We start from the raw sequence: 56,940 nt of genomic DNA on the forward strand, positions 1-56,940 counted from the left end.
TTCCAGATGGCCGCCGCCGATGGTGCCGACGAGGTCGTCGGCCGTCACCAGCATCCGGATGCCGGCTTCGCGCGGCGCGGAACCCTTGACCTCGGCAATCGTGACCATGGCCACGGGCACGCCGGCCCGCAGCCAGCGGGCGGCATCGGCGAATCGGAATGGCTTGAGCGGGGCGTCCTGCATGATGTTTCCTTGCTCGCGTCAGGCGGTGGCGTCGGTGGTTGCCTGCACGGCTTCCACGGCGTCCAGAATCGCTTCGCTCGTGGCCGGGGCGCGCAGCGGCGGGTTGACCTGGTAGTCACCCACGGCAGCAATCGCATCACGAATCGCGAAGAACACCGAGAACGGCAGCAACAGCGGCGGCTCGCCCACAGCCTTCGAACGGTGAATGCTGTCCTCGACGTTCTCGTTCTGGAACAGCCGCACGTGGAAGCCTTCCGGCACGTCGTTGATCGTCGGGATCTTGTACGTGGACGGTGCGTGCGTCATCAGCTTGCCCGCCGCGTTCCACCACAGTTCCTCGGTGGTCAGCCAGCCCATGCCTTGCACGAACGCGCCTTCCACCTGGCCGATGTCGATGGCAGGGTTCAGCGATTTGCCCGCATCGTGCAGCGCATCGGCACGCAGCAGCTTCCATTCGCCGGTCAGCGTGTCCACGAGCACTTCCGAGCACGCGGCACCGTAGGCGAAGTAGTAGAACGGCCGGCCATGCAGTGCTTTCTGGTCCCAGTACAGTTTGGGCGTGGTGTAGAAACCATCGGACCACAACTGCACGCGCGACACGTAGGCTTCACGCACGAGGTCGCCGAACGGCATGCGCAGTTCGCCGGCGATCACCAGATCGTCGTTGAAGCGCACGGTGGAGACTTCCACGCCGGCCTTGCGCGCAGCAAACTCGGACAGGCGTTCGCGGATCTGGCGCGCGGCGTCCTGCGCGGCCTTGCCGTTCAGGTCGGCGCCGGTCGAGGCCGCTGTGGCCGAGGTGTTGGCAACCTTGCTGGTGTCGGTCGCGGTCACGCGCACGCGTTCCATGCGGATACCCAACTCGTGCGCCACCACCATCGCCACCTTGGTGTTCAGGCCCTGGCCCATCTCGGTGCCGCCGTGGTTCACGAGCACGGAGCCATCGTTGTAGACGTGCACCAGCGCGCCGGCCTGGTTGTAGTGGGCCACGTTGAACGAGATACCGAACTTCACGGGCGTGATGGCGATGCCCTTCTTGAGGATCGGACTCGTCGCGTTGAACGCTCGCGTGGCCTCGCGGCGTGCCTGGTACTCGCTGGACACCACCAGTTCGTCGATCAGTTCATGGATGACGTTGTCTTCCACGGTCTGGCCGTACGGTGTGACGTTGCGCTCGCCCTTGCCGTAGAAGTTGGCGCGGCGGACCTCAAGCGAATCCTTGCCAACATTGCGCGCCACGTTGTCGAGGATGTACTCGATGGCAAACGCGCCCTGCGGACCGCCGAAGCCGCGGAAGGCCGTATTGCTCTGCGTGTTGGTCTTGCCGCAGTAGCCGTCGATCTGCACGTTCGGCAACCAGTAGGCGTTGTCGAAGTGGCAGATCGCGCGGGTCATCACCGGGCCTGACAGGTCGGCCGAGAAACCGGCGCGCGACACCATCTCCACGCGCACGCCTTCGAGGCGGCCTTCGTCGTCATGGCCCACGTCGAAGTCGAACGTGAAGTCGTGGCGCTTGCCGGTGATCATCATGTCGTCGTCGCGGTCCGGACGCAGCTTGACCGGGCACAGCAGCTTCCATGCCGCCAGCGCGGCGCAGCACGCGAACATGGCCGATTGCGATTCCTTGCCGCCGAAGCCGCCGCCCATGCGCCGGCATTCCACCAGCACCTGGTGCGCGTGCCAGCCGAGCATGTGGGCCACGGCGTGCTGCATTTCGGTGGGATGCTGCGTGGAGCACCACACGTGCATGCCATCGTTCTCGCGCGGCGCGGCGTAGGCGATCTGCCCTTCGAGGTAGAACTGCTCCTGTCCGCCCAGGCGGATGTGGCCGCTGTCGCGATGCGCAGCCGACGCCAGATGCGCGGCGGGCTCGCCACGCGTCAGGTGCATCGGCGCCAGCACGTAGCTGCCCGCTGCGTGCGCGGCCTCGGGCGACAGCACCGGCGGCAGGTCTTCGTAATCGATGTCGGCCAGACGTGCGGCACGGCGCGCGGCGTCATGCGAGGTGGCCACGACGATAAAGATCGGCTGGCCGATGAACTGCACGGTGTCTTTCACCAGGATCGGATCGTCGTGGATGATCGGGCCGCAGTCATTGACACCGGGGATGTCATCGACGGTCAGCACGGTCACCACACCCGGCGCCTTGCGCACGCGGTCGAGGCCGACCGATTTCAGTCGCGCATGCGCCTTGGTGCTCATGCCGAGCGCGGCGTGCAGCGTGCCGGCCAGTTCGGGAATGTCGTCGGTATAGGTGGCGGTGCCCGCCACGTGCAGATGGGCCGATTCGTGCGGGCGCGAGATGCCCACTTGCGGCGTGGACTCTGCGGCCACGCTGGCGTCGAGCAGGAAGGGTTCGGTTTGCTTGTTCATGCTGACTCTCCTCAGACGCTTGCGGTTTCACCAGCACCCACGGCCTCGCCAGCGCCCAGCGCGCGGACATTGACCATGGCAGCGGGGAGGGCGCCATCGCGCGTCTCCAGCCAGAAGCGATAGAGCAGGTTGGCGGCGCCGCGCGAGCGGTAGGCCGCGGTAGCGCGCATATCGGAAAGCGGCGTGTAGTCCTGACCCAGTGCAGCCATGCCGGCGCGCACCGTGGTTTCGTTCCACGGCTGGCCCGTCAGGGCGGCTTCCGCCAGCGGGGCACGCTTGGGTGTGGCGGCCATGCCGCCAAAGGCGATGCAGGCAGACTTGACGATGCCATCTTCGACATCGATGCCGAACGCTGCGCACACGGCCGAGATGTCCTCGTCGAAACGCTTGGACAGCTTGTACGTGCGGAAATGCTGCGGTCCCTTCACCGGCACGCGCAGGCCCGCCACGAACTCGCCTTCGACCATGGCAGTCTTCTGATAGGCGAGGTACAGGTCTTCCAGCGGCATCGTACGACGGGTCTCGCCACGCTGCAGCACCACCTCTGTGCCCAGCGCAATCAGGGCCGGCATCGAGTCACCGATCGGCGAGCCGTTGGCGATGTTGCCGCCCAGCGTGCCCGCGTTGCGGATTGGCAGCGACGCAAAGCGCTTCCACAGTTCGGTCAGATCGGGGTGCGTTTCGGCCAGCGCGGCGTAAGCCTTTTCCAGCGTCACGGCCGCGCCGATCTCGATAACGCCATCGCGCTTGGCCATGCCGGTCAGGTCTTCCACCTGGCCGACGTAAAGCAGGTTGCCCAGTTCACGGAACTGCTTGGTCACCCACAGGCCCACGTCCGTGCTGCCAGCCAGGATGCGGATGCCAGGCTCGGCGGCCTTGATCGCGCCGAACTCGGCGGCGGTGCGCGGGGCGTAGAAATGCTGGCCGCGCACGCTGTAGTGGAAGGTCTCGCCGCGCTTGAGGTTACGCAGCGTATCGGCAATCTGCTTCGGATTCAGGCGGCTGGCCGTCGGCGCGGGCAGGGCCATCATGCGCTGGCCGGCATCGACGATCGGGCGATAGCCGGTGCAGCGGCACAGGTTGCCGGTCAGCGCATCGCAGATTTCCTGCCGAGGGGGCGGGGCGGCGCCGGGCGTGTGCTGCTGGTACAGCGCCCACAGCGACATGACGAAGCCGGGCGTGCAGAAGCCGCATTGCGAGCCATGACACTCCACCATCGCTTCCTGCACCGGGTGCAGCGCGCCGTCGGCCTGGCGCAGGTCTTCCACCGTGATCAGCGCCTTGCCGTCGAGCGTGGGCAGGAACTGGATGCAGGCGTTGACGGCCTTGAACTCGACATCGCCGTCCTGTTTGAGCTCGCCCAGCACGACGGTGCAGGCACCGCAGTCGCCTTCGGCACAGCCTTCCTTGGTGCCGGTGCAGCGCACGTCTTCACGCAGGTACTGCAGGACAGTGCGGGTGACGGGGGCGTCTGCCACTTCCTGGACCTGGCCGCGGTGGAAAAAGCGGATGGTTTGCGTCTCCATGGTCTTCTCTCTTTCGGGGATGGTTGCAAACATAGCATTGGCCCTTTGATGCAATATTCGGCCCATGTGATATGCCCCATCAAGGCGCGCCCAAGGCGACGCGCCTGCGCCGGAACTCCAGCCCCATGGCGGCCTGGCGGCGTTTCTCCGGGTCTTCCCGTAGTTGGGGCGCTGTGGGCGTCCGAATTGACCGCATCGGGGGTGGCTGTCATACACTATGCGCCGTTCCCTTCCCCCACGCCAGCCACGCCCCGCCCGAGAGAGCGCAGGCGCGTGGCGGCATCTGCCATGCACGGACGCGACCATCTCGATACCTACCTGCTGCGGGTACTGCACACCCTGCTCACCGAGCAGAGCGTGACCCGCACCGCCGTCCGGCTGGGCCAGTCGCAGCCGGCCATCAGCAATACGCTGAAGCGCCTGCGCGAAATTACTGGCGACGCCATCCTGGTGCGCGGCAAGAGCGGCATGGTGCCCACCGAGCGAGGCCGCGAGTTGTTGCTGCTGGCCGAGCAGAGTCTGGCGGCGATGGACCGCATCGCGCGTCCGCCGCAGCAGTTCGATCCGGCCACGACGACGCGCACGTTTCACCTGGGCGCGCCGGACTACCTCGACGCCTTCTTCCTGCCGAATATCGTTGAACGCGTGCGCCGGCTGGCGCCGGGCGCCAAGCTGTTCATCCATCCGATGACGCAGTCGGCGGACTTTCTCGATGCGCTGGAGCAGGGCCATCTCGACATCGTGGTGGGCAACTGGCTGTCGCCGCCCGAGCATCTGCACATCTCGCCGCTGTTCGACGATGAAGTGGTCTGCATGCTCGGCGCCCAGCACCCGCTGGCCCGCCACGGGCTGACGCTGCGGCACTACCTGGAAATGCCGCACCTCGCCCCGGCGCCGTACGCGTCGATGCAGCGCAGCATGATCGACCAGGCGCTGGCCGAGCAGGGCTACAAGCGCAATATCCAGGTTACGCTGCCGTATTTCGGGCTGGTGCCTTACGTGCTGATGAAAACCGACATGGTGTTCACCACGGGCCGCCAGTTTGCCGCTCACTATGCCCAGTACCTGCCCATCCGGATGGTGCCTTCGCCGGTGTCGTTCCCGCGCATGCGCTTCTACCAGCTCTGGCACGAGCGCTGCCACGCCGCGCCGGACGTGATGTGGCTGCGTCGCATGATTGCCGAAGTGGCGTCCGACCTGCCGCAATTGCCGCGCCTCGAACCGGTGCCCGCCAGCCAGGGCTGAATCGGGTGGGGGAGTGCCGATAGGGGCATAATCGCGTCAAAGGCGCAGGCTGGCGGCGACGGGATTACACTGCCTCGAAGCGCATTGCGCCAATGCGCTGCAAACGAGGACTCCCATGCTCGAAACCGCCGCGCTGGCCGCCGGCATGTCCTGGGCCAGCGGCTTCCGTCTCTATCTGGCCGTGCTGACTGCCGGGGTGCTGGCGCGTCTTGGCTGGCTCGATCTCCCGTCCGGACTCCAGGTGCTGGCGTCATGGTGGGTGATCGGCGTGGCCGCGATCCTGACCGTGACCGAGTTCGTGGCCGACAAGGTGCCGGGCTTCGACACTGCCTGGGACAGCATCCAGACCTTTATCCGCATTCCCGCCGGGGCCATCCTGGCCGCCGCCGCGTTCGGCCACATGGACCCGCAATGGACCGTGGCGGCCGGCCTGGTGGGCGGTACGCTGGCAGGCACCGCCCATGCCACCAAGGCCGGTACGCGGGCGCTGATCAATGTCTCGCCCGAACCTTTTTCCAACTGGGTGGCCTCATTCACCGAAGATGTGGGCACGATAGGCGGCCTGCTGCTGGCGATCTTCCTGCCGGTGGTGTTCTTCGTGCTGCTGGGCGTGTTCCTGCTGGTGGCCATCTGGTTGCTGCCCAGGCTTTGGCGCGGGGTCAAGCGGCTGCACGCGGGGCTGCGCGGTGTGGGGCGTGGTTCCGCAGAGGGGCCGCCCCGCCGGCCGTGACTGCGATATCCCTTTTTACTTCCTGAATACAGATTTCCCGATAGCCAACTGCCGATGCCAGCCGAGACCGTTTCCGTCGATCCCCCCGTCCGATTCTCCGCGTGGCGCCAGGCCCTGCGCATGGCACGCCGCGACTGGCTGGCTGGTGAACTGACGCTGCTGCTGTTTGCGCTGGTGCTGGCCGTGGCGGCGCTCTCCAGCGTGGGTTTCCTGGCCGACCGCATGCGGCTGGGGCTGGAGCGCGATGCGCGGCAAATGATCGGTGCCGATGTTCGCCTGAGCGCCGATCAACCCTTCGACACGGCCTTTATCGACCGGGCGAAGCGCGATGGATTGCAGGTGGCGCAGACCGTGACGTTCCCGAGCATGGCCACGGCGCGTCCGGCCGGGGCACCGGAAGGAGGGGAGGCCGCCAGCCAACTGGCAGCGCTCAAGGCCGTCAGCGACGGCTACCCGCTGCGCGGCGGCCTCAAGCTGGCGCAGGCACCCGGCGGCGACGAAGCGGCGGCGAACGGCATCCCGGCCCCCGGCACGGCCTGGGTGGACGAGGCGCTGCTGGGATCGCTGAACCTGCGCATGGGCGACAGCATCCAGCTGGGCAGCCAGACGTTCCGCATCGAACGCATCATCACGCAGGAACTCGATCGGGGCGCCGGGTTCATGAACTTTGCGCCACGCGTGATCTTCCCGATGAGCGATCTGGAAGCGACCAAGCTGATAGGCTGGGGCAGCCGCGTGACATACCGCCTGCTGGTGGCGGGCCCCGATGCCGCAGGGCAGGCGTACCAGAAGTGGGCCGCCGACGAGATCGAGCAGAAGCATTTGCGCAACATGCATGTGGAATCGCTCGAATCGGGTCAGCCGCAGATGCGTGCCACGCTGGACCGCGCCGAGCGGTTCCTGTCGCTGGTGGCGGTGTTGTCGGCGATGATCGCCGCCGTGGCCATCGCAATGTCCGCGCGCCGGTACATGCAGCGCCACACCGACGCCTGCGCGGTCTACAAGTGCATGGGCCTGTCGCGGCAACAGATCCTGGCTGCGTTCGGCATCGAGTTCCTGCTACTGGGACTGGGCGGTGCACTGGTCGGGGTGGCGATTGGTTACGCCGCGCACTATGGGCTGCTCAAGTCGCTGGGCGGCGTGCTGCAGGTTTCGCTGCCGCATCCTTCGCTGGTGCCGGCGCTTGTCGGCATGGCGGCCGGGCTGGTGCTGTTGGTGGGGTTTGCGCTGCCGCCGCTGCTGGCGCTCACGCGCGTCGCGCCGCTGCGCGTCTTACGGCGTGACATCGGTCCGCCGCCCGTTTCGGCGTGGATCGCCTATGCGCTGGGGCTGGTCGCCTTCGTGGCGCTGCTGCTGGTGGCCGCGCGCGATGTGAAACTCGGCATCACCACGGCAGGCGGCTTCGTGGGCGCGGGCGCGGTGTTCGCCGTATTGGCGCTGGTGCTGCTGCTGGCATTCTCGCGCGCCATGCGTGGCCGGGCGCGCGGCAGCGTGGGATGGCGCTTTGCGCTGGCCGTGCTGGAGCGGCGCCGGGGGGTAACGGTGCTGCAGACGGTGGCGCTGGCGGTGGGACTGATGGCGCTGCTGCTGCTCGGCATGACGCGCAACGACCTGATCGATTCGTGGCGCAACGCCACGCCGGCCGATGCGCCGAACCGCTTCATCATCAACATCCAGCCCGACCAGCGCGAGCCGCTGCGCGACATGCTGGCCAGTAGCGGCGTGGACGACAGGCTGTTCCCGATGGTGCGCGGCCGCCTGATCCAGATTGGCGAGCGCGCGGTGCAGGCCGATAGCTATCGCGAGGACCGTGCGCGCAGACTGGTGGAGCGCGAGTTCAATCTTTCGTATATGGACGCGCTGCCGGAAGGCAACGAGGTGGTGGCGGGTAAATGGGATCTGGGTCAGGGCAATGGTGGGGCCTCGGTGGAAGAGGGCATCGCCAAGACCCTGAACATCCGGCTGGGCGATACGCTGCGCTTCGACATAGCGGGCCAGACCGTGGAAGCGCCGGTCACGTCGTTGCGCAAGCTCGAATGGGGTTCGATGCGCGTCAATTTCTTCGTCATCCTGCCCACGGCCCGGATGCATGACATGCCAGCCACGTACATCACGGCGTTCCATCTGCCGCCTGCCCAGGCGGCACTCGGCAACAAGCTCACTGCGGCCTTTCCGAATATCACTGTGGTCAATACGGACCTGATCCTGCGTCAGGTTCAGGGCGTGCTCGATCAGGTCATCGCCGCCGTGGAGTTCCTGTTCATCTTCACGCTGCTGGCCGGTGTCACCGTGCTGTACGCAGCACTGTCCGGTGCGCGCGACGAACGCAAGCGCGACGCGGGCCTGCTCAAGGCGCTGGGCGCGTCCGCGGCGATGGTGCGGCAGACCCAGTACGCGGAGTTTCTCGTTGTGGGCGGCCTGGCCGGGCTGCTGGCCAGCCTGGGCGCCGTCGCCGTGGGCTGGGGCCTGTCCCAGTTCGTGTTCGACTTCCCCTACCGTTTCAACGCGTGGATTCTGCCCGTGGGCGTGGTTTCTGGCATGCTGTGCGCTTTTGCGGGCGGCTGGCTGGGTTTGCGCGAGGTGCTGCGCCAACCGGCACTGGCCACGCTGCGCGATGTGAATTGAGCCAGCCATGAGTGACGACACCACCAACAACGACAACAACGACAACAACGAACAGCGCGAGGAAATCACCGCCTACGAACTGCTGGGCGGCGAGGCGCGCGTGCGCGAACTCGTGGACCGTTTCTACGACCTGATGGACCTGGAGACGGAGTTCGCCGGCCTGCGGGCGCTGCATCCGCCGACGCTCGACGGTTCGCGCGACAAGCTGTTCTGGTTCCTGTGCGGCTGGCTGGGCGGCCCGAACTACTTCATCGACCGCTTTGGCCATCCGAAGCTGCGCGCACGCCATCTACCCTTCGAGATCGGCACGAGCGAGCGCGACCAGTGGATGCGCTGCATGGCGCTGGCGATGCAGGATGTCAACGTGCCCGAGACGCTGCAGATGCGGCTGATGCAGGCGCTGTTTCAGACGGCCGACTGGATGCGCAATGTCCAGCGCTGAAACGTCGAGGATTCCCGCCGCCGCGCAAGCCGTACTCGACTTCTGGTTCGGCTTGCCCGGCTCCAATGTGTGGAACCAGACGCGGCGCGAGTGGTTCATCAAGTCCGATGCGTTCGATGCGGAAATCCGCACAAGGTTTCTTGCCGACTGGCAGGCCGCGCACGACGGCGCCCCGGATGACTGGTCTGTGACCCCGGCCGGCGCTTGCGCGCGGATCGTGCTGCTCGACCAGTTCCCGCGCAACATGTTCCGCGGCGACGCGCGCAGCTTTGCCACGGACGCCCAGGCGCTGACGCTGGCGCAACGCCTGCTGGCCGATGGCCGGGATCGGCAAATGCCCACGCCATGGCACCGCATGTTCTGCTATCTGCCGTTCGAGCATGCGGAGGACATGGCGCAGCAGAACATCTCGGTACGGGAATTTACGGCACTGCGGGAGGACACGGCGGGTGCCGTCGATGTGGTGGAGTGGGCCGAGAAGCATCGGGACTTCGTCGCCCGTTTCGGGCGGTTCCCGCACCGCAACGCGGTGGTCGGGCGTGCAACCTCGGAAGAGGAAGCGGCTTTCCTGAAGCAGCCGGGGTCGCGTTTCTAGCTGCGCAGTGCCGCGTGCCTTTGGCGCCGCCCAATCGGGGCGGGTGGGCCGCTGTGCTTATAATCCCAATCCTGCCGATCGAAGTTCTGTCCAGATATCCATGGAAGCCAAGCCGCAAACTGGCCCGCGTCGTACCCGGGACCGCATTCTCGATGTTTCGCTGCGCCTGTTCAACGAACTGGGCGAGCCGAACGTCACCACCACGACGATCGCGGAGGCCATGGAGATCAGTCCCGGCAACCTCTACTATCACTTCCGCAACAAGGACGACATCATCAATTCCATCTTCGTGCGCTTCGAGCAGGAGATGGAGCGCCGCCTGAAGATGCCGGAGGACCACAAGGCTACGCTGGGCGAGAGCTGGGACTACCTGCAGTACATGTCCGAGTTCCTGTGGAATTACCGCTTCCTGTACCGCGACATCAACGACCTGCTGGCGCGCAACCGGATGCTGGAGACCAACTTCAAGCGCATCGTCGAGCAGAAGAAGCGCTTCGCGCTGGAGATCTGCCGCCAGTTCCAGGAAGACGGCGACATGGATGCCACGCCGGAACAGGTGGATGCGGTCTGCACCAATATCGTCGTGATCGCCACGTACTGGCTGTCTTTCCAGTTCGTGCAGCACCCGCGCCAGTACAACGATCCCGAACAGATTCGCGGCTATCTGCACGGCTCCAGCTATCACATCTTCTCGATCCTCGCGCCCTACCTGCGCGGCAAGGCGCGCGAGGCGTTCGACCAGTTGGCGCGCGACTACGCCACGCAGAAGGCCGCTGACGACAAGGCCCGTGCCGACAAGGAGCGCAAGTGAGCACGAGCACGATGACATCGATCTGCGTCTATTGCGGCTCCAGCCCGGGATTCCGGCCGGAGTATGCCGAGGCCGCCCGAACGCTGGGCCAGCGCATGGCCGAGCAAGGTCTGGCACTGGTCTACGGCGGTGGCAAGGTCGGCCTGATGGGGATCGTGGCGGATAGCGTGATGGCACACGGCGGTACGGCCATCGGCGTGATCCCCGATGCGCTGATGCAGAAAGAGGTGGGCCATCGCGGCCTGACCGAACTGCACGTCGTGCGCAATATGCACGAGCGCAAGCAGATGATGGCCGACCGCTCCGATGCCTTCATCGCCATGCCGGGCGGCGTCGGTACCTTCGAGGAACTGTTCGAGACCTTTACGTGGGCCCAGCTCGGCTATCACGACAAGCCCGTGGGGCTCCTCAACGTGGCGGGTTTCTACGATGGGATGCTGGCCTTCCTGAACCACGCCGTGGGCGAGGGATTCCTGAAACAGGTACACGCCGACATGCTGCATGTATCGGATCGCGCCGAAGACCTGATCGGCAAGCTCGCGGCGGCGCCGCGCGTACACGTCGACAAATGGCAGGCGGGGCGCGAGAAAACCTGACGGCGCCCTGACGCGGCGCTGCTGATCCTATTTCAGCAGCGCTCCCACCCAGTGCACCAGGTGTGGCCCGCCAATCGCCAGCCACGTCCCGCCACACAGCACCAGCGCCAGCATCACCGCCGCACTGCCGAAATCCTTGGCGCGTTTCGATAGACTGTGGCGCTCCAGCGAGATCCGGTCGATGGCTGCCTCTACGCTGGAGTTCAGCAGTTCCACGATCAGCACCAGCAGCAGCGTGCCGAGCAGCAGCACGCGCTCCACGATCGATACCGGCAGCAAAAACGCGCACGGCGCCAGGATGACCACCAGCGTCAGTTCCTGGCGAAACGCACTTTCTTCCAGCACGGCGAAGCGCAGGCCCGACAGCGAGTTGATACCCGCATGCCACGCCCGGCTCAAGCCGCGATTGCCCTTGTGGGGATTCTTTTCTACGGAGTAGTCGGCGTCCACTTCAGCCGCCGTTCGGGCGGTGGTTGGCCGAGGCAGCGACGGATCTCGCGGTTGCGTGGGGTGAGACTTGGCCATGATCGGGTGCGACGGGTTGTACCGGGTTGTCGGTGCCGCCCGCCTGGGGTGCCAGCGGACGCAGGTGCGCGAGGAACTGCTCGGATGCCGCGCGCCAGGAGAATTTCTCGGCATGCGCGCGGGCCGTTGCGCGGTCGATGCGCAGGGCTTCCAGGCAGGCTTCCCGCAGGTCTTCGTGCATGACGCCAGCCGGGCTGTCGCCGAGCACGTCGATCGGCCCCGTCACCGGATAAGCCGCCACGGGCAGGCCGCTGGCCAGCGCTTCGAGTAGAACCAACCCAAACGTATCGGTCCGGCTTGGGAACACGAAAATATCTGCGGAAGCATACACCTTTGCCAGTTCTGGCTGTTTGAGCACGCCCAGATAGTTTGCAGACGGATACCGCGACTTCAGTGCCGCCAGGGCCGGCCCATCCCCCACGACCCATTTGGAGCCGGGGAGGTCGAGTTGCAGGAAGGCCTCGACGTTCTTCTCCACTGCCACGCGACCCACGTAGAGGAAGATCGGATGCGCCGTGTTTAAAACGTTTGCTCGCTGCGCGGTAAAGACATCGAGATCCACGCCGCGTGTCCACAGCACCCCGTTGGTGATGCCGTAGTGCTGCAGGTCGTCAAGCACGACCGGCGTGGGTGCCATGACCGCGCGCGCCGGTCCATGGAACCAGCGCAGGAAGCGGTAGGTCCAGGCCAGCGGAATGCCGAAGCGTGCCTGCACATACTCCGGAAAGCGTGTGTGGTAGGCCGTGGTGAATGGCAGGCGGTGCTTCATCGCATATGCGCGGGCCGCCAGGCCGAGCGGGCCTTCCGTGGCGATGTGGAGCGCCTCGGGGCGAAATTGTTCGATGCGTTGGCGCACCCGGCCCGATGGCAGGATCGAGAGGCGGATTTCGGGATAGGTGGGGCAGGGCACCGTGCGGAATTCCAGCGGTGTGAGCAGGTCCACCGTGTGGCCCATGGCCTCGAGTTCGCGGCGCGTGGACTTCAGGGTGCGCACCACGCCGTTGACCTGCGGTTCCCAGGCATCGGTGACGATCATGACTCTCATCGGGAGACTCCTTGCGGCGGTTCACGCCGGATGTTGGGGATGCGTGGGGTGCGTGGTATCGCTGCGCACGTTGGCCATCGCAGCGGTACCACGGAAGGGATGCCGCTCAGGCGGCGACTGTTGCGCTGCGGCGGCGACGACGGCTGACCGGCTCGGGCGGATCGATCAGCGTTGTCCAGTAGATGATCTTCAGCTCGCCCTCCATGGTCTCCACCAGTGCGGAGAGGCTTTCCACCCAGTCGCCGTCGTTGCAGTAGAGCTGGCCGTCCACCTCGCGGATCTCGGCCTTGTGGATGTGGCCGCAGACCACGCCATCGCATCCGCGTCGGCGCGCTTCGTCCACCATCGCGTGTTCGAACGAGTTGATGTAGCTCACCGCGTTCTTGACCTGATGCTTCAGGTATTGCGAAAGCGACCAGTACTCGAAGCCGAGCCGGGCGCGCACGCGGTTGAAGTGCCGGTTCAGCGCCAGGATCATCGTGTAGAGCGAGTCACCCAGATGGGCGAGCCACTTGGCATGCTGTACCACCCCGTCGAACAGGTCGCCGTGCACCACCCAGAGCCGCTTGCCGGTGGCGGTCACGTGGACCGTATCCTCGCGCACGGTGATATCGCCAAACGCCATGCCGTCGAACTGGCGCGCGGCTTCGTCGTGGTTGCCCGGCACGTAGATGACCTCGGTGCCCTTGCGTGCCTTGCGCAGCAGCTTCTGCACCACGTCGTTGTGGCTTTGCGGCCAGTACCACCCTCGGCGCAACTGCCAGCCGTCGATGATGTCACCCACGAGGTACAGCACGTCGGAGTCGTTGTGCTTCAGGAAGTCGAGCAGGTAGGTGGCCTGGCAGCCTGGCGTGCCGAGGTGGATGTCGGACAGCCAGATCGCCCGGTAGCGATGCATCGGCGATTCGTTGTCGGCGGTGGAGCGGCAGGCGGCGCTATCGCCCGGATGCAGCGCGGCGTGTGCGGTGGGGGTGTCGGCAGGCAGGTCTACGGGCGGCGGCATGAAGGCCGCAAAGGCGGCGGACATCTGGGCAGATATCGGGAGTGCCACGTCGGGCTTGCCGCGCAGGCGTTGCGCGAGCCGCGAAACACTACCGCGTGTAGATCGGATGGCTTGCATGGCGGCCCCGGTGTCGGCGATGGCTGCATTGAGCCAGCGCTGCATGACGGAGCCGTGACGGAAACATGAATGTCACATGAAATCGTCGGGGGAAATCAGGCTTGCTGGACCGGGGCGTTTTGCGCGCGCAATTGGGCCAGTGCTGCGAGCGTGGCTTCGATTGCACGGGGATGGCGCAGTAGTGCAACATGCCCGATGCCGTCGAGCGCAACATGGTGAGCGCCTTCCAGCCACGAGGTGCCAGGTGGACCCGCAATCGAATCGTGCCAGCTGAAGACAGAAACGATATGCGCGCGCATCGCGGGCGTTTCGGCGGCAGCCAGCGCGGCCAGCCATGGACTCTGCCAGCGCATCTGCCTGGCGTTGCGGCCACCGGCAAAGCGCGCCAGCGCGCAACCATGGTGAGGGCTGCCCAGTGTGACGATGCCCGTGCTGGGCGGTGTCGAACCATCGCGCGCCGCCAGCACCAGCGCGGCCCGCGCGGCGAGTCCGCCCATGCTGTGGCAGACCAGCAGCGGTGGATGTCCCGTACGTGCGGCCATCTCTCGCATGCGGGCCAGCAACGGCGCCGCATAGTCGTCGATATCGCCCAGCACGGGCGTCAGGTCGATGCCCTCACATTGATATCCCGCCGCCGCGAGCGCGGGGGCCATGTCCAGCCAGATCGCGTGATTGCAACCGTATCCATGCACCATCAGCACGTGCGGTGCGTCAGGCAGGGGGCGGGCCGGCTGTGCAAAGTCCAGGCGCGAGCGGAACGGCTGCAGCCAGTTGAACATGCGGAAGACTGCGCGGTACTCGGTCAGATATCCGCGCATCGCCGCGGGGATGCCAAGCGGCTGGCAATGCGGCGCATCGGTCGGAAGCGGGGGACGTTGTTCCGGTGCAATACCTACGCCAGCGAGCGTGGCCGCGAATGCCAAGGCGATGCTGAGGCCGAATGCCCCGAGCACGGCAAGGACGGCTGTCACCAGGGCCACAGGGACGGTCCAGCCGGCCGAAAGGATCAGCCACGCGGCCAGTGAGGCCATGGCAGCTACCTGCAAGGTCACGGCAACGCGTCGCAGGGCGGCGGCCGTGAGGCTCACGGCTGTTGCGGCCGAAGGTCGATCAGGCGCGTGCCAGCCAGTCGGTCATGCAGCAGTTGGCGTCGCGGATCGAGCCACGCCAGCGACAACCAGATCAGCAGGCCCACTGCCAGCGCACCGACGAACGGCCCCTTGGTCAGACCGAGGGCGTGGCCCACGGCGGCGGCGGGCGGCAGCCACAGCCACGCCAGTACGAAGCGCAGCAATGCCTGCGGCCAGCGCGGCGGCAGACCCGATGCGTTTTCCACGCGGATACGCCATGTCTGCATCGCCAGCGTCTGACCACTGCGCTGCCAGAACCAGGAGAAATAGAACGCCAGCACGGCAAAGACCCAAGCCTGCCGCACGTAGGGGTGATCGATGCCGATCCGATGCAGGGCGGGCTGGACAGCCACGTATAGCGCGCTGGCGGCCATCAGGACGCCGAACAGCAGCACGCCGTCGTAGAGCATGCAGAACAGGCGGCGGCGCACCGGCGGTGTACGCGGCGTGGCGGCGGGCGAGGGGTGGGACACGGTTGGAGTGGCGGCAGGCATGGCGCTAGGCAGCAGGGTAAGCGGCCATTATGCCAAGCGTGCGTGGATGGCGGAATCGCGGCAAGCCAGTACGGCTAGCCGGTGCTGCGGAACCGTTCGGAAATCCTGGCCGGGCAACCGGAAAGTTAACGCGTCGGTTCTGACCGGTTGAAGTCAGTGGAGGCCTCGCCCGTGACGGGCGGGGCAAGCCCTTCGGACTGCGGCGGTGCGACGGCCGCCGTGGCGGCCGATGCCGGCAACACGGGGGCCGGGGCCACTGGCGCCGACGCGGCGGCCACCGCATCGGCGGCCGGCACCGATGCGGGCGCGGCCTCGGGCGTGCTCGCTGCCTTCCTGCCGTGATGCTGCGATGCGCGTGCCGACTCCGGCAACGGGCGCTTGCCGGAGGGCAGGGCACTCACCGCGCCAGGACGGCCCGGTACTTTCTCGGCGGCGGCCAGCTTCTTCTTCTGGTCGTCAGGCAACTGCTGGTAGCGATCCCATGCCTCGGACTTCTTCTCCTGCGGCAAGGTACGCGTGATCTGGTAGTTCTCGCGCGCCAGGCGACGCTGCTGCGGTGTCATCTTGACCCATTCGGTCATGCGCTCCTGCAGCCTGGCCTGTTCCTCGGGTTTGAGCCGGGGATACAGGTCCGCAATGCGTTGCCATTTGCGGCGGTTCAGTTCGGGAATCGTGTCCCAGAGTGGTTGCAGCGGGGCAAGGACCTTCTGGTGCGACGGCGTCAGCTCGGCCCACGTCGGATGGGCATTGACGACGGGGCGCGCTGCAGGCTGGCTGGCGGCGGGCCCCTGTGCACGCGCGGTGTCGACCACGGCATCGATGCCAAGTGCAGCCATCGCCGTGCCTGCTACGCAAAGTGCGGCAAGCCGGCGACGGAGCGCGGCGGTCCGGAGAATCATGCGCGCCATCCTATTGGTCGCGGTCGCGCTTCAGGAACACGTGGAAGCCCTGGTCGGCATAGGCCGAGGGCGGCAGGTCGTCGAGCAGCATCGCGGCGTCCACATCGGCCAGTTCCTCGACGCGTTTCTGTTCCTGCCAGCGATAGATACCCAGCAGGCCCGCGCCCAGCGCCACCAGTGTCCAGACCAGTGCAAGCTTGCGCATCCATGCGCCAGCACGGTGCAGGGGCGTGTCGCCCTCGTCTTCGAAGGCGAAGCCGCGCGGCGCGCCCGGCATGGCCAGTTGCGGTGCATGGGCAGGTGCCTCGGCCTTTCGGGCGGCCAGCGCCATCCGCCGCGCGGCGGCCAGCCGGTCGGAAATGTCTTGCGGCACGGCATCCGCAGAGGCATCGAGTGCCAGGCGGATCTGGTGCGCAATGCGCCGTTCGTGAATATCTCGTTCGTTTCTGCTCATAGTCGGACCCCCCGCGCACGCAAGGCTTGCGCCAGTGTGTGAGTTGCACGGGAACAGTGCGTCTTGACGCTGCCCTCCGAGCAGCCCATCACGGCTGCCGTTTCGGCCACGTCCATATCCTCCCAGTAACGCATCAGGAAAGCCTCGCGTTGACGCGTGGGGAGTCGCTGTATTTCCTGTTCGATGATGTGCATGACCTGGGCGCGCTCCACCTTGTCGGCGCTGCTCTCGGACATCTGGGTGCCGGATTCGGCCTCGAGCGTCTCCAGCAGGTCGCTGTCGTCGCCTTCGCGCTCGTCGCGAAGGTTGGAGAACAAGGTCACCCAGGTATTGCGCACCTTCTGGCGGCGGAACCAGTCGTGGATGGTGTTCTGCAAGATGCGCTGGAACAGGGGCGGCAGTTCCGCGGCACTTTTGTCGGCGTACTTCTCCGCCAGCTTGATCATGGCGTCCTGCACGATGTCCAGTGCAGCTTCGTCATCCCGCACGGCGAATACGGCCTGCTTGAAGGCGCGGCGCTCCACACTGGCGAGAAAATCGGAGAGTTCCTTGTCGGTGGCCATGCAGGCAGAAACAGCAGTTGGGCGGGGATGCCGGGTCGAATGTGCCGTCCAAGTCCTTTGGCACTCCGAAGATGTCTGCGATGCTAGCAAAAAACAGGTCGTTTCGGCCACTGCTGTATTCAAGTGCAGACATGAAGGCTGCCTCCGCAGCGGGCGCCGGTGTGGCGTTCATGCGCCGCGCTGGTGCGGCAGTGCAAAAAGTTCTTTTATTGCGTCGCAGCCTTGCAGTATCATCGGCGGTTCACACGACATCAGTGGTTGTCTCATCAGACCGCTTATAAGGCGGTCTTCTCATGCAGACGCGCACCGCTTGAACCCGAGCCACAAGCCCGGCAGAGAGCATCCAAACAATTTTTTGCCGAAAATTGCAAAGGAAAATGAACATGCACAGCGCGGAAACTTCCCACGCAGATAGCAATTCATCCTCCGCCCGAGAAATGATCGGAGCGGAAATCCTCGTCAATGCACTTGCCGAAGAAGGCGTCGAGTACGTCTGGGGCTACCCCGGCGGCGCAGTGCTTTATATCTACGACGAGCTCCACAAGCAAACGAAATTCGAACACATCCTGGTCCGCCACGAGCAGGCCGCCGTGCATGCCGCTGACGGCTATGCCCGCGCGACCGGCAAGGTCGGCGTTGCCCTGGTGACTTCGGGTCCGGGCGTGACCAATGCCGTGACCGGTATTGCCACGGCTTACCTGGACTCGATCCCGATGGTGGTGATCACCGGCAACGTGCCGACCCACGCCATTGGCCAGGACGCCTTCCAGGAATGCGATACCGTCGGCATCACGCGTCCGATCGTCAAGCACAACTTCCTCGTGAAGGATGTGCGCGACCTGGCCGCGACGATCAAGAAGGCGTTCTTCATCGCCGCAACCGGCCGTCCCGGCCCCGTGGTCGTCGACATTCCGAAGGACGTGTCGCGCAACGCCTGCAACTACGAGTACCCGAAGGCCGTGGACATGCGGTCCTACAACCCGGTCAACAAGGGTCACTCGGGCCAGATCCGCAAGGCCGTGGCGCTGCTGCAAGGCGCCGAGCGTCCGTACATCTACTCGGGCGGCGGCGTGGTACTGGCCAACGCCAGCGAAGAGTTGCGCGAGCTGGCAGCCCTGACGGGCCACCCGGTGACCAACACGCTGATGGGCCTGGGCGCGTTCCCGGGTTCGCACAAGCAGTTCGTCGGCATGCTCGGCATGCACGGCACGTATGAAGCCAACATGGCCATGCAGAACTGCGATGTGCTGATTGCCATCGGCGCACGCTTCGATGACCGCGTGATCGGCAACCCGGCGCACTTCACGTCGCAGGCACGCAAGATCATTCATATCGACATCGACCCGTCGTCGATCTCGAAGCGCGTCAAGGTGGATATTCCCATCGTCGGCAACGTCAAGGACGTGCTGCAGGAACTGATCGCCCAGATCAAGGCCAGCGACGCCAAGCCGAAGCGCGAGGCGCTGGCGAAGTGGTGGGACCAGATCGAGCAATGGCGTTCGGTGGACTGCCTCAAGTACGACCGCAATTCCGAGATCATCAAGCCGCAATACGTGGTGGAAAAGATCTGGGAACTGACGAAGGGCGATGCATTCATCTGCTCGGACGTGGGTCAGCACCAGATGTGGGCTGCACAGTTCTACAAGTTCAACGAGCCGCGCCGCTGGATCAACTCCGGTGGCCTGGGCACGATGGGCGTGGGCCTGCCGTACGCCATGGGCATCAAGAAGGCGTTTCCGGACAAGGAAGTGGTCACCATCACCGGTGAAGGCTCGATCCAGATGTGTATCCAGGAACTGTCGACCTGCCTGCAGTACGACACCCCGGTGAAGATCTGCTCGCTCAACAACGGCTACCTCGGCATGGTGCGCCAGTGGCAGGAAATCGAGTACGACAACCGTTACTCGCATTCCTACATGACTGCGCTGCCGGACTTCGTGAAACTGGCGGAGGCCTATGGCCACATCGGCATGCGTATCGAGAAGACGTCTGACGTCGAACCGGCGCTGCGCGAAGCCTTCCGACTCAAGGATCGCACCGTGTTCCTGGACTTCCAGACGGACCCCACGGAAAACGTGTGGCCGATGGTTCAGGCCGGCAAGGGTATCTCCGAAATGCTGCTTGGCGTGGAGGACCTGTGATGCGACACATTATCTCGGTCCTGCTGGAAAACGAACCCGGCGCGCTGTCGCGCGTGGTGGGCCTGTTCTCTGCACGCGGCTATAACATCGAGACGCTGACGGTGGCGCCCACCGAAGATGCGTCGCTGTCCCGGATGACCATCGTCACCACTGGCTCGGATGATGTGATCGAACAGATCACGAAGCATCTGAACCGGCTGGTCGAAGTGGTCAAGGTTGTCGACCTGACCGAAGGTGCGCACATCGAACGCGAGCTCATGCTCGTCAAGGTGCGTGCCGTGGGCAAGGAGCGCGAGGAATTGAAGCGCACTGCCGACATCTTCCGTGGTCGCATCATCGATGTGACTGAAAAGACGTACACCATCGAGCTGACCGGTAACGGCGGCAAGCTGGATGCGTTCCTCGATGCCATCGACCGCACCGCGATCCTGGAAACCGTCCGTACGGGCGGGTCCGGCATCGGCCGTGGCGAGCGCATCCTGAAGGTCTGACCGGCGCCCCCGGCAACAGAGCACGGCCACAAGCCGACAGCAGTATCCCGAAGCGGCGCTTCGCCACGTTATCGAACAGCCGTTGCGTCCCGCCGCCACCTAATACGAAGATTTGAGAAATTGAAGGAACCATCATGAAAGTGTTTTACGACAAGGACGCTGACCTCTCCCTCATCAAGGGCAAGAACGTCACCATCATCGGCTACGGCTCGCAAGGCCATGCCCACGCACTGAACCTGAAGGATTCGGGCGTCAACGTGACGGTCGGTCTGCGCAAGAGCGGCGCGTCGTGGAACAAGGCCGTCAATGCTGGCCTGCAAGTGAAGGAAGTGGCCGAGGCAGTGAAGGGCGCCGACGTGGTCATGATCCTGCTGCCGGACGAGCAGATCGCCGACGTGTACAAGAACGAAGTGCACGACAACGCCAAGGAAGGCGCAGCACTGGCCTTCGCCCACGGCTTCAACGTGCACTACGGTGCCGTGATCCCGCGTGCCGACCTGGACGTGATCATGATCGCCCCGAAGGCCCCGGGCCACACGGTGCGCTCGACGTACGCGCAAGGCGGCGGTGTGCCGCACCTGATCGCCGTGCATCAGGACAAGTCCGGCGCTGCTCGCGACATCGCCCTGTCGTACGCTACCGCCAACGGCGGCGGCCGTGCCGGCATCATCGAGACGAACTTCCGCGAAGAAACCGAAACCGACCTGTTCGGCGAGCAGGCCGTGCTGTGCGGCGGCACCGTCGAGCTGATCAAGGCTGGTTTCGAGACGCTGGTGGAAGCCGGCTACGCGCCGGAAATGGCGTACTTCGAGTGCCTGCACGAACTGAAGCTGATCGTCGACCTGATCTACGAAGGCGGCATCGCCAACATGAACTACTCGATCTCGAACAACGCCGAATACGGCGAGTACGTCACCGGCCCGCGCGTCGTGACCGAAGAGACCAAGAAGGCCATGAAGCAGTGCCTGAAGGACATTCAGACCGGCGAATACGCCAAGAGCTTCCTGCTGGAAAACAAGGCAGGCGCCCCGACGCTGATCTCGCGTCGTCGCCTGACGGCCGAGCACCAGATCGAAGAAGTGGGTGGCAAGCTGCGCGCGATGATGCCGTGGATCGCCAAGAACAAGCTGGTCGACCAGTCGAAGAACTAAGCAAGACAGGCAGAAAGCGGGCCCTGGCCGGACGGCCGGGTGCCTTGCGGAACGCCTCAGCCGCCCGGTTCGCCGCCAGTCCCCTGATATCAGGGAGACATTTCGGCGGAGACCGGGCGGCTTTTTGTTATCCTTGTCGGACTTTTTCAGGCGCTGGCCTGAAACTTTCTTATATTTCGCATCGACAGCCCGATTCCGCGTGCGTGCAGCAATCCGCACCGGGTCTGTCGACAGGGTTTGCAAAAACCGCGCGACCAACAGAACAATGCTTGCATGAACTATCCTCATCCGCTGATCGCCCGTGAAGGCTGGCCATTCCTGGCCGGCGCATTCATCATCTCGCTGCTGGTCCAGGTCAGCGCGGGTTTCTGGTGGGCGTTGCCGCTGTGGATCATTACGGTCTTCGTGCTGCAGTTCTTCCGGGACCCGCCGCGCCCGATTCCCTCGGCTCCCAACGCAATCCTGGCGCCGGCCGATGGCCGTATCGTGGTGGTCGAGAAGACCATGGATCCATACGCTGGCCGCGAGGCGCTGAAGATCAGCGTGTTCATGAACGTATTCAACGTGCATTCGAATCGCGCCTCGCTCGACGGCAAGGTCGAGAAGCTCGAATATTTCCCGGGCAAGTTCGTGAACGCCGATCTGGACAAGGCTTCGCTCGAAAACGAACGCAACGCCGTGGTCATTCGGCGCGCAGCCGACGGCCAGCTCGTCACGCTGGTGCAAGTTGCCGGCCTGGTGGCGCGCCGCATCCTCTGCTATACGAAGGTTGGCGATACGCTGTCGCGCGGCCAGCGTTACGGCTTCATCCGTTTCGGTTCGCGCGTTGACGTGTACCTGCCCGTGGATGCGCGCCCGCGCGTGACGATCGGCGAGAAGGTGTCGGCGTCCTCGACCGTGTTGGCCGAGCTGGACGTCCAGGCCTGAACGGCCACGGACCCGTCCGCACAGGAGACCTCGCATGGGTGCCTTCAATCGACGCAACAAACGCGTCAGCAACGGCAACGTGACGCATCTGCGCCCGTTCCGCCATAACCAGCTACGCAACGAGGCCGAAGGCTACGACGCGGACGCCGACGACGAACACGACATCGAGTACGTGCGACCGCGCCGGCGCGGCATCTACCTGTTGCCCAACGCGTTCACTACCGCGGCGCTGTTCGCCGGATTCTTCGCCATCGTGCAGGCGATGAACATGCGCTTCGACGTGGCCGCCATCGCCATTTTCGCGGCCATGGTGCTCGACGGCATGGACGGCCGCGTGGCACGTATCACGAACACCCAGAGTGCCTTCGGCGAGCAGTACGATTCGTTGTCCGACATGACATCGTTCGGCGTGGCGCCGGCGCTGGTCATGTACGAGTGGATCCTGCATGACCTGGGTAAATGGGGCTGGATTGCGGCCTTCGTCTACTGCACCTGCGCGGCGCTGCGCCTGGCGCGCTTCAATGCGAATATCGGCGTGGTAGACAAGCGATTCTTCCAGGGACTGCCGAGCCCGGCGGCTGCCGCGCTGATCGCGGGTTTCGTCTGGCTGGCGATCGACAACAAACTGCCCGTCAAGGAGTTGTGGATGCCATGGGCGGCGTTCGCGATCACGATGTATGCCGGGTTGTCGATGGTGTCCAACGCACCGTTCTACAGCGGCAAGGCACTCGACGTGCGGTTTCGCGTGCCGTTCGGCATGATGGTGCTCGTGCTGGTGCTGTTCGTGGTGGTCTCGTCGGACCCGCCCGTGGCGCTGTTCGGCCTGTTCGTTGCGTATGCGATCTCGGGCTATATCCTGTGGGCCTGGCGTTCGATCCATGGCGATCCCGGGGGTGTTCGCAAGTCGCGGACGGCAGGGGTTGGTGGCAACGTCGGCAAGGATGATTAAGTTGTTTCGATGAAGGGCGCTCTTGAGCGCCCTTTTTTGTTTTGATGGCTGTTTCACTAGTTCGTAGTCCGTTCCACATCAAGGAGAACGTCATGGGCATGTTTGACTTCATCAAGGAAGCTGGCGAGAAGCTGTTCGGCAAGGGCGAGGCCAAGGCGGCGCAGGAAGCGGCAAAGGCAGATCCCGGTGCAGCCGAGAAGGCAGAAGCTGCCAATCGGGCAGCCGGTGACGCCATCGAGGCGTATATCGCGCAGATGGGCCTGAGTGCGACTGGATTGACGGTGACCGTCGATGGGTCGCAGGGCAAGGTCACCGTGTTTGGCGTGGCGCCGGACCAGGCCACGCGCGAGAAGATCATTCTGTGCGCGGGTAACGTCGAGGGCGTCGAGTCAGTGGAAGACAAGATGTCTGTCAACGTGGAAACGGCCGAGTCGCAATGGCACACGGTGGTGAAGGGCGATACGCTGTGGGCGATCTCGCAGGCGGCCTACGGGAATGGCGCCGAGTACAACAAGATCTTCGAAGCGAACAGGCCGATGCTGTCGCATCCGGACAAGATCTACCCGGGCCAGAAGTTGCGCATCCCGCCGAAGTGAATCTGGTTCGGTTAACGCGCTGGTTGCAAGCTCGCTGCAAACCGGCTATAGTCGCCGACATGATTTCGCGCCAGATCCTCATCGCTCGCACCGTTCTAGGTGGCCTACTAGGCCGTCAGGTCGGGTCGCGCGCGCGCTAAGGGATCGTCAGTTCGCCCTAGCGCGGAAATCACCAGGATTTTCAAACGCCCCGGCCTGCATCGATGCACGCCGGGGCGTTTTGCATTCTGACCGAATGCCCGGTGTACGGAATGCGGCACGCGGTGGTACGGATACAGCAGCACATAAGGCACAGCCCAGGAGCTCCACAAATGTCTGACAAACTCATCATTTTCGACACCACCTTGCGCGATGGCGAGCAGTCGCCCGGCGCATCCATGACCCGCGAAGAAAAGATTCGCATTGCGCGTCAGCTGGAACGCCTGAAGGTCGATGTGATCGAGGCCGGCTTTGCTGCCAGTTCCAACGGCGACTTCGAGGCGATCCGCTCGATCGCCCAGGTCGTCAAGGACTCGACGATCTGCTCGCTGGCTCGCGCCAACGACAAGGACATCGCCCGTGCCGCCGAGGCATTGAAGCCGGCCAACTCGTTCCGAATCCATACGTTCATCGCCACGTCGGCGCTGCACATGGAAAAGAAGTTGCGCATGACGCCGGACCAGGTGTACGAACAGGCCCGCCTGGCCGTGCGCTTCGCACGCCAGTTCACCGACGACATCGAGTTCTCGCCGGAAGACGGCAGCCGCTCGGACATGGATTTCCTGTGCCGTGTGCTGGAAGGTGTGATCGCCGAAGGCGCCACCACGATCAATCTGCCGGACACCGTGGGCTACGCCGTGCCGGAAGGCTATGCGGAACTGATCCGCTCGGTGCGCGAGCGCATTCCGAATTCGGACAAGGCGGTGTGGTCGGTACATTGCCATAACGACCTCGGCATGGCCGTGGCCAACTCGCTGGCTGCCGTGAAGCTCGGCGGTGCGCGCCAGATCGAATGCACGATCAATGGCCTGGGCGAACGCGCCGGCAATACCAGCCTTGAAGAGGTCGTGATGGCCGTCAAGACGCGCCGCGACTACTTCAACATGGATGTTGGCATCGACACCACGCAGATCGTGCCGGCATCGAAGCTCGTGTCGCAAGTGACCGGCTTCGTGGTGCAGCCGAACAAGGCCGTGGTAGGCGCCAACGCGTTTGCACACGCGTCCGGCATCCACCAGGACGGCGTGCTCAAGGCGCGCGATACCTACGAAATTATGCGTGCGGAAGACGTGGGCTGGACTGCCAACAAGATCGTGCTGGGCAAGCTCTCGGGCCGCAATGCGTTCAAGCAGCGCCTGCACGAACTCGGTATCGAACTGGAAAGCGAAGCCGAGATCAATGCCGCGTTCACGCGCTTCAAGGAACTGGCGGACCAGAAGGCCGAGATCTTCGACGAAGACATCATGGCCATCGTGTCCGACGAAGAGCAGGAGCATGCCAACGAGCACTACCGCTTCGTGTCGCTGTCGCAGCGCTCGGAAACCGGCGAGCGTCCGCATGCCCGCGTGGTGTTCAACGCCGATGGCACCGAGCAGGTTGGCGAGGCCGAGGGCAATGGTCCGGTGGATGCCACGCTGCATGCGATCGAAGGCAAGGTCGGCAGCGGCGCAGAACTCGTGCTGTACTCGGTGAACGCCATCACCGCCGGTACGCAAGCACAGGGCGAAGTCACGGTGCGACTGTCGAAGGCGGGCCGCATCGTCAACGGCGTGGGCACCGACCCCGATATCGTGGCGGCGTCGGCCAAGGCTTACCTGGCTGCACTGAACAAGCTGCACGACAAGGCTGTGCAGAAGATCAATCCGCAGATCTGATTCGGAATCTTGCGATGGGATGGCCGGGCCCAGAAAGCCCGTCCATCATGGACCGCCCCCGGCGCTTATCGAGCGTGGCAGGGCGGTTTTTCCGTTTTAAATCTCGCAAACTCTCGCAATCACATAGGAATTCGTCGATTTCCGTGTCGTTGCGGCATCGGTGCCAACTGCCGTAACATCGCGCGTCTTGGTTGGGGATTGCACGGCAACACTGGAGTATGGCGAGTATGTCGATGGTCGGATTTGGGAAGCGCGGGCTGGGTGCCTGGGTTGGGGCAGCGCTCATCTGCCTGGCGGCGGGTGTTCACGCGCAGGTGCCTGCGTCGGGGAGCCAGGGCAAACCGATCCAGCTCGGGATGATCGATGGCCTGTCCGGCTCGTTTGCCAACGCCGGCGAAGCCGTGGTGCGCAACCTGCGGCTGGCCATCGAGCGTATCAACGAAAAGGGTGGCGTGAAGCTACCCGATGGCCGTCATCCGCTGGAACTGGTGACATTCGACAGCAAGGGAAACGTCGATGAAAGCCTGATCCAGTTCCGCAGTCTCGTGGACAAGCGTATTCCGTTCGTCTTGCAGGGAAACAGCTCGGCCGTGGCCGGCGCACTGGTCTCGGCGATCAACCGCCACAATCAGCGCCAGCCCGATGCGCGGGTGCTGTTCCTGAACTATTCCGCCGTCGATCCCTCGCTCACCAACGAGAACTGCAGCTTCTGGCACTTCCGGTTCGACGCCAGCGCAGACATGCGCATGCAGGCGCTGACCGATACCATTCGTACCGAGCACGCGGTGCGCAAGATTTATCTGATCGATCAGGACTACAGCTTCGGCCATCAGGTAGCGCGCTCGGCGCGCGAGATGCTGGCGGCCAAGCGCCCGGACATCCAGATCGTGGGCGATGAATTCCACCCGATCGGCAAGATCAAGGACTTCGCGCCGTATATCGCCAAGATCAAGGCCAGCGGCGCCGACGCGGTCATCACGGGCAATTGGGGTAACGACCTGACGTTGATGGTGAAGGCCGCACGCGAAGGCGGCCTGAGTGCGCGCTTCTACACGTTCTATGGCAACGGCCTCGGCGCGCCTGCGGCCATGGGCGATGCCGGCGTGGGCCGCGTGCTGGCCGTGGCCGAGTGGCACCCGAACGTGGGTGGTGCCGCGTCCGATGCGTTCTACCAGTCTTTCCATAAGCGCTATCCCGATCCGCGCGACGACTACGTGCATCTGCGGATGCAGATGATGGTGGAGATGCTGGCGCGCGCCATCGAGCACGCCGGCACCACCGATGCCGTGGCCGTGGCATATGCGCTGGAGAACATGCGTTTCACCAACGGCTTCCATGAGGCGACGATCCGCGCCGACGACCATCAGGTGCTGCAACCGCTCTACGTGTCCGTCATGGCGAAGCAGGGTGGCGAGGTGCGGTTCGACAACGAAGGCTCGGGCTATGGATTCCGCACGGTGAAGCGGCTCAAATCGGCGCAGACCACGCTGCCGACCACGTGCCGCATGGAGCGCCCGCCGGCCCGCTGACAGGCCCCGGCACATTGGATGTCGCCGGCTCGCGGTTTTCAGCTATAATGCGCGGCTGTCGTTCGATCCCGGCCATGTGCGGGGGCAGGGCGGCGGTTGCCAAGTTTTTACAAGGCACGACGCAAGTGGCGCATCCCGCGCTGCAGCGTTCGCAAGTCAAGGGAAATCATCATGGCATTTGCCAACATCAACAAGACTGAAGTCATTCAGAAGTTCGCCCGCGGCGCCAACGACACGGGTAGCCCCGAAGTCCAGGTCGCTCTGCTGACCACCCGCATCAACGAACTGACCCCCCACTTCAAGGCCAACATGAAGGATCACCACAGCCGCCGCGGTCTGCTGCGCATGGTGAGCCGTCGTCGTCGTCTGCTGGACTACCTCAAGGCCAACGACGCTGATCGTTACCGCGCCCTGATCGAAGCCCTGGGCCTGCGCAAGTAAGGTCTGCGGATGGCAGCACGAATCCTGCGAAAGCTGTTTGCGCACGATTTCACGTGAGGCCGCAATGCCTGCGTCAGCAATGCTGAGGCAGGCATTTTGCTTTTCTGGTCGGGCGTTTGCTGGTGCCCGGCTAGTGTTGATGTAATCTTTGCTGCACTATTTGGCTGGGCGACAGGGCCTGGCGCCGTTGCATCCCACGGTGCGACGGAGTAAGTTACCTCGCTCTTTATCGTGCTTTTCCAAGCATCGTGACACCGGAGCCGGCCAAGGAAACGGGGTTTTGTGTCATTCCATCGCGTAGTACATCGTCAGAATGCGGACGGTGGCGCGATGGAATGGCATAGCACTTCCCTGAGACTGAGGTCCGGAGCGACTCCGGCAGTTCGCCTGCCGCTGCGAGCGCAGGCGCCAGCTGGCCGTATCAGTATTGACGGCCGGCAAAGCAAGTAATCAAGGAACGCTCATGACCATGTTCAACAAGATCGTCAAGGAATTCCAGTGGGGCCAGCACAAGGTCCGCATGGAAACTGGCGAAATCGCCCGCCAGGCGTCTGGCGCAGTGATCGTCGACATCGAAGACACCGTGGTGCTGGCCACCGTGGTGGCAGCCAAGAGCCCGAAGGCGGGCCAGGACTTCTTCCCGCTGACCGTCGACTACATCGAGAAGACCTACGCAGCAGGCAAGATCCCCGGTGGTTTCTTCAAGCGTGAAGGCCGTCCGTCGGAAAACGAAACGCTGACGTCGCGCCTGATCGACCGTCCGCTGCGTCCGCTGTTCCCGGAAGGTTTCTATAACGACGTGCAGGTGGTGATCCACGTGCTGTCGATCAACCCGGAAGTGCCGGCCGACATCCCGGCCCTGATCGCTTCGTCGGCCGCGCTGGCCGTGTCGGGCATTCCGTTCAATGGTCCGGTGGGCGCTGCCCGCGTGGGTTACAAGGACGGCCAGTACCTGCTGAACCCGACCCGCCCGCAGATCGCCACGTCGGAAATGGACCTCATCGTCGCCGGTACCGAGCGCGCCGTGCTGATGGTGGAATCGGAAGCCAACCAGCTGTCGGAAGAGATCATGCTGGGTGGTGTGGTGTACGGCCATGAGCAATCGCAGATCGCCATCAACGCGATCCACGAACTCGTGCGCGAAGGCGGCCGTCCCGAGTGGGATTGGGCACCGGCAGCCAAGAACGAAGCCCTGATCGCCAAGGTCGGCGAGATCGGCCTGCCGCTGCTGCAGGAAGCCTATCAACTGCGCCAGAAGTCGGCACGCAGCGCCAAGCTCAAGGAAATCTACGCCTCGGTGCAGACGAAGCTGGCCGAAGCCGGTGTGGAAGCCGAGAAGGTGGAAGTCGGCAACATCCTGTTCGACCTTGAAGCGAAGATCGTCCGTGGCCAGATCCTGGCCGGCGAGCCGCGTATCGACGGCCGCGACACGCGCACGGTGCGCCCGATCGAGATCCGCTCGTCGGTGCTGCCGCGCGCCCACGGTTCGTCGCTGTTCACGCGTGGCGAAACCCAGGCACTGGCCGTGGCCACGCTGGGCACACGCAGCGATGAGCAGATCATCGATGCGCTGGCTGGCGAGTACCGCGACCGCTTCATGCTCCACTACAACATGCCTCCGTTCGCCACTGGCGAAACGGGTCGCGTGGGTAGCCCGAAGCGCCGTGAAATCGGCCATGGCCGTCTGGCCAAGCGCGCACTGATCCCGGTGCTGCCGAAGGAAGACGAGTTCGCATACACGATCCGCCTGGTCTCGGAAATCACCGAGTCGAACGGTTCGTCGTCGATGGCTTCGGTCTGCGGCGGCTGCCTGGCACTGATGGACGCCGGCGTTCCGGTGAAGGCGCACGTGGCCGGTGTGGCCATGGGCCTGATCCTGGAAGGCAACAAGTTTGCCGTGCTGACCGACATCCTGGGCGATGAAGATCACCTGGGCGACATGGACTTCAAGGTTGCAGGTACCGATGCTGGTATCACCGCGCTGCAGATGGACATCAAGGTGCAGGGCATCACCAAGGAAATCATGCAGGTGGCACTGGCGCAGGCGCGCGAAGGCCGCATGCACATCCTGGGCAAGATGCAGGACGCCATGGGCCATGCCCGCACGGAACTGTCGGCACACGCTCCGCGCATGATCACGATGAAGATCCATCCGGACAAGATCCGCGAAGTGATCGGCAAGGGTGGTTCGACGATCCAGGCGCTGACCAAGGAAACGGGCACGTCCATCGACATCCAGGAAGACGGCACGATCACCATCGCGTCGACCTCCAACGAAGGCATGGCTGAAGCCAAGCGTCGTATCGAAGGCATCACCGCGGAAGCCGAAGTGGGCAAGATCTACCCGGGCACCGTGCTGAAGCTGCTGGACTTCGGCGCCATCGTGAACATCCTGCCGGGCAAGGACGGTCTGCTCCATATCTCGGAGATCGTCAACGAGCGCGTGAAGGACATCAAGGACTGGCTGAAGGAAGGCCAGCAGGTTCGCGTGAAGCTGATCCAGGCCGACGAAAAGGGTCGTCTGCGTCTATCGCTGAAGGCAGCGCTGGCGGAAGAGGGCGGCAGCATCAGCCCGATCAACCCGCAAGGCGATGCACCGACCTCGCCGGAACAGCAGCAGTAAGCTGATCCCGAGGTAGCGATACCGATGAAAGCGGCTGGCGATGTCCAGCCGCTTTTTTGTTTACACTGCCGCTCAGCCATTTCCTGCATGCTGCGCGCAGAAGTCCGCGTGCGCATCGACATCGCCATTAATGAGGAGTCATCATGAAAGCCATCGAGATCCGCGAGTACGGCGGCCCAGAGGTCCTGCAACCCGCCCAGCGCCCCGACCCGGAGCCGAAGGCCGGCGAGATCCTGATCCGCGTTGCGGCGGCAGGCATCAATCGCCCCGACGTATTCCAGCGCACCGGCAACTATCCCGTGCCGCCGGGCGCATCCGATCTGCCGGGCCTGGAAGTGGCGGGCGTAGTGGTGGGCGGTGACCTGTCGAACCCCGCCAATCGTTTCGGCCTCAAGGCGGGTGATCGCGTGTGCGCGCTGGTCCAGGGCGGCGGTTACGCCGAGCTGTGCACCGCGCCGATCGAGCAGTGCCTGCCGGTTCCCGAAGGTCTCAGCGATATCGAGGCTGCCGCATTGCCCGAGACGTTTTTCACGGTATGGAGCAACGTGTTCGATCGTGGCCTGCTCGGCAAGGGTCCGCGCGGCGCGGCCGAGACGCTGCTGATCCAGGGCGGTTCGAGCGGCATCGGCACAACGGCCATCCAGGTTGCCAAGGCGATGGGCTTCAAGGTCCTGGTCACGGCAGGCAGCGATGACAAGTGCAAGGCATGCGTAGACCTGGGTGCCGACCACGCGATCAACTACAAGACGCAGGATTTCGTGGCCGAGGTCAAGGCGTTGACCGAAGGCAAGGGCGTCGACGTGATCCTCGACATGGTGGCAGGCTCGTATCTGGCGCGCGAACTGTCGTGCATTGCCGACGACGGCCGCATCGTCATCATCGCGCTGCTCGGTGGCAGCAAGGCCGAGATTCCGCTGGGCGATATCCTGCGTCGCCGGATCACGATCACAGGTTCCACGCTGCGTCCGCGTCCGGCTTCGTTCAAGGGCGCCATTGCGCAAGCGTTGCACCATAACGTCTGGCCGCTGCTGGCTGCCGGCAAGATCAAGCCCGTCATCCACAAGGTGTTCCCTGCGGAGCAGGCGGCCGACGCCCATCGGCTGATGGAGTCGAGCGAGCATATCGGCAAGATCGTGCTTACCTGGTAAGCGTGCGGTGCCACGCCGGCGGTGCTGCCCGGCGTGGCGTCTTCCGCAATTGTCTGCCCGCTGCTGGCGGCACCCCCTTGACCACGCTACAATAGCGGGTTTGATTCAAGGGGGAGACCGTTGTGAGACAAAAGCTGGTCATCGGCAATTGGAAGATGCACGGCAGCCTGGCCGCCAACGCGGCTTTGCTCGAAGGTATCAAGGCAGCACCCGCCAAGGCGAAACTGGCGGTTTGCGCACCGTTCCCCTATCTTGCCCAGTGCCAGTCGCTGCTCACGGGTTCCCAGGTGGCCTGGGGTGCTCAGGATGTGTCGGCCGAGACGCGCGGCGCCTTTACTGGCGAAGTCGCGGCACCGATGCTGAGCGAGTTCGGTTGCACCTATGTGCTGGTGGGCCATTCGGAGCGCCGCACGTATCACGGCGAATCCGATGCGGCCGTTGCTGCCAAGGCGCTGCGTGCGCTGGAATCGGGCATCGTGCCTGTGGTCTGTGTCGGTGAGACGCTGGCCGAGCGCGAAGCCGGCCAGACCGAAGCGGTAGTGGGTCGTCAACTGCAGGCTGTGCTCGATGCGTTGTCTATCGACCAGCTTGGCAAGATCGTTCTGGCCTATGAGCCTGTCTGGGCGATCGGCACGGGCAAGACCGCTTCGAGCGACCAGGCGCAGGCCGTACACGCGGCGCTGCGCGCCCAGGTGGCGGCGAAGAACGTGGCTGTGGCTGAGCGTATGGCCATCCTGTACGGCGGCAGCGTGAAGCCCGACAATGCCGTCGAACTGTTTTCGATGTCCGATATCGACGGGGGCCTCATTGGGGGTGCCTCGCTGAAGGCGGATGATTTCCTCGCTATCGGCAAAGCCTGAATGCCGGATGCGACTGTCTGATCAGGCAAGTACGAAACGAATTTAACCAAATGGCAATCTTCAAGACTTTGTTGGTCGTTGTGCAGGTCCTGTCCGCGCTAGGCGTGATCGGCCTCGTCCTGCTGCAGCATGGCAAGGGTGCGGACGTCGGCGCGGCGTTCGGTTCCGGTGCGTCGGGCAGTCTGTTCGGCGCCTCGGGCTCGGCCAACTTCCTGTCGCGTACCACGGCCGTCCTCGCGGCGCTGTTTTTCGTGTGTACGCTGGGACTGACGTTGCTTGGCAACTACAAGCCGCAGGCCTCGCTTGGCGTCATGGGCGCGGCACAACAACCGGCAGCGGCGTCCGCGCCTGCTGCCTCGGCACCGGCAGCCAATGGCGCGTCGGCACCCGCTGGTCCCGCAGTACCGAAGTAAGCGCTAAGTCTGCGCAATAATCGAACACTGAGTTCGCGGATTCCTGATTTTATTTGTGGTTGTGCATTGAACAAATCAGGAATCATGAGTTAGAATGCAAGGCTTGAAACGATTCCCCAGCGCGGGGCGAAAGCCAGAAGAAAGACTCTTCTGACCCAGCTTCGTAGGGCCTGAAAAACCCGGCGCAAGGCAATATTGTTTCTCCCCCAGCCGACGTGGTGAAATTGGTAGACACGCTATCTTGAGGGGGTAGTGGCGAAAGCTGTGCGAGTTCGAGTCTCGCCGTCGGCACCAAAAAACTTGATCGGAAGTTCGTGCATTCCCATTGATGCAGCAATGCAGAGGGATTGCATGGACTGTCCGGCAGTCCGCAAGGCGGCGCCGTAGCTATGACGGGATGGCGCCTGGGGTGGGCAACAGGTCGCCGCTAGCTGGTGCTGTTGACAACATTCCAGATAAGGCTGGCCGTACCTTGACTCTCGAAGCCTACTTCCCCGTCCTCGTCTTTATCCTCTTTGGCATCGTGCTCGGTGGAGTACTGATGTCCATCGGTCGGATCCTCGGTCCCTACAAGCCTGACGCAGCGAAGCTCTCTCCCTACGAGTGCGGTTTCGAAGCGTTCGAGGATGCGCGCATGAAGTTCGACGTGCGCTATTACCTCATCGCCATCCTGTTTATCCTGTTCGATCTCGAAACTGCCTTCCTGTTTCCCTGGGGCGTTGCCCTCAAGGACATCGGCTGGCCGGGATTCATCGCCATGGGCGTGTTTCTGCTGGAATTCATCGTGGGCTTCGTCTACATCTGGAAAAAGGGCGCGCTCGATTGGGAGTGATGTGAAATGGCAATCGAAGGCGTTCTCAATGAAGGCTTTGTCACGACGACCGCTGACAAGCTGATCAACTGGACCCGTACGGGTTCCCTTTGGCCCATGACTTTCGGTCTGGCCTGCTGTGCAGTGGAAATGATGCACGCCGGCGCCGCCCGCTACGACATGGACCGTTTCGGCGTGATTTTCCGCCCGTCGCCGCGTCAGTCGGACGTGATGATCGTGGCCGGTACGCTATGCAACAAGATGGCGCCCGCGCTGCGCAAGGTCTATGACCAGATGGCGGAACCGCGCTGGGTAATCTCGATGGGCTCGTGCGCCAATGGCGGCGGCTACTACCACTACTCGTATTCGGTGGTGCGTGGCTGCGATCGCATCGTGCCGGTCGATATCTATGTTCCGGGCTGCCCGCCGACGGCGGAAGCGCTGATCTACGGCGTGATCCAGTTGCAGAACAAGATCAAGCGCACCAACACCATCGCGCGCAAGGGCTGACATGGCGAAACTCGATACCCTCAAGGCTACGCTCGAGAAGGTGCTGGGCAAGCGTGTCCAGAGCCTGAGCGAGGCAGTCGGCGAACTGACGCTGGTCGTGAAGGCTGCCGACTATCTCGAAGCGGCCCTGATGCTGCGCGATGATCCGTCGCTGCGCTTCGAACAGGCCGTCGACCTGTGCGGCGTGGACTATTCCGAATATGCCGAAGGCACCTGGGCCGGCCCGCGCTTTGCCGCGGTCACGCACCTGCTTTCGGTGACGCACAACTGGCGTCTGCGCCTGCGTGTGTTCGCGCCGGACGATGACATGCCGGTGCTGCCGTCGCTCAACGATGTCTGGAATTCCGTGAACTGGTTCGAGCGCGAAGCGTTCGACTTCTACGGCATCGTGTTCGAAGGCCACAACGACTTGCGCCGCATCCTGACCGACTATGGTTTCGTCGGCCATCCGTTCCGCAAGGACTTCCCGGTCTCGGGTTACGTGGAAATGCGTTACGACCCGGAACAGAAGCGGGTCATCTACCAGCCGGTGACGATCGAACCGCGCGAAATCACGCCGCGCGTGATTCGCGAGGACGCATACGGCGGCACGCAGCACTGAGAACGGCGTCATGGCAGATATCAAGAACTACACACTCAACTTCGGTCCCCAACACCCAGCAGCCCACGGCGTGCTGCGCCTGGTGCTTGAGCTGGATGGCGAAGTCATCCAGCGCGCCGATCCCCACATCGGCCTGCTGCACCGTGCCACTGAAAAGCTGGCCGAGCAGAAGACCTGGATCCAGAACGTTCCCTACATGGACCGCCTCGACTACGTGTCGATGATGGTCAACGAACACGCCTACGTGATGGCAATCGAGCGCCTGCTGGGCCTCGAGGTGCCGGTTCGCGCGCAGTACATCCGCGTGATGTTCGACGAAATCACCCGCCTGCTGAACCACCTGATGTGGATCGGCTCGCACGCACTCGACGTGGGCGCGATGGCGGTGTTCCTCTACGCGTTCCGCGAGCGCGAGGACATGTTCGACATGTACGAGGCGGTGTCGGGTGCGCGCATGCACGCGGCCTACTACCGTCCGGGCGGCGTCTACCGTGACCTGCCTGACACGATGCCGCAATATCGTGCGTCCAAGGTGCACAACGAGAAGGCCATCAAGGTGATGAACGACGCCCGTTCGGGCTCGTTGCTGGACTTCATCGAGGACTTCACGAACCGTTTTCCGACATATGTCGATGAATATGAGACGCTGCTGACCGATAACCGTATCTGGAAGCAACGTCTTGTGGATATCGGCGTGGTGACGCCGGAGCGTGCGCTGCAGATGGGCTTTACCGGTCCGATGCTGCGCGGTTCGGGTATCGAGTGGGATCTGCGCAAGAAGCAGCCGTACGAAGTGTACGACCAGCTCGACTTCGACATCCCCGTGGGCACGGCCGGTGACTGCTATTCGCGTTACCTGGTGCGCGTGGAAGAGATGCGCCAGTCGAACCGGATCATCAAGCAGTGTATCGACTGGCTGCGTCGCAACCCGGGTCCGGTGATCACCGAGAACCACAAGGTGGCACCGCCGTCGCGGGTGGACATGAAGTCGAACATGGAAGAGTTGATCCACCACTTCAAGCTCTTTACCGAAGGCATGCACGTGCCGCCGGGCGAGGCTTACGCAGCGGTGGAACATCCGAAGGGCGAGTTCGGGATCTATGCGATTTCCGACGGTGCGAACAAGCCGTACCGCCTGAAGATCCGCGCTCCCGGCTATGCACACCTGGCCGCGCTCGACGAGATGGCCAGGGGACACATGATTGCGGACGCGGTCACGATCATCGGTACGCAGGACATCGTGTTCGGCGAGATCGACCGCTAAGGGATACCCGGTAACCGGCAAGTATCCCGTCACAGGCCGTTGCCCGGACGACGATCCGGGCGTGTTCGGCCGGCCCCGGCGGTAGCGGTGGCGGCAGGCGGTGCCTGCAACGGATCGGCGAGGACGCTTCAGGCGTCCGGGCCGGCAGAACATGGCAGCGACGGCTGCAAACCAGTGGAGTGGCGCCAAACGCGCGGCTCTGCCGTATTACTGCAATGACCATGCTATCAGCAGAAGCTCTCAAGGAAATCGATCGCGCGATCGCGAAATATCCGACCGACCAGAAACAGTCGGCCGTGATGGCGGCACTCGCCGTGGCCCAGGGCGAAGTGGGCTGGGTTTCCCCCGATGTCATGCAGTTCGTCGCCAGCTACCTGGACATGCCGCCCGTGTGGGTGGAAGAGGTGGCCACGTTCTACAACATGTATGACACCAAGCCGGTGGGCAAGTACAAGCTCACCGTCTGCACGAACCTGCCTTGCGCGCTGTCTGGCGGCGACCGGGCGGGCGAATACCTGAAGCGCAAGCTCGGGATCGACTACAACGAGACGACCGCCGACGGCTGCTTCACGCTGAAGGAAGGCGAGTGCATGGGCGCTTGCGGCGATGCGCCGGTGATGATCGTCAACAACACCCGCATGTGCAGCTTCATGAGCGATGCAAAACTCGACGAACTCGTCGACGAGCTCAAGGCAGAAGCCGCCGCCAAGGGGGACAAGTAACATGACCTCTCTGCACGACCGTCACATCAAGCCGCTGATCCTGGCTGGCCTGGACGGCAAGAACTGGCACCTCGAGGACTACGTCGCGCGCGGCGGCTACAAGCAGCTGCGCCGCATTCTCGAGGGCAAGGTGCCCCCCGAGCAGGTCATCGCGGACGTCAAGGCATCGGGCCTGCGTGGCCGCGGCGGTGCGGGCTTCCCGACCGGCCTGAAGTGGAGCTTCATGCCGCGTACGTTCCCGGGGCAGAAGTACCTCGTCTGCAATACCGACGAGGGCGAGCCGGGTACGTTCAAGGATCGCGACATCATCCGCTACAACCCGCATTCGCTGATCGAAGGCATGGCCATCGGCGCGTATGCGATGGGTATCACCGTGGGTTACAACTACATCCACGGCGAGATCTGGAACGAATACAAGATCTTCGAGGAAGCCCTCGAAGAGGCGCGCCGCGCCGGTTTCCTGGGCGACAACATCCTGGGTTCGGGCTTCGACTTCCAGCTGCATGCGCACCATGGCTATGGCGCGTACATCTGCGGCGAGGAAACGGCGCTGCTCGAATCGCTGGAAGGCAAGAAAGGCCAGCCGCGCTTCAAGCCGCCTTTCCCGGCGAGCTTCGGCCTGTATGGCAAGCCGACCACGATCAACAACACCGAGACGTTCGCCGCGGTGCCGTTCCTGCTGGAAGTCGGCCCCGAGGAGTACCTGAAGATCGGCAAGCCGAACAATGGCGGCACCAAGATCTTCTCGATTTCCGGTGACGTCGAGCGTCCGGGCAACTACGAGATTCCGCTGGGTACGCCGTTCTCCACGTTGCTGGAGCTGGCGGGCGGCATGCGCGGCGGCAAGGCACTGAAGGCGGTGATCCCGGGTGGATCGTCGGCGCCGGTGGTGCCGGCGGACCTGATGATGGCCTCGACCATGGACTACGATTCGATTGCCAAGGCCGGCTCGATGCTGGGTTCGGGCGCCGTGATCGTCATGGACGAGACGCGCTGCATGGTCAAGTCGCTGTTGCGTCTGTCGTATTTCTATTTTGAAGAATCGTGCGGCCAGTGCACGCCGTGCCGTGAAGGCACCGGCTGGCTCTATCGCATGGTCAATCGCATTGAACACGGAGAAGGCCGCCAGGAAGATCTGGACCTGCTCAATAACGTCGCGGAAAACATCATGGGTCGCACGATTTGCGCACTCGGCGATGCCGCGGCGATGCCGGTACGCGGCATGCTCAAGCACTACTGGAAAGAGTTCGAGTATCACGTCGAACACAAGCAGTGCATGGTCCCGGCCCATTCCTGAAGCGTGGCAGAACATGGTTGAACTTGAGATCGACGGCAAGAAGGTAGAGGTTGCGGAAGGCAGCCTCGTGATGGAAGCGGCCCGCAAGCTGGGCACGTACATCCCCCACTTCTGCTACCACCGCAAACTGTCCATCGCGGCGAACTGCCGCATGTGTCTGGTCGAAGTGGAAAAGGCGCCCAAGGCGCTGCCCGCCTGCGCCACCCCGGTGACGCCAGGCATGAAGGTGTTCACGAACTCTGAAAAGGCCGTCAAGGCCCAGAAGTCCGTGATGGAATTCCTTCTGATCAACCACCCGCTCGACTGCCCGATCTGCGATCAGGGCGGCGAATGCCAGTTGCAGGATTTGGCCGTGGGTTATGGTGCATCGGAGTCGCGCTACAAGGAAGAAAAGCGCGTGGTGTTCCACAAGAACGTGGGCCCGCTGATCTCCATGGAGGAAATGACCCGCTGCATCCACTGCACCCGTTGCGTGCGTTTCGGCCAGGAAGTGGCCGGCGTGATGGAACTGGGCATGCTGAACCGTGGCGAGCACTCGGAAATCACGACGTTCGTTGGTCAGACCGTGGATTCGGAACTGTCCGGCAACATGATCGACCTGTGCCCGGTTGGCGCGTTGACCAGCAAGCCGTTCCGCTACTCGGCCCGTACGTGGGAACTGGCACGCCGCAAGTCGGTGTCGCCGCACGACGGCGTGGGCGCGAACCTCGTGATCCAGACCAAGAACCAACGTGTGATGCGCGTGGTGCCGCTGGAGAACGAAGAGGTCAACGAATGCTGGATCTCGGACAAGGACCGCTTCGCCTACGAAGGTCTGAACAGTGCCGACCGCCTGACCCGTCCGATGCTCAAGCAGGGCAACCAGTGGATGGAAACGGACTGGCAGACCGCGCTGGAATACGTGGCCAATGGCCTGGCCAGCATCAAGCGTGACCATGGCGCCGACCAGATCGCCGCCATCGCCAGCCCGCACAGCACGCTCGAAGAGCTGTTCCTGCTGGGCAAGCTCGTGCGTGGCCTGGGCAGCGACAATATCGACTTCCGCCTGCGTCAGACCGATTTCTCGGCAGCAGTGAAGGGCGCACCGTGGCTCGGCATGCCGGTCGCTGATGTGACCACGCTGCAACGCGCGCTGGTTATCGGCGCCTCGCTGCGCAAGGACCAGCCGCTGCTGGCCTCGCGTCTGCGTCAGGCTGTCAAGAAGGGTGCCCGCGTTACCGTGCTGGGCGCTGGCGGTGAAGATCTGCTGATGACGGCCGCACGTATCGACGTGGCACCGTCGGGCTGGACCGCCGCGCTGGCAGGTATCGCCCGCGCCGTGGCCACCGCCAAGGGCGTGGCCGCTCCGGCTGGCACCGATGGTTTCGATGGTGGCGACGCTGCCAAGGCGGCTGCCGATTCGCTGATGTCGGGCGAGCGCCGTGCCGTGTTCCTCGGCAACGAAGCCGTGCGTCACCCGCAATTCTCGGCGCTGCACGCGCTGGCACAGTGGATCGCTACGGAAACGGGCGCAACGCTGGGCTTCCTGACCGAAGCTGCCAACACTGTCGGCGGTTACATCGCCGGTGCGCTGCCGCAGCAGGGTGGTGCCAATGCGCAGGCGATGCTGGATACGCCGCGTCGTGCCTACATCGTGCTGAACGCCGAGCCGGAATTTGATTCGGCCGATGCCCGCAAGTCCCTGGCCGCGCTGCAGCAGGCCGGTACGGTCGTGGTGCTGTCGCCGTTCCGTTCGGACGCCGCACTGCAGTATGCAGACGTGATTCTCCCGATCGCACCGTTCAGCGAAACCGCTGGCACGTTCGTGAATGCCGAGGGCCGTGCCCAGAGCTTCAACGGCGTGGTACGTGCGCTGGGTGAAACGCGTCCGGGCTGGAAGGTGCTGCGCGTGCTGGGCAACCTGCTGGACGTGCCGGGTTTCGAATTCGAGACTGCCGAAGCCGTGCGCGATGCCGCGCTGACGAAGCTGGTCGCGGATCAACTGAACAACGCCACCGATGCACCGATTCGCGTGACGGCAGCCGCCGCCAACGGTATCGAGCGCATTGCCGATGTGCCGATCTACCACGCCGATCCGATCGTGCGTCGTGCCGAATCGCTGCAACTGACCGCGGCCGCGCGCCGTGCGATGCAGGTGGCGCTGTCGCAGGACCTGTTCGACAAGCTGGGCGTGCAGGCCGGTGACCCGGTGCGCGTGACGCAGGATGGCGCCAGTGTGGTGCTGCCCGCGGCGCTGGAAAAGACGCTGCCGGCGAACACCGTGCGCGTGCCTGCCGCTACCGTGGCTGCCGCGACGCTGGGTGCGCTGTTCGGCAACGTCGCCGTGGAAAAAGCCATCGACCTGTCGGCCGGGCAGAATGCCCCCGCGACGGCGACCGTATAAGAAGAGCGAGAGAGCTACATGATCGATCTCATTACCTCGCAAGGCCAGGCCATCTTCGGCAGCGCCTGGACGCTGATCTGGATCCTGGTCCGTGCCGTGGTCATCGTCGTGCCGGTGCTGCTGTGCGTGGCTTACCTGATTCTCTGGGAACGCAAGCTGATCGGCTGGATGCACGTCCGTATCGGCCCGAACCGCGTGGGTCCGCTGGGCCTGCTGCAGCCGATTGCCGACGTGCTGAAGCTGCTGCTCAAGGAAGTCATGTTCCCGTCGATGGTGAACCGGGGCATGTACCTGGTGGCGCCGCTGATGGTGCTGATGCCCGCGGTGGCAGTCTGGGCAGTGATTCCGTTCCAGGCCGAAGTCGTGATGGCCGACGTGAATGCTGGTCTGCTCTACGTGATGGCTATTAGTTCGGTGGGCGTCTATGGCGTGATCCTGGCCGGCTGGGCGTCGAATTCCAAGTATGCGTTCATCGGCGCCATGCGCGCCGCCGCGCAGATGGTGTCGTACGAAATCGCGATGGGCTTCGCGCTGGTGACCGTGCTGATGGTCTCCGGCAGCCTGAACCTGTCGGCCATCGTGAACAGCCAGAACACCGGCTATTTCGCGAACATGGGTATCAACGCGCTGTCGTGGAACTGGCTGCCGCTGCTGCCGATGTTCCTGGTGTACTTCATCTCGGGCGTTGCCGAAACGAACCGCCACCCGTTCGACGTGGTGGAAGGCGAATCGGAAATCGTGGCCGGGCACATGATCGAGTACTCGGGCATGACGTTCGCGCTGTTCTTCCTGGCCGAATACATCAACATGATCATCATCTCGACGATGACCTCGCTGATGTTCCTCGGAGGCTGGGCACCGCCGTTCTCGAGCGTGATCACCAATGCGATCCCGGGCTTCTTCTGGCTCGTGTTCAAGGTATTCCTGCTGCTGTCGGTCTTCATCTGGATCCGTGCGTCGTTCCCGCGTTACCGCTATGACCAGATCATGCGTCTGGGCTGGAAGATCTTCATTCCGCTGACCGTGGCGTGGCTGATCATTGTGGCGATCTGGATCAAGTCGCCGTGGAACATCTGGCCCTGATGGGTCTGGCGACGGCGCGCCGCCCGATGGGGCAGGGCGCGCCGCGCGGAAATACTTAGGAAGCAATCGTCATGCTGCTCGCCATCAAGGACTTCTTCAACAGCCTGCTCCTGAAGGAACTCTTCAAGGGTATGGCACTGACCGGCCGCTATCTCTTCGCCCGGAAGATTACCGTCCAGTTCCCGGAAGAGAAAACGCCGATGTCGCCGCGTTTCCGCGGCCTGCACGCACTGCGTCGCTATCCCAATGGGGAAGAGCGTTGCATCGCATGCAAGCTGTGCGAAGCGGTGTGCCCGGCCATGGCCATCACGATCGAATCGGATGTGCGTAACGACGGCACCCGCCGCACCACGCGCTACGACATCGATCTGACCAAGTGCATTTTCTGCGGTTTCTGCGAGGAAGCCTGCCCGGTGGACGCGGTCGTCGAAACGCACATTCTCGAGTACCACGGCGAGAAGCGCGGCGACCTGTACTTCACCAAGGACATGCTGCTGGCCGTGGGCGACCGCTACGAGCCGCAGATCGCGGCGGCCAAGGCTGCGGACGCGAAGTACCGCTAAGCAGATTGAAGCAGGGCGGGGCAGTCGCCAATGGCGATGCACCTGCCAACGACATTGAATCGGTCCCGCAAGGGGCCAACGGAAGGATGCCGCGCGGCATGCAGGCGACCCGTCACGGGAAGCCCGGGCAGCGCGGCCCAGAGAGGATCCGATAAGGACCATGGAACTCACGACAGCCATCTTCTATGCCTTTGCCCTGGTGCTGGTGCTATCCGCACTGAAAGTCATCACGGCGAAGAACCCGGTGCATTCGGCACTGTTCCTCGTCCTCGCGTTCTTCACGGCCGCGGCGATCTGGATGATCCTGAAGGCAGAGTTCCTTGCCATCCTGCTGGTGCTGGTCTACGTCGGCGCGGTGATGGTGCTGTTCCTGTTCGTGGTGATGATGATCGATATCGACATCGAACACCTGCGCCGCGATTTCTGGACCTACGTACCGATGGCCTCGATCGTTGGCGCGCTGATCATTGCCGAAATGGCGATCGTGCTGGTGCGCAACTTCATCGGCACCACGAACGCAGTGGCGGCAGCCGGCTCGCAAGACCCGAACTACTCGAACACTGCGGCACTGGGCAAGCTGATCTACACCGACTACATCTACGCGTTCGAAGTGGCCGGCATCATCCTGCTGGTGGCGATCATTGCCGCCGTGGCCCTGACGCTGCGCCGCCGCAAGGACGTGAAGGCGCAGGACGTGGGCGCCCAGCTGCGCGTGCGTCGCGACGAGCGCGTGCGCATGGTGAAAATGCCGGCCGAGGGCCGGGCCGAAGCGGACGCCGCGGCTTCCGCCAACAAGAACTAAGCCCGGAGAATTCGCTGTGTTGTCTCTCGCCCACTTCCTTGTGCTCGGTGCCATCCTGTTTGCGATCAGCATCGTTGGCATCTTCCTGAACCGCAAGAACGTCATCGTGCTGCTGATGGCACTCGAACTGATGCTGCTTGCGGTCAACATGAACTTCGTCGCCTTCTCGCATTACATGGGCGACCTGGCCGGACAGGTTTTCGTTTTCTTCATCCTTACGGTGGCCGCCGCCGAGTCGGCAATCGGTCTGGCAATCCTGGTCGTGCTGTTCCGTAACCTGGACACGATCAACGTCGACGACATGGATACCCTCAAGGGCTGACATGAACGTCCTCGACAAGAACCAAGACTGCTCCCTGACCGCACACCAATAAGCGTCCTATGGCAACCACGCTCAACCCCAACCTGCTGCTGGCGATTCCGCTGGCGCCGCTCGCCGGCGCTGCGATAGCCGGCCTGTTCGGTACCAAGTTTTTCGGCACGTTCTCATCCGAGACGCGCGGCGGCCGGATCGCGGCTCACACGGCGACCATCCTCGGCGTGGCCATCGCGTTCGTGCTCTCGCTGCTGGTGCTGCGTGACGTCATGGACGGCGCGGGCTACAACGCCACCGTGTACGAATGGATGACGATCGGCACGCTGAAGCTGGAAGTCGGCTTCCTGGTCGATTCGCTGACCGCGATGATGATGGTCGTTGTCACCTTCGTCTCGCTGATGGTGCACATCTACACCGTCGGCTACATGCAGGGTGACCCCGGCTACAACCGATTCTTCGCCTACATCTCGCTGTTCACCTTCTCGATGCTGATGCTGGTGATGAGCAACAACTTCCTGCAGCTGTTCTTCGGCTGGGAAGCTGTGGGCCTGGTCTCGTACCTGCTGATCGGTTTCTGGTACACGCGTCCGACCGCGATCTTCGCGAACATGAAGGCGTTCCTGGTCAACCGCGTGGGCGACTTCGGCTTCATCCTCGGTATTGGCCTGCTGCTGGCGTACAGCGGCAGCATGAACTACACGGACGTGTTCGCCCAGCGCGAGCAACTGGCCGCAGTGATTTTCCCGGGCACCGACTGGCTGATGATCACCGTTGCCTGCATCTGCCTGTTCATCGGCGCGATGGGCAAGTCGGCACAGTTCCCGCTGCACGTCTGGCTGCCTGACTCGATGGAAGGCCCGACCCCGATCTCGGCACTGATTCACGCGGCAACCATGGTGACCGCCGGCATCTTCATGGTGTCGCGCATGTCGCCGCTGTTCGAACTGTCGGACACCGCGCTGTCGTTCATCCTGGTCATCGGCGCGATCACCGCGCTGTTCATGGGCTTCCTGGGCGTCATCCAGAACGACATCAAGCGTGTGGTGGCTTACTCCACGCTGTCGCAGCTGGGCTACATGACCGTGGCGCTGGGCGCCTCGGCCTACTCGGTGGCCGTGTTCCACCTGATGACCCACGCGTTCTTCAAGGCGCTGCTGTTCCTCGGCGCGGGTTCGGTGATCATCGGCATGCACCACGATCAGGACATCCGCAACATGGGCGGCCTGCGCAAGTACATGCCCATCACGTGGATCACGTCGCTGGTGGGTTCGCTGGCGCTGATCGGTACGCCTTTCTTCTCGGGCTTCTACTCGAAGGATTCGATCATCGAGGCAGTGGCCGAGTCGCATCTGGCGGGTTCTGGCTTCGCGTACTTCGCCGTGCTGGGTGGCGTGTTCGTGACCGCGTTCTACTCGTTCCGCATGTACTTCCTGGTGTTCCACGGGGAAGAGCGCTGGGGCAAGGCTGACGCGCACGGCCACGGTCACGACGATCATCACGATGAGGAAGATGCGCACGACGACCATCACCATGGCCTGGCCGCTGGCGAAAAGCCGCACGAGTCGCCGTGGGTGGTGACGCTGCCGCTGGTGCTGCTGGCCATTCCGTCGGTCATCATCGGTGCCATCGCGATCGAGCCGATGCTGTTCGGCGAGTTCTTCAAACACGGTGTGGCGTTCAAGGACGTGATCTTCGTCGGCGAGAACCATCACGCCATGAAGGAACTGGAAGAAATGTTCCATGGCTGGGTGCCGATGGCGATCCACTCGCTGCAGACCCCGGTGCTGTGGCTGGCCATTGCCGGTGTGGTGCTCTCGTGGTTCTTCTACATGAAGCGCCCGGACATTCCGGCTGCCATCAAGCAACGCTTCTCGGGCATCTACACGCTGCTGGACAACAAGTACTACATGGACGCATTCAACCAGGCCGTGTTCGCCCGTGGCGCACGCCTGCTGGGTACGGGCCTGTGGAAGGGCGGCGACCAGAGCTTCATTGACGGACTGTTCGTCAATGGTTCGGCCCGCGTGGTGGCATCGTTTGCCGCAGCCAGCCGCTACATCCAGTCTGGCTACATCTACCATTACGCTTTTGCGATGATCCTCGGCATGCTGGTGCTCCTGACGCTGACGGTCACTGGCGTGATAGGCACCAAGTGATAGGCACCAAGTAAGGAAAACAAAGAAATGGTTCTGTCTTTCGCAATCTGGCTGCCTATCTTCTTCGGCCTGCTGGTATTGATGTTCGGCTCCGACAACAGCAAGTGCTTCGTGCGCTGGATGTCGTTGTTCGGCGCCATCGCCAGCTTCGTCGTCACGCTGCCGCTGGTCCTTCACTTCGATACGTCCACGGCTGCGATGCAGTTCGTCGAGCAGGCGAACTGGATCGAGCGCTTCAACATCGCCTATCACCTCGGGGTGGACGGCATCTCGATGTGGTTCGTGGTCCTGACCGCGTTCATCACCGTGATCGTCGTGATCTCGGCCTGGGAAGTGATCACCGAGCGCGTGGCCGAGTACATGGCCGCGTTCCTGATCCTGTCCGGCCTGATGATCGGCGTGTTCTGCGCGCTGGACGGCATGCTGTTCTACGTGTTCTTCGAAGCCACGCTGATCCCGATGTACATCATCATCGGTGTGTGGGGTGGTCCGAACCGCGTGTACGCCGCATTCAAGTTCTTCCTCTATACGCTGCTGGGCTCGCTGCTGACGCTGGTTGCGCTGCTGTACCTGTACAACAAGACCGGTACGTTCGACATCCTGACCTGGCACCAGGCCAAGTTGTCGTTCGAAGAGCAGATCCTGATCTTCCTCGCGTTCTTCATGGCCTTTGCCGTGAAGGTGCCGATGTGGCCGGTGCATACCTGGCTGCCGGACGCGCACGTGGAAGCACCGACCGGTGGCTCCGTCGTGCTGGCCGCGATCATGCTGAAGCTGGGTGCGTACGGTTTCCTGCGGTTCTCGCTGCCGATCGCACCGGACGCCAGCCACTACATGGCACCGTTCATCATCACGATCTCGCTGATCGCGGTGATCTACATCGGTCTCGTGGCGCTGGTCCAGGCGGACATGAAGAAGCTGGTGGCGTACTCGTCGATTGCCCACATGGGTTTCGTGACGCTCGGTTTCTTCATCTTCAATGACATCGGTATCGAAGGCGGTATCGTGCAGATGATCTCGCACGGTTTCATCTCGGGTGCCATGTTCCTGTGTATCGGCGTGCTGTATGACCGCGTGCACTCGCGCCAGATCGCCGATTACGGCGGTGTGGTGAATGTGATGCCGAAGTTCGCGGCGTTCTCGGTGTTCTTCGCCATGGCCAACTGCGGCCTGCCGGCGACGTCGGGCTTCGTGGGCGAGTTCATGGTTATCCTCGGCGCGGTCAAGTTCAACTTCTGGATTGGCCTGCTGGCTGCCACGGCCCTGATCCTGGGCGCGGCGTACTCGCTGTGGATGGTCAAGCGCGTGATCTTCGGCGACATCGTCCACGAGCATGTGCGCGAACTGCTGGACCTGAACAAGCGTGAGTTCGTGATGCTGGGTCTGCTGGCCATCCTGACGCTGTATATGGGCTTGTACCCGAAACCCTTCACCGACGTGATGCACGCATCGGTGGTGAACCTGCTGTCCCACGTGGCACAGTCCAAGCTGTAAGCGGGGGAGAGAATAAACATGCAATCGTCCTCTAGCCTGGCCCCGGTGGCGCCAATCATTTTCCTGGCGGTCGCCATCGCGGCGATCAACTGGATCGACCTCGCACGCGGCAAGAACCGCTCGAGCCTGGCGTACCCGCTTTCGCTGCTGGTCACACTCGTCCTGACGGTGTGGTTCGGCCTGAACGCGGCCAACGGCGAGACGCACTACGCGTTCGCCAACCTGGTCGTGATCGACCCGATGGCCAACGTGCTGTCCGCGTTCTGCGCGCTGGGCATGTTCCTGACGCTGATCTATACGCGCCACTACCTTGGCAGCCGCGACCTGTTCGCCGGCGAGTTCTACATGCTGGCGCTGTTCACGTTGGGCGGCCAGATCGTGATGATCACCGGCAACAACTTCCTGACGCTGTACCTGGGTCTGGAACTGCTGTCGCTGTCGTCGTATGCACTGGTGGCGCTGCGCCGCGATTCGCGCGTGACGTCGGAATCGGCCATCAAGTACTTCGTGCTGGGTGCGCTGGCTTCGGGCTTCCTGCTGTACGGCATGTCGATGATGTATGGCGCCACGGGTTCGCTGAACCTGGGCGAAGTGTTCCGCGTGGTGGAGTCGGGCCGCGTCAACACGACGATGCTGGCCTTCGGCGTGGTGTTCATCGTGGCTGGCCTGTCGTTCAAGCTCGGTGCCGCACCGTTCCACATGTGGATTCCGGACATCTATCAGGGTTCGCCGACCGCCGTGACGCTGCTGATCGCGGCGGGTCCGAAGGTTGCCGCATTCGCGCTGATCCTGCGCGTGCTGGTGGAAGGGCTGCTGCCGCTGGCCACCGACTGGCAGATGATGCTGGTGGTGTTGTCGATTGCCTCGCTGGTGATCGGCAATCTGACCGCGATCGTGCAGACCAACCTGAAGCGGATGCTGGCGTACTCGACCATCTCGCACATGGGCTTCATCCTGCTGGGCATGCTGTCCGGCGTGGTGGCGAACAAGGTGGATGGCGCGGCCAACGCGTACAGCTCGTCGATGTTCTACTCGATCACGTATATGCTGACCACGCTCGGCACGTTCGGCCTGATCCTGATCCGCACCCGCAAGGGCTTCGAGGCGGAAACGCTGGAAGACCTGAAGGGCATGTCGCGCCGCCATCCGTGGTTCGCCTTCCTGATGCTGGTGATGATGTTCTCGATGGCCGGCATTCCGCCGACCGTGGGCTTCTACGCCAAGCTGGCCGTGCTGCAGGCCGTGGTCAAGGCCGGTATGAGCTGGCTGGCCGTGGTGGCGGTGCTGTTCTCGCTGATCGGCGCGTTCTACTACCTGCGTATCGTCAAGCTGATGTACTTCGATGCACCGGCTGGCGAAGAGCCGCTGGAAGCATCGGGCGGCGTGCGCGCGATGCTGAGCCTCAACGGGCTGGCCGTGATCCTGCTGGGTATCTTCCCGGCGGCACTGATGAGCCTGTGCTACGAGGCCATCCGTGCGACACTGGCGTCGTAAGCAACGTAACGCTATAAGGTGATGCAATGAGTTCCTCGGCAGGCGGCTGGTTTGTCATCTTGTTGGCACTGGTGTGTGCCAACCTGCCGTTCGTCAACCAGCGCCTGTTCGCGGCGATTGGCCTGAAATGGGCCCGCAAGCCGCTGTGGCTGCGCCTGGTGGAACTCTTCACGTGGTACGTGCTGGCGGGTCTCGCCGGTCTTGCGGTGGAAGCCAGCCTTGGCAACACCTTCCCGCAGGGCTGGCAGTTCTACGCGATCACGGGCTGCATGATGCTGGTGTTTGCCTTTCCCGGCTTCACCTGGCAATACCTCGTCAAACATCGCACGGCCTGACGCGGCCACACCCTGACGCTCCGGGACCGTGCCTTATCCGGAGCGTCCATGTCCGACAAGACATCCGCAGCAGTTTCTTCCGCCGCATTTCCCGCCAACCAGTCCGACGCTTCCGAGCCGGCTGATGCGCATCTTCGGGAAACAGCCGTCGCATCCGCGACGATCCATCGCGGCAAATTCCTGACGCTCAAACAAGACATCGTCCGCCTGCCCGATGGCAAACAGGCCGGGCGCGAGTACGTGCTGCATCCGGGCGCGGTGATGATGATCCCGCTGTTCGACGACGGCACCGTGCTGATGGAGCGCCAGTTCCGCTATCCGGTGGGCGAGGTCATGCTCGAATTCCCGGCTGGCAAGCTCGACCCGGAAGAGGGTGCGCAGCGCTGCGGGGAACGGGAGTTGCTGGAAGAAACCGGCTACACGGCGAAGCGCTGGGACTACCTGACGCGCATCCATCCCGTGATTTCCTATTCCACCGAATTCATAGACATCTTCCTGGCGCGCGATCTGTCTGCTGGCGAGTCGAAGCTCGATGATGGCGAGTTCCTGGAGACATTCGTCACGCCGGTCGGTCAGGTAATCGACTGGGTACGTCAGGGTCGTATCACCGATGTCAAGACGATCATCGGCGCGTTCTGGCTGGAGAAGATCATCTCGGGTGCCTGGCAGCCTGGCGAGCAGAGTGAGCCACCGTTTCCATCGAACCGCGTATCCAGTTAAGGGTAGGTCAGGGGAGGGTTTTCCCTTGATTTTCCAAGGCCTGGCGCCCAGTTAGGCTGCTGCAGGCGGAGATGTGTCGCGAACACGTCCTGCCAGGCGACAACGGTCGAGAAATAAATTAGCACGACCGTTCACAAAATTTCGATTCACGGCTAACATTGCCCCGACGGGCTGGAAAGATCATGAAGGTGCTAGACCTGCGCTGTGCGCAAGACCATCGTTTCGAGGGCTGGTTTGCCTCGGAGGAAGATGCGCAATCGCAGCTTTCACGCGATCTCGTCCAATGTCCGGTCTGTGGCGACCATGCGGTCAGCCGCCTGCCCAGCGCGCCGCGCCTGAATCTTTCGGGTGCGACCGCGAAGCCGGCGCCGACGCAATCCCGCCAGGGCGAGGCAGTGCCGGCCGATGCGCAGCAGTTGATGCAAGCGCTGCAGGCCACCTACCTGAAAGCCGTGCGGCAGGTGATGGCACAGACCGAGGACGTGGGCGACCGATTCGTGGAAGAAGCGCGGCGCATCCACTATCAGGAGGCACCCGAGCGCGGCATTCGCGGCTCGGCCACTCCCGAGGATGCGCAGGCGCTGGCCGACGAAGGCATCGACACCTTTCCGCTCCTCGTGCCGGACGCATTGAAGCAGACGGCCCACTGAACAAGCATCCTGTGCCCGGTTTTATCCAGCGCAGCGATGCGCGAGGTAAAACAAACGGCCGGCGCCAGCGCCGGCACATCATGGAGACGGGCATGGATCTCAATTACTCGGAGGCCGACAACGCCTTCCGTCAGGAAGTGCGCAGCTGGCTCGAGGCCAACCTGCCTGCGGATATCCGCGAAAAGGTTCTCAACCACCGCCGCCCCAGCCGCGCCGATCTCGTGCTCTGGCACAAGACGCTGGCCAAGAAGGGCTGGTCCGCGCCGCACTGGCCGGTGGACTTTGGCGGTACGGGCTGGAACGCCACGCAGCGCCATATCTGGGATGAGGAAAATGCCCGCGTCGGCGCGCCCGGCGTGCTGCCATTCGGCGTGGCGATGGTCGCGCCCGTGATCATGAAGTACGGCAACGCCGAGCAGAAATCGTATTACCTGCCGCGTATCCTGGATTGCACCGACTGGTGGTGCCAGGGCTATTCGGAACCGGGTTCCGGTTCGGACCTGGCTTCGGTCAAGACGAAGGCGGAGCTGACCTCGGACGGCAAGCACTACATCGTCAATGGTCAGAAGACCTGGACGACGCTGGGCCAGCACGCCGACATGATCTTCTGCCTGGTGCGCACGGACCCCGAGGCCAAGAAGCAGGAAGGCATCTCGTTCCTGCTGATCGACATGAAGACGCCGGGCATCACGGTACGTCCGATCATCATGCTCGATGAAGATCATGAAGTGAACGAAGTGTTCTTCGACAACGTGAAGGTTCCGGTGGAGAACCGCGTCGGCGAGGAAAACCGCGGCTGGACGTACGCCAAGTACCTGCTAGGCCACGAGCGTACCGGCATTGCCCGCGTGGGCGCATCCAAGCGCGAACTGGGCTTCCTGAAGCGCGTGGCGCGCCAGCAGGAAAAGAACGGCAAGCCGCTGCTGGAAGATCCGGTGTACGCCGGCAAGGTGGCCGCGCTGGAAATCGAACTGATGGCGCTGGAAATCACCGTGCTGCGCGTGGTGTCGAGCGAAGCCGCTGGCAAGGGCCCCGGCCCCGAGGCATCGATGCTCAAGATCAAGGGTACCGAGATCCAGCAGATGCTGACGGAACTGATGGTGGAAGCCGCCGGCCCGTACGCTATGCCGTTCGACCCGGCCTACCTCGAATGCGAGCAGGCCCATACGGTCACCGGCTACGACGATGCCGCACCGCTGGCAGCGTACTACTTCAACTACCGCAAGACGTCGATCTACGGTGGTTCCAACGAAATTCAGAAGAACATCATCAGCCAGATGATTCTGGGGCTGTGAGGAGACACGCGACATGAACTTCAATCTCAGCGACGAACAGAAGCAACTGGCCGATGCGATCCGCCGCTTCGTCGAAAAAAGCTACGACTTCGAATCGCGCAAGAAAAACATCAAGTCCGAACAGGGCTACGGCGCCAACGCATGGGGCGCACTGGTCGAACTGGGCCTGACCGCACTGCCGGTGCCGGAAGAACAGGGCGGTTTCTCGGGCACGGCCGTCGATATGATGGTGGTACTGCAGGAACTGGGCCGTGGTCTGGTGGTGGAGCCGTACCAGGCAACCGTCGTCGGCGCGCAGGCGCTGAAGCTGGCCGGCGGCCAGGAAGCGCTGCTGGAACAGGTGGCAGGCGGCGAAGTGAAGCTGGCCACGGCATTCGGCGAGCAGCAGTCGCGCTATGAACTGAACAACGTGCGTGTGACGGCCAAGGGCGGCAAGCTCAATGGCAAGAAGACCGTGGTGGTGCATGGCGCGCAGGCTGACAAGCTCGTGGTGTCGGCACGTACCAGCGGTGCGCAGCGCGACCAGGACGGCATCTCGCTGTACCTCGTCGATACGAACGGCGCTGGCGTGACCGTGCAGGACTATCGCACGCTCGATAACCTGCATGCCGCGGACGTGACGTTCCAGGACGCACCGGCCACGCTGCTGGGCACGGAAGGCAAGGGCTGGGATGTACTCGAAGCCACGGCGGACTATGCCGCAGTGCTGCTGTGCTCGGAAGCTGTTGGCATCCTCGACACGCTGAACGCCACGACGCTGGACTACGCCAAGACGCGCCAGCAGTTCGGCGTGCCCATCGCGCGCTTCCAGGCGCTGCAGCACCGCATGGTGGAGATGTTCATCCATGCCGAGCAATCGCGCTCGATCACGCTGCTGGCTGCAGCGCGTTTCGACGAGGCCAGCCCCGAAGAACGCCGTCGCTACGTGTCCGCCGCCAAGGCACGCGTGGGGCAGGCGGCCCGCTCGGTGGGCCAGGAGGCCGTGCAGATTCACGGCGGCATGGGCGTGACCGATGAAATGCCGGCCGCGCACATGTTCAAGCGGCTGACGTTCATCAACACGACGTTTGGCGACGTGGACCATCACCTGGGCCGTTTCGCCAGCCAGCCGGGCTTCCAGGAAGCCGCCTGATCGATAGCATGACCCTGAACCGCGCCGGCAACCCCGAGCGCGGTTTTTTGCTTTGGAGCCCCCATGTCCGACAAGATGTATTTCGAAGACTATGTCGTTGGCAGCGAGATCGCGCTCGGCAGCTATCACGTCACCGAGGAAGAGATCGTCGCGTTTGCCAGGCAGTATGACCCCCAGCCGTTCCACATCGACAAGGCCGCCGCCGAGCAGAGTATCTACGGCGGCCTGATTTCCAGTGGCTGGATGACGTGCGGCATCATCATGCGTCTGCTGGTACAGTCGATGGGCGACCGCTCGACCAGCATGGGATCGCCCGGTGTGGACGAGGTCCGCTGGCTCAAGCCCGTCTACGCAGGCGACACGCTGACCGCCGTGCTGAAGGTGTTGGAAGCGCGCCCGTCAGGTTCGAAGCCGGACCGCGGCGTGGTGCTGACCCAGTGGGTCGGCAGCAACCAGAAGGGCGAGGTCGTTTGCACGGTCAAGGGCATGGGCATGTACAAGCGCCGCCCGGCGTAAGCCCCAGGCCATCAACAAAATCAGGAGACAAGGAATATGCGCACCATTGCATCGCTGGAAGAGCTGGAGGGTCTTCAGGGCCAGGAAGTGGCCGTCAGCGACTGGTTCGAGATCACGCAGCAGCAGGTCAACCTGTTTGCGGAAGCGACCGGCGACCATCAGTGGATTCACGTGGATGTGGAGCGTGCCAAGCGGGAGTCACCATTCGGCGCGCCGGTGGCGCACGGCTTCCTGACGCTGTCGCTGCTGCCGCAACTGATGGCGAATGCCATCCACATGGAAGGCGTCAAGATGGGCGTCAACTATGGGCTGAACCGCGTGCGCTTTACCGCGCCGGTGCCGGTGGGCAGCCGCCTGCGCGGCCGCGTGAAGCTGCTGAAGGTGGAGCGGCTCGATCCCACGCCGAACGGCCTGACCGGCGCGCAATCGACGTGGGAAGTCACGATCGAGCGCGAGGGCAGTGACCGTCCGGTCTGCGTGGCAGAATCGATCAGCCGACGTTACTCGTAAGCACTCGCTGCATCGAAAAAGTACGGGCCGCTAGAACGCGGCCCGTTTCATTTGTCCAGAAGATTCCGAGCAAAACATCGGATCACGGTGTGACTGTTTCCTCTGTGCGACACCTGTGAACATTGTCCGATAAAAAGAACAGTGTTTCCGTTGTGTTTGGGTTTACCCGGAATGTTGCGTTGCGGTACATTCGCGGCCAACGATGTTTTATGTAATGCGATATCCGCTCGGAGACCGTTCCCGCTGCGCTGGCGAGGCGGTCAAAAGCAGGCGTCAATCGCGTGGGCATCGTTAAACAACGCTTCTCCCGGTGGCTGCTCCGAACCGGGAACGATCGCAGTTCAGGCAGTCGGTTACCTCAGCGCACGCATCCCGCCCCCGGCGTTTCGCGCACGCAGTCGTCAGTTGCTGTCCAGCCGCGCTCATGGCGTTGCCCGGCCGCATGGTCCGCCGGCGTTTGCATCGCCCCATCCGCAGCGCCAGCTTTGGACACGTCCCCGGTTTTCCCCAGCCCAGCCTGCCTGTTGCCTTGTGCAATAGGTGGCGGTGCCACGCTTGTGCACAGGCGTGACACAACCAGACCGTCGTGACATGAAGACACCAACATTGCCGCGCCTGATGCGGTTCCTGCCTTGCCTTGGCCTGCTCCTGCTGGCCGGCTGCGACTTCGCACTGATGAACCCCAAGGGGCAAGTCGGCGTGGACATCAAGGGCATCATCCTGATCGCCACCTGGCTGATGCTCCTGGTCGTCGTGCCGGTCATCGTCCTGATCTTCGTGTTCGCGTGGAAGTACCGCGCCAGCAACACGTCGGCCACGTATGACCCCGACTGGTCGCACTCCACCCGCATCGAAGTGGTGGTGTGGCTGATCCCCTGCCTGATCATCATCGCGCTGGGCATCATCACGTGGAAGTCGTCGCACGACCTCGACCCGTACAAGCCGCTGGAATCCAACGTCAAGCCGATCCAGGTGGAAGCCGTGGCAATGAACTGGAAGTGGCTGTTCATCTATCCGGAACTGAAGATCGCGACGGTGAACCAGCTCGCGTTTCCGGCCAACACGCCGGTGAACTTCAAGATCACGTCGGATTCGATCATGAATTCGTTCTTCATCCCTCGCCTGGGTAGCCAGATCTACGCCATGGCCGGGATGGAAACCAAGCTGCACCTCATCGCCAACGAAGCCGGTACGTACGACGGCATGTCCGCCAACTACAGCGGCGGCGGCTTCTCGGGCATGAAATTCAAGGCCATCGCCATGTCGAACTTCGAGTTCGACAAGTGGGTGGAGCAGGTGCGCGCGTCCAGCAAGCAGCTTGGCTCGGAGGACTACAAGGTCCTGGCGAAGCCGAGCGAAGCAGAACCGGTGACGTACTTCGGCCGCGTCGAAGACGGTCTGTTCACCGACATCCTGCATCAGTACATGGGCCACGACGGCCGTGCGGTCGCCCGCGAAGGTTTTGAAGGCGGTCCGGTCTGCACGTCGCGTAACACGCTCGGCGAAGAGCGTGTGTCCCTGACCACGCCGGCCACCCCGGCCGTGGGCGCGCAAATCTAGGAGCAATGATGTTTGGCAAATTGAGTTTGTCGGCGATTCCGTTTCATGAGCCGATCATCATGGTCACACTGACCTGCGTCGCCCTTGGTGGGCTGGCGCTGCTCGGTGCGATCTCGTATTTCAAGAAGTGGGGTTACCTGTGGACCGAGTGGATTACCTCGGTCGACCACAAGCGCATTGGCGTGATGTACTCGCTGGTGGCGCTGATCATGCTGCTGCGCGGCTTTGCCGACGCGGTCATGATGCGTACCCAACTGGCCGTGGCAACCAATGGTTCCACCGGTTTCCTGCCGCCCGAACACTATGACCAGGTGTTCACGGCGCACGGCGTGATCATGATCTTCTTCGTGGCCATGCCGCTGATGACGGGCCTGATGAACCTCGTGGTGCCGCTGCAGATCGGTGCGCGCGACGTGGCCTTCCCGTTCCTGAACACGCTGAGCTTCTGGCTGTTCGTGGCCGGCGCGATGCTGGTGAACGTGTCGCTGGGCGTTGGCGAATTCGCCAAGACCGGCTGGCTGGCTTACCCGCCGCTGTCGGGCCTGGATTACAGCCCGGGCGTGGGGGTGGACTACTACCTCTGGTCCTTGCAGATATCAGGGTTGGGCACGCTGCTGACCGGCGTGAACTTCCTGGTGACGATCCTGAAGATGCGCGCCCCGGGCATGACCCTGATGCGCATGCCGGTGTTCACGTGGACCGTGCTGTGCACGAACGTGCTGATCGTGGCAGCCTTCCCGGTGCTGACCGTGTCGCTGGCGCTGCTGGGCCTGGACCGTTACTTCGACATGCACTTCTTCACGAACGATGGCGGCGGTAACGCCATGATGTACGTGAACCTGATCTGGATCTGGGGCCACCCCGAGGTCTACATCCTGGTGCTGCCGGCATTCGGTATCTTCTCGGAAATCATTGCCACGTTCTCGCGCAAGAAGCTGTTCGGCTACAAGGGCATGGTCTACGCCACCAGCGCGATCATGGTCCTGTCGTTCATCGTGTGGCTGCACCACTTCTTCACGATGGGTTCCGGTGCGAACGTGAATGCGTTCTTCGGCATCACGACGATGATCATCTCGATCCCGACGGGCGTGAAGATCTTCAACTGGCTGTTCACGATGTACCGTGGCCGCGTGGAATTCACGTCGCCGGTGCTGTGGACGCTGGGCTTCATGGTCACGTTCGTGATCGGCGGCATGACCGGCGTGCTGATGGCTGTACCGGCTGCCGACTTCGTGCTGCACAACTCGCTGTTCCTGATTGCCCACTTCCACAACGTGATCATCGGCGGCGTGCTGTTCGGCTACCTGGCCGGCGTCACCTACTGGTGGCCGAAGGCGTTCGGCTTCAAGCTGAACGAGCGTCTGGGCAAGTGCGCCTTCTGGTGCTGGCTGGTGGGCTTCTACTTCGCCTTCATGCCGCTGTACGTGCTGGGCCTGATGGGCATGACCCGTCGCCTGAACCACACCGACAATCCGGAATGGACGCCCTGGCTGCATCTGGCCGTGGTGGGCGTGGTGTTCGTGGCCATGGGTATCGGCTTCCAGGTGCTGCAGATCATCGTGTCGATCCGCGACCGCAAGAAGCTGGCCGACGTCACGGGCGATCCGTGGGGTGGCCGTACGCTGGAATGGGCAACGTCGTCGCCGCCCGCGTTCTACAACTTCGCGCACACCCCGGTGGTGCGTGACCTGGACGCGTTTGCCGACATGAAGGCCCGTGGCGAAACGATGCGCACCGATGGCTTCGAGCAGATCCACATGCCGAAGAACACGGCTGCCGGTTTCTACATGGGTGCATGGAGCCTGGCACTGGGCTTCGCGCTGACGTGGCATATCTGGTGGCTTGCCGCCGTGGGTCTGGTTGGCATGATCGTGGCCTTCATCCGCCGCGCCAACGATGACCACATCGACTACTACGTGCCGGCCGCCGAGGTCGAGCAGATCGAAACCCGCTACCAGCAGCGCGTCGCTGCGCAGGGCTGATAACCATGTCGACAGAAGTTCTTGACCGCTTCGGGGCGCAAGCCCCCGCGCATGCGCACTCGCACGACGAGTCGCACGACCACGCGCATCACGACACCAGCGAGAACACCGTCTTCGGTTTCTGGCTGTACCTGATGAGCGACTGCATCTTGTTCGCGTGCCTGTTCGCCGCTTACGCCGTCCTGCGCGGCGAAGTGGCGGGTGGCCCGTCGGGCAAGGAGCTGTTCGATCTCAACTTCGTGGCGGTGGAAACCGGCATCCTGCTG

Annotated in this window: 55 protein-coding genes and 1 tRNA gene (2 of these 56 only partly in view); 45 read left to right on the plus strand and 11 right to left on the minus strand. The window is 63.3% G+C overall.

What is annotated here, in order from left to right:
- The 3 genes in view from xdhC to xdhA are tightly spaced (at most 18 nt apart) and all read right to left on the minus strand, a layout consistent with a single transcriptional unit that may run on beyond the window.
- On the minus strand, positions 1 to 183 hold the 5' portion of the coding sequence (xdhC, locus tag ABDB81_RS06290; protein ID WP_346810423.1) for a xanthine dehydrogenase accessory protein XdhC. 822 nt of this gene lie to the left of the window's left edge; 183 of the gene's 1,005 nt are visible here — the first part of the coding sequence; it begins with the start codon at positions 181 to 183; its stop codon lies beyond the left edge, outside the window.
- 18 nt (positions 184 to 201) lie between these two features.
- The gene (gene xdhB, locus ABDB81_RS06295) at positions 202 to 2,556 is read right to left on the minus strand and encodes a xanthine dehydrogenase molybdopterin binding subunit (protein WP_346810424.1); all 2,355 of its coding nucleotides are present in this window, start codon (positions 2,554 to 2,556) and stop codon (positions 202 to 204) included.
- Between the two features lie 11 nt (positions 2,557 to 2,567).
- A complete protein-coding gene (gene xdhA / locus ABDB81_RS06300) occupies positions 2,568 to 4,082 on the minus strand; it encodes a xanthine dehydrogenase small subunit (protein ID WP_346810425.1) in 1,515 nt (504 codons plus the stop codon).
- A gap of 288 nt (positions 4,083 to 4,370) precedes the next feature.
- Here xdhA and ABDB81_RS06305 point away from each other — a divergent pair, with 288 nt between their 5' ends.
- From ABDB81_RS06305 to ABDB81_RS06335, 7 genes are all read left to right on the plus strand, one after another.
- Positions 4,371 to 5,327 carry a LysR substrate-binding domain-containing protein gene (locus tag ABDB81_RS06305; RefSeq protein WP_160471746.1) on the plus strand — a complete coding sequence of 319 codons (957 nt, stop codon included), beginning with the start codon at positions 4,371 to 4,373 and terminating at the stop codon, positions 5,325 to 5,327.
- Positions 5,328 to 5,442: 115 nt separating this feature from the next.
- Complete coding sequence (locus ABDB81_RS06310; protein ID WP_346810426.1) at positions 5,443 to 6,057, plus strand: DUF4126 domain-containing protein; 615 nt, start codon at positions 5,443 to 5,445, stop codon at positions 6,055 to 6,057.
- A gap of 54 nt (positions 6,058 to 6,111) precedes the next feature.
- A complete protein-coding gene (locus ABDB81_RS06315) occupies positions 6,112 to 8,682 on the plus strand; it encodes an FtsX-like permease family protein (RefSeq protein WP_346810427.1) in 2,571 nt (856 codons plus the stop codon).
- Positions 8,683 to 8,689: 7 nt separating this feature from the next.
- Positions 8,690 to 9,124, plus strand: a complete 435-nt coding sequence (locus ABDB81_RS06320) for a group II truncated hemoglobin (RefSeq protein WP_346810428.1) — start codon at positions 8,690 to 8,692, stop codon at positions 9,122 to 9,124.
- Complete coding sequence (locus ABDB81_RS06325) at positions 9,111 to 9,719, plus strand: DUF924 family protein (protein WP_137922992.1); 609 nt, start codon at positions 9,111 to 9,113, stop codon at positions 9,717 to 9,719. Before ABDB81_RS06320 ends, ABDB81_RS06325 begins: the two co-directional genes overlap by 14 nt.
- A 100-nt stretch (positions 9,720 to 9,819) precedes the next feature.
- Positions 9,820 to 10,530, plus strand: a complete 711-nt coding sequence (locus tag ABDB81_RS06330; protein WP_160471753.1) for a TetR/AcrR family transcriptional regulator — start codon at positions 9,820 to 9,822, stop codon at positions 10,528 to 10,530.
- An 11-nt stretch (positions 10,531 to 10,541) separates the two neighbouring features.
- A complete protein-coding gene (locus ABDB81_RS06335) occupies positions 10,542 to 11,126 on the plus strand; it encodes a TIGR00730 family Rossman fold protein (RefSeq protein ID WP_137923072.1) in 585 nt (194 codons plus the stop codon).
- Between the two features lie 27 nt (positions 11,127 to 11,153).
- Here the strand turns inward: ABDB81_RS06335 and ABDB81_RS06340 are convergent, their stop codons facing one another.
- From ABDB81_RS06340 to ABDB81_RS06375, 8 genes are all read right to left on the minus strand, one after another.
- Positions 11,154 to 11,651, minus strand: a complete 498-nt coding sequence (locus tag ABDB81_RS06340; RefSeq protein WP_137922994.1) for a diacylglycerol kinase — start codon at positions 11,649 to 11,651, stop codon at positions 11,154 to 11,156.
- Positions 11,578 to 12,696 (minus strand): glycosyltransferase family 1 protein, encoded by a 1,119-nt coding sequence (locus ABDB81_RS06345; RefSeq protein ID WP_346810429.1) that lies wholly within the window; start codon positions 12,694 to 12,696, stop codon positions 11,578 to 11,580. Before ABDB81_RS06345 ends, ABDB81_RS06340 begins: the two co-directional genes overlap by 74 nt.
- A 106-nt stretch (positions 12,697 to 12,802) precedes the next feature.
- Positions 12,803 to 13,861, minus strand: coding sequence for a UDP-2,3-diacylglucosamine diphosphatase (locus ABDB81_RS06350; RefSeq protein ID WP_346810430.1), 1,059 nt, complete (start codon positions 13,859 to 13,861; stop codon positions 12,803 to 12,805).
- 50 nt (positions 13,862 to 13,911) lie between these two features.
- The gene (locus tag ABDB81_RS06355; protein ID WP_346810431.1) at positions 13,912 to 14,904 is read right to left on the minus strand and encodes an alpha/beta fold hydrolase; all 993 of its coding nucleotides are present in this window, start codon (positions 14,902 to 14,904) and stop codon (positions 13,912 to 13,914) included.
- Positions 14,901 to 15,440 (minus strand): RDD family protein, encoded by a 540-nt coding sequence (locus tag ABDB81_RS06360; protein ID WP_137922998.1) that lies wholly within the window; start codon positions 15,438 to 15,440, stop codon positions 14,901 to 14,903. Before ABDB81_RS06360 ends, ABDB81_RS06355 begins: the two co-directional genes overlap by 4 nt.
- A 125-nt stretch (positions 15,441 to 15,565) precedes the next feature.
- Positions 15,566 to 16,348 (minus strand): DUF3106 domain-containing protein, encoded by a 783-nt coding sequence (locus ABDB81_RS06365; RefSeq protein ID WP_137922999.1) that lies wholly within the window; start codon positions 16,346 to 16,348, stop codon positions 15,566 to 15,568.
- A gap of 1 nt (position 16,349) precedes the next feature.
- A complete protein-coding gene (locus ABDB81_RS06370) occupies positions 16,350 to 16,793 on the minus strand; it encodes a DUF3619 family protein (protein ID WP_346810432.1) in 444 nt (147 codons plus the stop codon).
- Positions 16,790 to 17,356 (minus strand): RNA polymerase sigma factor, encoded by a 567-nt coding sequence (locus ABDB81_RS06375; protein ID WP_137923001.1) that lies wholly within the window; start codon positions 17,354 to 17,356, stop codon positions 16,790 to 16,792. The genes ABDB81_RS06370 and ABDB81_RS06375 overlap by 4 nt, the downstream gene beginning before the upstream one ends.
- A gap of 377 nt (positions 17,357 to 17,733) precedes the next feature.
- Between ABDB81_RS06375 and ABDB81_RS06380 the strand changes: the two genes are divergently transcribed.
- The 38 genes from ABDB81_RS06380 to cyoC all read left to right on the plus strand — a co-directional run.
- Positions 17,734 to 19,497 carry an acetolactate synthase 3 catalytic subunit gene (locus ABDB81_RS06380; protein WP_137923002.1) on the plus strand — a complete coding sequence of 588 codons (1,764 nt, stop codon included), beginning with the start codon at positions 17,734 to 17,736 and terminating at the stop codon, positions 19,495 to 19,497.
- Positions 19,497 to 19,988, plus strand: coding sequence for an acetolactate synthase small subunit (gene ilvN / locus ABDB81_RS06385; protein ID WP_137923003.1), 492 nt, complete (start codon positions 19,497 to 19,499; stop codon positions 19,986 to 19,988). The genes ABDB81_RS06380 and ilvN overlap by 1 nt, the downstream gene beginning before the upstream one ends.
- 134 nt (positions 19,989 to 20,122) lie before the next feature.
- Positions 20,123 to 21,139, plus strand: a complete 1,017-nt coding sequence (ilvC, locus tag ABDB81_RS06390) for a ketol-acid reductoisomerase (RefSeq protein WP_160471760.1) — start codon at positions 20,123 to 20,125, stop codon at positions 21,137 to 21,139.
- A 273-nt stretch (positions 21,140 to 21,412) separates the two neighbouring features.
- Positions 21,413 to 22,066 (plus strand): phosphatidylserine decarboxylase, encoded by a 654-nt coding sequence (locus ABDB81_RS06395; protein ID WP_137923005.1) that lies wholly within the window; start codon positions 21,413 to 21,415, stop codon positions 22,064 to 22,066.
- 34 nt (positions 22,067 to 22,100) lie between these two features.
- Complete coding sequence (gene pssA, locus ABDB81_RS06400) at positions 22,101 to 23,015, plus strand: CDP-diacylglycerol--serine O-phosphatidyltransferase (protein WP_137923006.1); 915 nt, start codon at positions 22,101 to 22,103, stop codon at positions 23,013 to 23,015.
- A 92-nt stretch (positions 23,016 to 23,107) separates the two neighbouring features.
- Positions 23,108 to 23,611 carry a peptidoglycan-binding protein LysM gene (lysM, locus tag ABDB81_RS06405; protein ID WP_137923007.1) on the plus strand — a complete coding sequence of 168 codons (504 nt, stop codon included), beginning with the start codon at positions 23,108 to 23,110 and terminating at the stop codon, positions 23,609 to 23,611.
- Between the two features lie 311 nt (positions 23,612 to 23,922).
- On the plus strand, positions 23,923 to 25,464 hold the full coding sequence (locus ABDB81_RS06410; protein WP_137923008.1) for a 2-isopropylmalate synthase: 1,542 nt from the start codon (positions 23,923 to 23,925) through the stop codon (positions 25,462 to 25,464).
- Positions 25,465 to 25,691: 227 nt separating this feature from the next.
- A complete protein-coding gene (locus tag ABDB81_RS06415; protein WP_346810433.1) occupies positions 25,692 to 26,993 on the plus strand; it encodes a branched-chain amino acid ABC transporter substrate-binding protein in 1,302 nt (433 codons plus the stop codon).
- A gap of 171 nt (positions 26,994 to 27,164) precedes the next feature.
- On the plus strand, positions 27,165 to 27,434 hold the full coding sequence (gene rpsO, locus ABDB81_RS06420; protein WP_137923009.1) for a 30S ribosomal protein S15: 270 nt from the start codon (positions 27,165 to 27,167) through the stop codon (positions 27,432 to 27,434).
- A 463-nt stretch (positions 27,435 to 27,897) separates the two neighbouring features.
- Positions 27,898 to 30,057 (plus strand): polyribonucleotide nucleotidyltransferase, encoded by a 2,160-nt coding sequence (gene pnp / locus ABDB81_RS06425; RefSeq protein WP_160471764.1) that lies wholly within the window; start codon positions 27,898 to 27,900, stop codon positions 30,055 to 30,057.
- Between the two features lie 143 nt (positions 30,058 to 30,200).
- Positions 30,201 to 31,205, plus strand: a complete 1,005-nt coding sequence (locus tag ABDB81_RS06430) for an NAD(P)H-quinone oxidoreductase (protein WP_160471766.1) — start codon at positions 30,201 to 30,203, stop codon at positions 31,203 to 31,205.
- Between the two features lie 122 nt (positions 31,206 to 31,327).
- The gene (gene tpiA / locus ABDB81_RS06435) at positions 31,328 to 32,065 is read left to right on the plus strand and encodes a triose-phosphate isomerase (RefSeq protein WP_137923012.1); all 738 of its coding nucleotides are present in this window, start codon (positions 31,328 to 31,330) and stop codon (positions 32,063 to 32,065) included.
- Between the two features lie 50 nt (positions 32,066 to 32,115).
- The gene (gene secG / locus ABDB81_RS06440; protein ID WP_137923013.1) at positions 32,116 to 32,478 is read left to right on the plus strand and encodes a preprotein translocase subunit SecG; all 363 of its coding nucleotides are present in this window, start codon (positions 32,116 to 32,118) and stop codon (positions 32,476 to 32,478) included.
- 209 nt (positions 32,479 to 32,687) lie between these two features.
- Positions 32,688 to 32,772: transfer RNA gene (locus ABDB81_RS06445), tRNA-Leu, on the plus strand.
- 178 nt (positions 32,773 to 32,950) lie between these two features.
- Entirely contained in the window at positions 32,951 to 33,310 is a 360-nt protein-coding gene (locus tag ABDB81_RS06450; RefSeq protein WP_137923014.1) for an NADH-quinone oxidoreductase subunit A, read from the plus strand.
- Positions 33,311 to 33,316: 6 nt separating this feature from the next.
- Positions 33,317 to 33,799 (plus strand): NADH-quinone oxidoreductase subunit B, encoded by a 483-nt coding sequence (locus ABDB81_RS06455; RefSeq protein ID WP_008643342.1) that lies wholly within the window; start codon positions 33,317 to 33,319, stop codon positions 33,797 to 33,799.
- A 1-nt stretch (position 33,800) separates the two neighbouring features.
- Positions 33,801 to 34,400 carry an NADH-quinone oxidoreductase subunit C gene (locus tag ABDB81_RS06460; protein ID WP_346810434.1) on the plus strand — a complete coding sequence of 200 codons (600 nt, stop codon included), beginning with the start codon at positions 33,801 to 33,803 and terminating at the stop codon, positions 34,398 to 34,400.
- A gap of 10 nt (positions 34,401 to 34,410) precedes the next feature.
- Positions 34,411 to 35,664 carry an NADH-quinone oxidoreductase subunit D gene (locus tag ABDB81_RS06465; protein ID WP_160471768.1) on the plus strand — a complete coding sequence of 418 codons (1,254 nt, stop codon included), beginning with the start codon at positions 34,411 to 34,413 and terminating at the stop codon, positions 35,662 to 35,664.
- A gap of 221 nt (positions 35,665 to 35,885) precedes the next feature.
- Positions 35,886 to 36,386: an NADH-quinone oxidoreductase subunit NuoE gene (gene nuoE, locus ABDB81_RS06470; protein WP_137923017.1), complete on the plus strand. Its 501-nt coding sequence runs from the start codon at positions 35,886 to 35,888 to the stop codon at positions 36,384 to 36,386.
- A 1-nt stretch (position 36,387) separates the two neighbouring features.
- Entirely contained in the window at positions 36,388 to 37,683 is a 1,296-nt protein-coding gene (gene nuoF / locus ABDB81_RS06475; RefSeq protein ID WP_137923018.1) for an NADH-quinone oxidoreductase subunit NuoF, read from the plus strand.
- 13 nt (positions 37,684 to 37,696) lie between these two features.
- Positions 37,697 to 40,066, plus strand: a complete 2,370-nt coding sequence (nuoG, locus tag ABDB81_RS06480) for an NADH-quinone oxidoreductase subunit NuoG (protein ID WP_137923019.1) — start codon at positions 37,697 to 37,699, stop codon at positions 40,064 to 40,066.
- Positions 40,067 to 40,084: 18 nt separating this feature from the next.
- Positions 40,085 to 41,149 (plus strand): NADH-quinone oxidoreductase subunit NuoH, encoded by a 1,065-nt coding sequence (gene nuoH, locus ABDB81_RS06485; RefSeq protein WP_137923020.1) that lies wholly within the window; start codon positions 40,085 to 40,087, stop codon positions 41,147 to 41,149.
- Positions 41,150 to 41,220: 71 nt separating this feature from the next.
- On the plus strand, positions 41,221 to 41,712 hold the full coding sequence (gene nuoI / locus ABDB81_RS06490; protein WP_137923021.1) for an NADH-quinone oxidoreductase subunit NuoI: 492 nt from the start codon (positions 41,221 to 41,223) through the stop codon (positions 41,710 to 41,712).
- A gap of 160 nt (positions 41,713 to 41,872) precedes the next feature.
- Entirely contained in the window at positions 41,873 to 42,514 is a 642-nt protein-coding gene (locus ABDB81_RS06495; protein ID WP_137923022.1) for an NADH-quinone oxidoreductase subunit J, read from the plus strand.
- A gap of 16 nt (positions 42,515 to 42,530) precedes the next feature.
- Complete coding sequence (gene nuoK / locus ABDB81_RS06500) at positions 42,531 to 42,836, plus strand: NADH-quinone oxidoreductase subunit NuoK (protein WP_029050842.1); 306 nt, start codon at positions 42,531 to 42,533, stop codon at positions 42,834 to 42,836.
- Positions 42,837 to 42,895: 59 nt separating this feature from the next.
- Positions 42,896 to 44,986 (plus strand): NADH-quinone oxidoreductase subunit L, encoded by a 2,091-nt coding sequence (gene nuoL / locus ABDB81_RS06505; RefSeq protein WP_346810435.1) that lies wholly within the window; start codon positions 42,896 to 42,898, stop codon positions 44,984 to 44,986.
- A gap of 27 nt (positions 44,987 to 45,013) precedes the next feature.
- Positions 45,014 to 46,480 carry an NADH-quinone oxidoreductase subunit M gene (locus ABDB81_RS06510; RefSeq protein ID WP_137923024.1) on the plus strand — a complete coding sequence of 489 codons (1,467 nt, stop codon included), beginning with the start codon at positions 45,014 to 45,016 and terminating at the stop codon, positions 46,478 to 46,480.
- 18 nt (positions 46,481 to 46,498) lie between these two features.
- Entirely contained in the window at positions 46,499 to 47,974 is a 1,476-nt protein-coding gene (gene nuoN, locus ABDB81_RS06515; RefSeq protein ID WP_346810436.1) for an NADH-quinone oxidoreductase subunit NuoN, read from the plus strand.
- 26 nt (positions 47,975 to 48,000) lie between these two features.
- Positions 48,001 to 48,309: a DUF2818 family protein gene (locus ABDB81_RS06520; RefSeq protein ID WP_137923026.1), complete on the plus strand. Its 309-nt coding sequence runs from the start codon at positions 48,001 to 48,003 to the stop codon at positions 48,307 to 48,309.
- Positions 48,310 to 48,357: 48 nt separating this feature from the next.
- Positions 48,358 to 49,029 (plus strand): NUDIX hydrolase, encoded by a 672-nt coding sequence (locus tag ABDB81_RS06525; protein WP_346810437.1) that lies wholly within the window; start codon positions 48,358 to 48,360, stop codon positions 49,027 to 49,029.
- A gap of 182 nt (positions 49,030 to 49,211) precedes the next feature.
- Entirely contained in the window at positions 49,212 to 49,679 is a 468-nt protein-coding gene (locus tag ABDB81_RS06530; protein ID WP_346810438.1) for a DUF1178 family protein, read from the plus strand.
- 92 nt (positions 49,680 to 49,771) lie between these two features.
- The gene (locus ABDB81_RS06535) at positions 49,772 to 50,974 is read left to right on the plus strand and encodes an acyl-CoA dehydrogenase family protein (protein WP_346810439.1); all 1,203 of its coding nucleotides are present in this window, start codon (positions 49,772 to 49,774) and stop codon (positions 50,972 to 50,974) included.
- A 13-nt stretch (positions 50,975 to 50,987) separates the two neighbouring features.
- Positions 50,988 to 52,106, plus strand: coding sequence for an acyl-CoA dehydrogenase family protein (locus ABDB81_RS06540; RefSeq protein WP_137923030.1), 1,119 nt, complete (start codon positions 50,988 to 50,990; stop codon positions 52,104 to 52,106).
- A gap of 63 nt (positions 52,107 to 52,169) precedes the next feature.
- Entirely contained in the window at positions 52,170 to 52,622 is a 453-nt protein-coding gene (locus ABDB81_RS06545) for a MaoC family dehydratase (RefSeq protein ID WP_137923031.1), read from the plus strand.
- Between the two features lie 36 nt (positions 52,623 to 52,658).
- Entirely contained in the window at positions 52,659 to 53,132 is a 474-nt protein-coding gene (locus ABDB81_RS06550) for a MaoC family dehydratase (protein ID WP_137923032.1), read from the plus strand.
- Positions 53,133 to 53,723: 591 nt separating this feature from the next.
- A complete protein-coding gene (cyoA, locus tag ABDB81_RS06555) occupies positions 53,724 to 54,692 on the plus strand; it encodes a ubiquinol oxidase subunit II (RefSeq protein ID WP_137923033.1) in 969 nt (322 codons plus the stop codon).
- Positions 54,693 to 54,700: 8 nt separating this feature from the next.
- On the plus strand, positions 54,701 to 56,674 hold the full coding sequence (cyoB, locus tag ABDB81_RS06560) for a cytochrome o ubiquinol oxidase subunit I (protein WP_137923074.1): 1,974 nt from the start codon (positions 54,701 to 54,703) through the stop codon (positions 56,672 to 56,674).
- Positions 56,675 to 56,679: 5 nt separating this feature from the next.
- A protein-coding gene (gene cyoC, locus ABDB81_RS06565) for a cytochrome o ubiquinol oxidase subunit III (protein WP_137923034.1) crosses the window boundary here: on the plus strand, positions 56,680 to 56,940 show its 5' portion. The gene runs 384 nt beyond the window's last position; 261 of the gene's 645 nt are visible here — the first part of the coding sequence; the start codon lies at positions 56,680 to 56,682; its stop codon lies beyond the right edge, outside the window.

Origin of the sequence: Cupriavidus sp. DL-D2 (genome assembly GCF_039710735.1) — a bacterium.
Classification (GTDB): Bacteria; Pseudomonadota; Gammaproteobacteria; order Burkholderiales; family Burkholderiaceae; genus Cupriavidus.

Bases quoted from the DNA above. Each gene is read 5' to 3' on its own strand.
- xdhB (WP_346810424.1), bottom strand. From the start codon at position 2,556: ATGAACAAGCAAACCGAACCCTTCCTGCTCGACGCCAGCGTGGCCGCA.
- xdhA (WP_346810425.1), bottom strand. From the start codon at position 4,082: ATGGAGACGCAAACCATCCGCTTTTTCCACCGCGGCCAGGTCCAGGAA.
- ABDB81_RS06305 (WP_160471746.1), top strand. From the start codon at position 4,371: ATGCACGGACGCGACCATCTCGATACCTACCTGCTGCGGGTACTGCAC.
- ABDB81_RS06310 (WP_346810426.1), top strand. From the start codon at position 5,443: ATGCTCGAAACCGCCGCGCTGGCCGCCGGCATGTCCTGGGCCAGCGGC.
- ABDB81_RS06315 (WP_346810427.1), top strand. From the start codon at position 6,112: ATGCCAGCCGAGACCGTTTCCGTCGATCCCCCCGTCCGATTCTCCGCG.
- ABDB81_RS06320 (WP_346810428.1), top strand. From the start codon at position 8,690: ATGAGTGACGACACCACCAACAACGACAACAACGACAACAACGAACAG.
- ABDB81_RS06325 (WP_137922992.1), top strand. From the start codon at position 9,111: ATGTCCAGCGCTGAAACGTCGAGGATTCCCGCCGCCGCGCAAGCCGTA.
- ABDB81_RS06330 (WP_160471753.1), top strand. From the start codon at position 9,820: ATGGAAGCCAAGCCGCAAACTGGCCCGCGTCGTACCCGGGACCGCATT.
- ABDB81_RS06335 (WP_137923072.1), top strand. From the start codon at position 10,542: ATGACATCGATCTGCGTCTATTGCGGCTCCAGCCCGGGATTCCGGCCG.
- ABDB81_RS06340 (WP_137922994.1), bottom strand. From the start codon at position 11,651: ATGGCCAAGTCTCACCCCACGCAACCGCGAGATCCGTCGCTGCCTCGG.
- ABDB81_RS06345 (WP_346810429.1), bottom strand. From the start codon at position 12,696: ATGAGAGTCATGATCGTCACCGATGCCTGGGAACCGCAGGTCAACGGC.
- ABDB81_RS06350 (WP_346810430.1), bottom strand. From the start codon at position 13,861: ATGCAGCGCTGGCTCAATGCAGCCATCGCCGACACCGGGGCCGCCATG.
- ABDB81_RS06360 (WP_137922998.1), bottom strand. From the start codon at position 15,440: ATGCCTGCCGCCACTCCAACCGTGTCCCACCCCTCGCCCGCCGCCACG.
- ABDB81_RS06365 (WP_137922999.1), bottom strand. From the start codon at position 16,348: ATGGCGCGCATGATTCTCCGGACCGCCGCGCTCCGTCGCCGGCTTGCC.
- ABDB81_RS06370 (WP_346810432.1), bottom strand. From the start codon at position 16,793: ATGAGCAGAAACGAACGAGATATTCACGAACGGCGCATTGCGCACCAG.
- ABDB81_RS06375 (WP_137923001.1), bottom strand. From the start codon at position 17,356: ATGGCCACCGACAAGGAACTCTCCGATTTTCTCGCCAGTGTGGAGCGC.
- ABDB81_RS06380 (WP_137923002.1), top strand. From the start codon at position 17,734: ATGAACATGCACAGCGCGGAAACTTCCCACGCAGATAGCAATTCATCC.
- ilvN (WP_137923003.1), top strand. From the start codon at position 19,497: ATGCGACACATTATCTCGGTCCTGCTGGAAAACGAACCCGGCGCGCTG.
- ilvC (WP_160471760.1), top strand. From the start codon at position 20,123: ATGAAAGTGTTTTACGACAAGGACGCTGACCTCTCCCTCATCAAGGGC.
- ABDB81_RS06395 (WP_137923005.1), top strand. From the start codon at position 21,413: ATGAACTATCCTCATCCGCTGATCGCCCGTGAAGGCTGGCCATTCCTG.
- pssA (WP_137923006.1), top strand. From the start codon at position 22,101: ATGGGTGCCTTCAATCGACGCAACAAACGCGTCAGCAACGGCAACGTG.
- lysM (WP_137923007.1), top strand. From the start codon at position 23,108: ATGGGCATGTTTGACTTCATCAAGGAAGCTGGCGAGAAGCTGTTCGGC.
- ABDB81_RS06410 (WP_137923008.1), top strand. From the start codon at position 23,923: ATGTCTGACAAACTCATCATTTTCGACACCACCTTGCGCGATGGCGAG.
- ABDB81_RS06415 (WP_346810433.1), top strand. From the start codon at position 25,692: ATGTCGATGGTCGGATTTGGGAAGCGCGGGCTGGGTGCCTGGGTTGGG.
- rpsO (WP_137923009.1), top strand. From the start codon at position 27,165: ATGGCATTTGCCAACATCAACAAGACTGAAGTCATTCAGAAGTTCGCC.
- pnp (WP_160471764.1), top strand. From the start codon at position 27,898: ATGACCATGTTCAACAAGATCGTCAAGGAATTCCAGTGGGGCCAGCAC.
- ABDB81_RS06430 (WP_160471766.1), top strand. From the start codon at position 30,201: ATGAAAGCCATCGAGATCCGCGAGTACGGCGGCCCAGAGGTCCTGCAA.
- secG (WP_137923013.1), top strand. From the start codon at position 32,116: ATGGCAATCTTCAAGACTTTGTTGGTCGTTGTGCAGGTCCTGTCCGCG.
- ABDB81_RS06455 (WP_008643342.1), top strand. From the start codon at position 33,317: ATGGCAATCGAAGGCGTTCTCAATGAAGGCTTTGTCACGACGACCGCT.
- ABDB81_RS06460 (WP_346810434.1), top strand. From the start codon at position 33,801: ATGGCGAAACTCGATACCCTCAAGGCTACGCTCGAGAAGGTGCTGGGC.
- ABDB81_RS06465 (WP_160471768.1), top strand. From the start codon at position 34,411: ATGGCAGATATCAAGAACTACACACTCAACTTCGGTCCCCAACACCCA.
- nuoE (WP_137923017.1), top strand. From the start codon at position 35,886: ATGCTATCAGCAGAAGCTCTCAAGGAAATCGATCGCGCGATCGCGAAA.
- nuoF (WP_137923018.1), top strand. From the start codon at position 36,388: ATGACCTCTCTGCACGACCGTCACATCAAGCCGCTGATCCTGGCTGGC.
- nuoG (WP_137923019.1), top strand. From the start codon at position 37,697: ATGGTTGAACTTGAGATCGACGGCAAGAAGGTAGAGGTTGCGGAAGGC.
- nuoH (WP_137923020.1), top strand. From the start codon at position 40,085: ATGATCGATCTCATTACCTCGCAAGGCCAGGCCATCTTCGGCAGCGCC.
- nuoI (WP_137923021.1), top strand. From the start codon at position 41,221: ATGCTGCTCGCCATCAAGGACTTCTTCAACAGCCTGCTCCTGAAGGAA.
- ABDB81_RS06495 (WP_137923022.1), top strand. From the start codon at position 41,873: ATGGAACTCACGACAGCCATCTTCTATGCCTTTGCCCTGGTGCTGGTG.
- nuoL (WP_346810435.1), top strand. From the start codon at position 42,896: ATGGCAACCACGCTCAACCCCAACCTGCTGCTGGCGATTCCGCTGGCG.
- ABDB81_RS06510 (WP_137923024.1), top strand. From the start codon at position 45,014: ATGGTTCTGTCTTTCGCAATCTGGCTGCCTATCTTCTTCGGCCTGCTG.
- nuoN (WP_346810436.1), top strand. From the start codon at position 46,499: ATGCAATCGTCCTCTAGCCTGGCCCCGGTGGCGCCAATCATTTTCCTG.
- ABDB81_RS06520 (WP_137923026.1), top strand. From the start codon at position 48,001: ATGAGTTCCTCGGCAGGCGGCTGGTTTGTCATCTTGTTGGCACTGGTG.
- ABDB81_RS06525 (WP_346810437.1), top strand. From the start codon at position 48,358: ATGTCCGACAAGACATCCGCAGCAGTTTCTTCCGCCGCATTTCCCGCC.
- ABDB81_RS06530 (WP_346810438.1), top strand. From the start codon at position 49,212: ATGAAGGTGCTAGACCTGCGCTGTGCGCAAGACCATCGTTTCGAGGGC.
- ABDB81_RS06535 (WP_346810439.1), top strand. From the start codon at position 49,772: ATGGATCTCAATTACTCGGAGGCCGACAACGCCTTCCGTCAGGAAGTG.
- ABDB81_RS06540 (WP_137923030.1), top strand. From the start codon at position 50,988: ATGAACTTCAATCTCAGCGACGAACAGAAGCAACTGGCCGATGCGATC.
- ABDB81_RS06545 (WP_137923031.1), top strand. From the start codon at position 52,170: ATGTCCGACAAGATGTATTTCGAAGACTATGTCGTTGGCAGCGAGATC.
- ABDB81_RS06550 (WP_137923032.1), top strand. From the start codon at position 52,659: ATGCGCACCATTGCATCGCTGGAAGAGCTGGAGGGTCTTCAGGGCCAG.
- cyoA (WP_137923033.1), top strand. From the start codon at position 53,724: ATGAAGACACCAACATTGCCGCGCCTGATGCGGTTCCTGCCTTGCCTT.
- cyoB (WP_137923074.1), top strand. From the start codon at position 54,701: ATGTTTGGCAAATTGAGTTTGTCGGCGATTCCGTTTCATGAGCCGATC.